The sequence below is a fragment of the Streptomyces sp. NPDC001796 genome, assembly GCF_042892355.1.
Lineage (GTDB): Bacteria > Actinomycetota > Actinomycetes > Streptomycetales > Streptomycetaceae > Streptomyces.
Map to the genome: position 1 here is coordinate 1 of NZ_JBIAUC010000022.1, position 56,636 is coordinate 56,636.

52 protein-coding genes and 7 pseudogenes (1 of these 59 running past the window's edge) are annotated in these 56,636 nt (G+C 68.3%); 33 read left to right on the forward strand and 26 right to left on the reverse strand.

All coding sequences use genetic code 11. The features are described 5' to 3' along the window. Window positions 1-96 precede the first annotated feature (96 nt). Window positions 97-538: pseudogene (locus tag ACFYZE_RS30580) on the forward strand (transposase); the annotation flags it as partial. Between the two features lie 131 nt (window positions 539-669). Here the strand turns inward: ACFYZE_RS30580 and ACFYZE_RS30585 are convergent. Beyond that, a complete protein-coding gene (locus ACFYZE_RS30585; RefSeq protein WP_389001084.1) occupies window positions 670-1,137 on the reverse strand; it encodes an SRPBCC family protein in 468 nt (155 codons plus the stop codon). A gap of 268 nt (window positions 1,138-1,405) precedes the next feature. Here ACFYZE_RS30585 and ACFYZE_RS30590 point away from each other — a divergent pair, with 268 nt between their 5' ends. The 9 genes and pseudogenes from ACFYZE_RS30590 to ACFYZE_RS30630 all read left to right on the forward strand — a co-directional run bounded on the left by ACFYZE_RS30590 (window position 1,406) and on the right by ACFYZE_RS30630 (window position 7,741). Then, complete coding sequence (locus ACFYZE_RS30590) at window positions 1,406-2,197, forward strand: class I SAM-dependent methyltransferase (protein ID WP_389001087.1); 792 nt, start codon at window positions 1,406-1,408, stop codon at window positions 2,195-2,197. Window positions 2,198-2,216: 19 nt separating this feature from the next. Further along, a complete protein-coding gene (locus ACFYZE_RS30595; protein ID WP_389001375.1) occupies window positions 2,217-2,345 on the forward strand; it encodes a hypothetical protein in 129 nt (42 codons plus the stop codon). Between the two features lie 13 nt (window positions 2,346-2,358). After that, window positions 2,359-3,765, forward strand: a pseudogene (locus ACFYZE_RS30600) (molybdopterin dinucleotide binding domain-containing protein); the annotation flags it as partial. 269 nt (window positions 3,766-4,034) lie between these two features. Then, window positions 4,035-4,178: a hypothetical protein gene (locus tag ACFYZE_RS30605; protein WP_389001090.1), complete on the forward strand. Its 144-nt coding sequence runs from the start codon at window positions 4,035-4,037 to the stop codon at window positions 4,176-4,178. A 56-nt stretch (window positions 4,179-4,234) separates the two neighbouring features. Next, window positions 4,235-5,448: pseudogene (locus ACFYZE_RS30610) on the forward strand (cytochrome ubiquinol oxidase subunit I). Next, window positions 5,445-5,936: pseudogene (locus ACFYZE_RS30615) on the forward strand (cytochrome d ubiquinol oxidase subunit II); the annotation flags it as partial. The pseudogenes ACFYZE_RS30610 and ACFYZE_RS30615, both read left to right, overlap by 4 nt. A gap of 145 nt (window positions 5,937-6,081) precedes the next feature. Continuing rightward, the gene (locus ACFYZE_RS30620; RefSeq protein WP_389001093.1) at window positions 6,082-6,450 is read left to right on the forward strand and encodes a cytochrome d ubiquinol oxidase subunit II; all 369 of its coding nucleotides are present in this window, start codon (window positions 6,082-6,084) and stop codon (window positions 6,448-6,450) included. A gap of 396 nt (window positions 6,451-6,846) precedes the next feature. Then, window positions 6,847-7,317 carry a hypothetical protein gene (locus tag ACFYZE_RS30625; RefSeq protein ID WP_389001096.1) on the forward strand — a complete coding sequence of 157 codons (471 nt, stop codon included), beginning with the start codon at window positions 6,847-6,849 and terminating at the stop codon, window positions 7,315-7,317. Between the two features lie 13 nt (window positions 7,318-7,330). Then, window positions 7,331-7,741: a hypothetical protein gene (locus ACFYZE_RS30630; RefSeq protein ID WP_389001099.1), complete on the forward strand. Its 411-nt coding sequence runs from the start codon at window positions 7,331-7,333 to the stop codon at window positions 7,739-7,741. A 107-nt stretch (window positions 7,742-7,848) separates the two neighbouring features. Here ACFYZE_RS30630 and ACFYZE_RS30635 read toward each other — a convergent pair whose 3' ends face one another. Then, on the reverse strand, window positions 7,849-8,589 hold the full coding sequence (locus ACFYZE_RS30635) for a YoaK family protein (protein WP_389001348.1): 741 nt from the start codon (window positions 8,587-8,589) through the stop codon (window positions 7,849-7,851). A gap of 356 nt (window positions 8,590-8,945) precedes the next feature. Here ACFYZE_RS30635 and ACFYZE_RS30640 point away from each other — a divergent pair, with 356 nt between their 5' ends. From ACFYZE_RS30640 to hemC, 10 genes and pseudogenes are all read left to right on the forward strand, one after another. Continuing rightward, window positions 8,946-9,815, forward strand: a complete 870-nt coding sequence (locus ACFYZE_RS30640) for a helicase associated domain-containing protein (RefSeq protein WP_389001102.1) — start codon at window positions 8,946-8,948, stop codon at window positions 9,813-9,815. Between the two features lie 17 nt (window positions 9,816-9,832). Next, window positions 9,833-10,711, forward strand: coding sequence for a dioxygenase (locus tag ACFYZE_RS30645; RefSeq protein ID WP_389001105.1), 879 nt, complete (start codon window positions 9,833-9,835; stop codon window positions 10,709-10,711). Between the two features lie 2 nt (window positions 10,712-10,713). Then, entirely contained in the window at window positions 10,714-10,842 is a 129-nt protein-coding gene (locus ACFYZE_RS30650) for a hypothetical protein (RefSeq protein WP_389001108.1), read from the forward strand. Then, window positions 10,842-11,138 (forward strand): carboxymuconolactone decarboxylase family protein, encoded by a 297-nt coding sequence (locus tag ACFYZE_RS30655; RefSeq protein WP_389001351.1) that lies wholly within the window; start codon window positions 10,842-10,844, stop codon window positions 11,136-11,138. The genes ACFYZE_RS30650 and ACFYZE_RS30655 overlap by 1 nt, the downstream gene beginning before the upstream one ends. Beyond that, window positions 11,117-11,242 (forward strand): hypothetical protein, encoded by a 126-nt coding sequence (locus ACFYZE_RS30660; protein ID WP_389001111.1) that lies wholly within the window; start codon window positions 11,117-11,119, stop codon window positions 11,240-11,242. The genes ACFYZE_RS30655 and ACFYZE_RS30660 overlap by 22 nt, the downstream gene beginning before the upstream one ends. A gap of 23 nt (window positions 11,243-11,265) precedes the next feature. Beyond that, window positions 11,266-11,571 (forward strand): annotated as a pseudogene (locus ACFYZE_RS30665) (carboxymuconolactone decarboxylase family protein); the annotation flags it as partial. Between the two features lie 205 nt (window positions 11,572-11,776). Next, window positions 11,777-11,911, forward strand: a complete 135-nt coding sequence (locus ACFYZE_RS30670; RefSeq protein WP_389001354.1) for a hypothetical protein — start codon at window positions 11,777-11,779, stop codon at window positions 11,909-11,911. Window positions 11,912-12,842: 931 nt separating this feature from the next. Next, a complete protein-coding gene (locus ACFYZE_RS30675; protein WP_389001114.1) occupies window positions 12,843-13,343 on the forward strand; it encodes a Dps family protein in 501 nt (166 codons plus the stop codon). Between the two features lie 273 nt (window positions 13,344-13,616). Continuing rightward, window positions 13,617-14,384: an SDR family NAD(P)-dependent oxidoreductase gene (locus ACFYZE_RS30680; protein WP_389001117.1), complete on the forward strand. Its 768-nt coding sequence runs from the start codon at window positions 13,617-13,619 to the stop codon at window positions 14,382-14,384. 180 nt (window positions 14,385-14,564) lie between these two features. Next, window positions 14,565-15,962 carry a hydroxymethylbilane synthase gene (gene hemC, locus ACFYZE_RS30685; protein WP_389001120.1) on the forward strand — a complete coding sequence of 466 codons (1,398 nt, stop codon included), beginning with the start codon at window positions 14,565-14,567 and terminating at the stop codon, window positions 15,960-15,962. A gap of 196 nt (window positions 15,963-16,158) precedes the next feature. On the opposite strand, the gene ACFYZE_RS30690 is transcribed toward hemC, so the two are convergent. Beyond that, on the reverse strand, window positions 16,159-17,763 hold the full coding sequence (locus tag ACFYZE_RS30690) for a hypothetical protein (protein ID WP_389001123.1): 1,605 nt from the start codon (window positions 17,761-17,763) through the stop codon (window positions 16,159-16,161). Window positions 17,764-18,590: 827 nt separating this feature from the next. Between ACFYZE_RS30690 and ACFYZE_RS30695 the strand changes: the two genes are divergently transcribed. From ACFYZE_RS30695 to ACFYZE_RS30730, 8 genes are all read left to right on the forward strand, one after another. Next, the gene (locus ACFYZE_RS30695) at window positions 18,591-20,096 is read left to right on the forward strand and encodes a beta-propeller fold lactonase family protein (RefSeq protein ID WP_389001126.1); all 1,506 of its coding nucleotides are present in this window, start codon (window positions 18,591-18,593) and stop codon (window positions 20,094-20,096) included. Window positions 20,097-20,854: 758 nt separating this feature from the next. Further along, window positions 20,855-21,595 (forward strand): SDR family NAD(P)-dependent oxidoreductase, encoded by a 741-nt coding sequence (locus tag ACFYZE_RS30700; RefSeq protein WP_389001129.1) that lies wholly within the window; start codon window positions 20,855-20,857, stop codon window positions 21,593-21,595. A gap of 600 nt (window positions 21,596-22,195) precedes the next feature. Continuing rightward, entirely contained in the window at window positions 22,196-23,422 is a 1,227-nt protein-coding gene (locus ACFYZE_RS30705) for an acyl-CoA dehydrogenase family protein (protein WP_389001131.1), read from the forward strand. A 5-nt stretch (window positions 23,423-23,427) separates the two neighbouring features. Then, the gene (locus ACFYZE_RS30710; protein WP_389001134.1) at window positions 23,428-24,660 is read left to right on the forward strand and encodes a CaiB/BaiF CoA transferase family protein; all 1,233 of its coding nucleotides are present in this window, start codon (window positions 23,428-23,430) and stop codon (window positions 24,658-24,660) included. Then, window positions 24,657-25,439 carry a crotonase/enoyl-CoA hydratase family protein gene (locus tag ACFYZE_RS30715; RefSeq protein ID WP_389001137.1) on the forward strand — a complete coding sequence of 261 codons (783 nt, stop codon included), beginning with the start codon at window positions 24,657-24,659 and terminating at the stop codon, window positions 25,437-25,439. The genes ACFYZE_RS30710 and ACFYZE_RS30715 overlap by 4 nt, the downstream gene beginning before the upstream one ends. Window positions 25,440-25,500: 61 nt before the next feature. Next, window positions 25,501-26,487: a 3-hydroxyacyl-CoA dehydrogenase NAD-binding domain-containing protein gene (locus ACFYZE_RS30720; RefSeq protein WP_389001140.1), complete on the forward strand. Its 987-nt coding sequence runs from the start codon at window positions 25,501-25,503 to the stop codon at window positions 26,485-26,487. Beyond that, window positions 26,484-27,389: a 3-hydroxyacyl-CoA dehydrogenase gene (locus tag ACFYZE_RS30725; RefSeq protein ID WP_389001143.1), complete on the forward strand. Its 906-nt coding sequence runs from the start codon at window positions 26,484-26,486 to the stop codon at window positions 27,387-27,389. The genes ACFYZE_RS30720 and ACFYZE_RS30725 overlap by 4 nt, the downstream gene beginning before the upstream one ends. Before the next feature lie 160 nt (window positions 27,390-27,549). Beyond that, complete coding sequence (locus ACFYZE_RS30730) at window positions 27,550-27,939, forward strand: MarR family winged helix-turn-helix transcriptional regulator (protein ID WP_389001146.1); 390 nt, start codon at window positions 27,550-27,552, stop codon at window positions 27,937-27,939. Window positions 27,940-28,038: 99 nt separating this feature from the next. Here ACFYZE_RS30730 and ACFYZE_RS30735 read toward each other — a convergent pair whose 3' ends face one another. From ACFYZE_RS30735 to ACFYZE_RS30745, 3 genes are all read right to left on the reverse strand, one after another. After that, window positions 28,039-28,458, reverse strand: coding sequence for a MarR family winged helix-turn-helix transcriptional regulator (locus ACFYZE_RS30735; RefSeq protein WP_389001149.1), 420 nt, complete (start codon window positions 28,456-28,458; stop codon window positions 28,039-28,041). A 150-nt stretch (window positions 28,459-28,608) separates the two neighbouring features. Beyond that, entirely contained in the window at window positions 28,609-29,103 is a 495-nt protein-coding gene (locus ACFYZE_RS30740; protein WP_389001152.1) for a DoxX family protein, read from the reverse strand. Between the two features lie 52 nt (window positions 29,104-29,155). Beyond that, a complete protein-coding gene (locus ACFYZE_RS30745; RefSeq protein WP_389001154.1) occupies window positions 29,156-31,045 on the reverse strand; it encodes an amidohydrolase in 1,890 nt (629 codons plus the stop codon). Window positions 31,046-31,229: 184 nt separating this feature from the next. On the opposite strand from ACFYZE_RS30745, the pseudogene ACFYZE_RS30750 reads away from it, so the two are divergent. Beyond that, a pseudogene (locus ACFYZE_RS30750) lies at window positions 31,230-31,514 on the forward strand (protein phosphatase); the annotation flags it as partial. Window positions 31,515-31,901: 387 nt separating this feature from the next. Here ACFYZE_RS30750 and ACFYZE_RS30755 read toward each other — a convergent pair. The 9 genes and pseudogenes from ACFYZE_RS30755 to ACFYZE_RS30795 form a co-directional block, all read right to left on the reverse strand. Continuing rightward, window positions 31,902-31,988: pseudogene (locus ACFYZE_RS30755) on the reverse strand (hypothetical protein); the annotation flags it as partial. 227 nt (window positions 31,989-32,215) lie between these two features. After that, window positions 32,216-33,421, reverse strand: a complete 1,206-nt coding sequence (locus ACFYZE_RS30760) for a PP2C family protein-serine/threonine phosphatase (RefSeq protein WP_389001157.1) — start codon at window positions 33,419-33,421, stop codon at window positions 32,216-32,218. A 413-nt stretch (window positions 33,422-33,834) separates the two neighbouring features. Then, complete coding sequence (locus tag ACFYZE_RS30765) at window positions 33,835-34,251, reverse strand: YeeE/YedE thiosulfate transporter family protein (protein WP_389001160.1); 417 nt, start codon at window positions 34,249-34,251, stop codon at window positions 33,835-33,837. Beyond that, window positions 34,251-34,907: a YeeE/YedE family protein gene (locus tag ACFYZE_RS30770; RefSeq protein WP_389001163.1), complete on the reverse strand. Its 657-nt coding sequence runs from the start codon at window positions 34,905-34,907 to the stop codon at window positions 34,251-34,253. Before ACFYZE_RS30770 ends, ACFYZE_RS30765 begins: the two co-directional genes overlap by 1 nt. 1,385 nt (window positions 34,908-36,292) lie before the next feature. After that, on the reverse strand, window positions 36,293-37,075 hold the full coding sequence (locus ACFYZE_RS30775; protein ID WP_389001166.1) for a hypothetical protein: 783 nt from the start codon (window positions 37,073-37,075) through the stop codon (window positions 36,293-36,295). After that, entirely contained in the window at window positions 37,072-37,683 is a 612-nt protein-coding gene (locus ACFYZE_RS30780; RefSeq protein WP_389001169.1) for an RNA polymerase sigma factor, read from the reverse strand. The genes ACFYZE_RS30775 and ACFYZE_RS30780 overlap by 4 nt, the downstream gene beginning before the upstream one ends. Window positions 37,684-37,814: 131 nt before the next feature. After that, window positions 37,815-38,372 (reverse strand): hypothetical protein, encoded by a 558-nt coding sequence (locus tag ACFYZE_RS30785; RefSeq protein WP_389001172.1) that lies wholly within the window; start codon window positions 38,370-38,372, stop codon window positions 37,815-37,817. A gap of 112 nt (window positions 38,373-38,484) precedes the next feature. After that, on the reverse strand, window positions 38,485-39,339 hold the full coding sequence (locus ACFYZE_RS30790; protein ID WP_389001175.1) for a hypothetical protein: 855 nt from the start codon (window positions 39,337-39,339) through the stop codon (window positions 38,485-38,487). Window positions 39,340-39,720: 381 nt separating this feature from the next. After that, entirely contained in the window at window positions 39,721-40,074 is a 354-nt protein-coding gene (locus ACFYZE_RS30795; protein ID WP_389001178.1) for a hypothetical protein, read from the reverse strand. A gap of 749 nt (window positions 40,075-40,823) precedes the next feature. Between ACFYZE_RS30795 and ACFYZE_RS30800 the strand changes: the two genes are divergently transcribed. Both ACFYZE_RS30800 and ACFYZE_RS30805 read left to right on the forward strand, forming a co-directional pair. Further along, window positions 40,824-42,077: a serine/threonine-protein kinase gene (locus ACFYZE_RS30800; RefSeq protein ID WP_389001181.1), complete on the forward strand. Its 1,254-nt coding sequence runs from the start codon at window positions 40,824-40,826 to the stop codon at window positions 42,075-42,077. Between the two features lie 126 nt (window positions 42,078-42,203). After that, a complete protein-coding gene (locus ACFYZE_RS30805; RefSeq protein WP_389001184.1) occupies window positions 42,204-42,680 on the forward strand; it encodes an ATP-binding protein in 477 nt (158 codons plus the stop codon). A gap of 544 nt (window positions 42,681-43,224) precedes the next feature. On the opposite strand, the gene ACFYZE_RS30810 is transcribed toward ACFYZE_RS30805, so the two are convergent. From ACFYZE_RS30810 to ACFYZE_RS30845, 8 genes are all read right to left on the reverse strand, one after another. After that, window positions 43,225-43,578: a phosphatase PAP2 family protein gene (locus ACFYZE_RS30810; RefSeq protein WP_389001187.1), complete on the reverse strand. Its 354-nt coding sequence runs from the start codon at window positions 43,576-43,578 to the stop codon at window positions 43,225-43,227. A gap of 52 nt (window positions 43,579-43,630) precedes the next feature. After that, the gene (locus tag ACFYZE_RS30815; RefSeq protein WP_389001190.1) at window positions 43,631-44,413 is read right to left on the reverse strand and encodes a class I SAM-dependent methyltransferase; all 783 of its coding nucleotides are present in this window, start codon (window positions 44,411-44,413) and stop codon (window positions 43,631-43,633) included. 42 nt (window positions 44,414-44,455) lie between these two features. Beyond that, window positions 44,456-45,424, reverse strand: a complete 969-nt coding sequence (locus ACFYZE_RS30820) for a helix-turn-helix domain-containing protein (protein WP_389001357.1) — start codon at window positions 45,422-45,424, stop codon at window positions 44,456-44,458. A gap of 270 nt (window positions 45,425-45,694) precedes the next feature. Next, the gene (locus ACFYZE_RS30825; protein ID WP_389001197.1) at window positions 45,695-46,585 is read right to left on the reverse strand and encodes a carbohydrate ABC transporter permease; all 891 of its coding nucleotides are present in this window, start codon (window positions 46,583-46,585) and stop codon (window positions 45,695-45,697) included. Then, the gene (locus ACFYZE_RS30830) at window positions 46,582-47,454 is read right to left on the reverse strand and encodes a carbohydrate ABC transporter permease (RefSeq protein WP_389001200.1); all 873 of its coding nucleotides are present in this window, start codon (window positions 47,452-47,454) and stop codon (window positions 46,582-46,584) included. The genes ACFYZE_RS30825 and ACFYZE_RS30830 overlap by 4 nt, the downstream gene beginning before the upstream one ends. 78 nt (window positions 47,455-47,532) lie before the next feature. Then, complete coding sequence (locus ACFYZE_RS30835) at window positions 47,533-48,807, reverse strand: ABC transporter substrate-binding protein (protein WP_389001202.1); 1,275 nt, start codon at window positions 48,805-48,807, stop codon at window positions 47,533-47,535. A gap of 76 nt (window positions 48,808-48,883) precedes the next feature. Beyond that, window positions 48,884-50,755: a glycoside hydrolase family 2 protein gene (locus tag ACFYZE_RS30840; protein WP_389001360.1), complete on the reverse strand. Its 1,872-nt coding sequence runs from the start codon at window positions 50,753-50,755 to the stop codon at window positions 48,884-48,886. 85 nt (window positions 50,756-50,840) lie between these two features. Then, window positions 50,841-51,875 (reverse strand): LacI family DNA-binding transcriptional regulator, encoded by a 1,035-nt coding sequence (locus tag ACFYZE_RS30845; protein ID WP_389001205.1) that lies wholly within the window; start codon window positions 51,873-51,875, stop codon window positions 50,841-50,843. 300 nt (window positions 51,876-52,175) lie between these two features. On the opposite strand from ACFYZE_RS30845, the gene ACFYZE_RS30850 reads away from it, so the two are divergent. Both ACFYZE_RS30850 and ACFYZE_RS30855 read left to right on the forward strand, forming a co-directional pair. Continuing rightward, entirely contained in the window at window positions 52,176-54,335 is a 2,160-nt protein-coding gene (locus ACFYZE_RS30850) for a ricin-type beta-trefoil lectin domain protein (protein WP_389001208.1), read from the forward strand. A gap of 573 nt (window positions 54,336-54,908) precedes the next feature. Further along, window positions 54,909-55,658, forward strand: coding sequence for an SDR family NAD(P)-dependent oxidoreductase (locus ACFYZE_RS30855; RefSeq protein WP_389001363.1), 750 nt, complete (start codon window positions 54,909-54,911; stop codon window positions 55,656-55,658). A 27-nt stretch (window positions 55,659-55,685) separates the two neighbouring features. On the opposite strand, the gene ACFYZE_RS30860 is transcribed toward ACFYZE_RS30855, so the two are convergent. The 3 genes from ACFYZE_RS30860 to ACFYZE_RS30870 all read right to left on the reverse strand — a co-directional run. Continuing rightward, window positions 55,686-55,931 (reverse strand): Smr/MutS family protein, encoded by a 246-nt coding sequence (locus ACFYZE_RS30860; protein WP_389001366.1) that lies wholly within the window; start codon window positions 55,929-55,931, stop codon window positions 55,686-55,688. 191 nt (window positions 55,932-56,122) lie between these two features. After that, complete coding sequence (locus tag ACFYZE_RS30865; protein WP_389001211.1) at window positions 56,123-56,287, reverse strand: hypothetical protein; 165 nt, start codon at window positions 56,285-56,287, stop codon at window positions 56,123-56,125. A gap of 166 nt (window positions 56,288-56,453) precedes the next feature. Next, window positions 56,454-56,636 carry the 3' end of a sensor histidine kinase gene (locus ACFYZE_RS30870; RefSeq protein WP_389001214.1) on the reverse strand. Its footprint extends 969 nt past the window's final position, so the window shows 183 of its 1,152 coding nt (coding positions 970-1,152); its start codon lies beyond the right edge, outside the window — the gene reads right to left on this strand; it ends in the stop codon at window positions 56,454-56,456.

Here is a 56,636-nt window from a genome sequence, read left to right on the forward strand (position 1 = left end):
TGCACTGGAGTTGGGAACAGATCTCCTCCGGAACCGCCATACCCTGACAACGAGCCCACACCTGTAAAGCAGCACCTTGATTCTTTACGGCTTCAGAAGATCGCCAACACCCTCGACGCGCTGCCGAAGTCCGCGCAGCCCGGGGCGAAGAAGGCCCTGCAGGAGATCTACAACGCCGAGGACCGCACCCACGCCCTCAAAACCGTCGCCGCGTTCGACAAGAGCTACGGCGCAAAGTGGCCCAAGGCGGTCAAGAAGATCACCGACGACGTGGACGAACTGCTGGCGTTCTACGACTTCCCCGCCGAGCACTGGATCCACCTGCGAGTCGACCTTCGCCACCGTCCGGCTCCGCACGAAGGTCACCAAGGGCGCCGGCCGCGCGGCCGCGGCCTTGGCGATGGTCTTCAAGCTCGTCGAGTCCGCCCAGGCACGCCGGCGGGCCGTGAACGCACCCCACCTCGTCGCTCTCGTCCGCGCCGGAGCCCGCTTCGAACGCGGCCACCTCGTCGAACGCCCCGAAGCCCACGCAGCCTGAACAACCTGCAGTTCCGTCGATCTTGGCAATTACTCAGCCATCATCTGACGGGATGCGCGCGATGACGGGTGTGAGTGCTCGACCGCTTCCTCTGACGACGTGGCCGGGCCCGGGGCACAGCCGCCCCGAAGTCAGTCCACCGCTTCGACGTACGACGCCAGGTTGTCTAGCGAGGAGGCAATCCCGGCCTCGTGGACCGCTTGGTCGATGCCGGGCGGCACGTCCGTGGCGGTAACGGTCACCTCGGTCCCCTCACTGGTGGCAGCGAGGTGCCATGTCATCGTCATGGTGCCCGCGTACGACGGGTCGTCAGCCTGGAACACAGCCCGCTGCACCACACGCTCCGGCGGCACCAGGGCGGCGAACCCGACGTCGACGACATCGGTCGCATCTGACGTCTTGCCGGGGCTGTCAGCGGGGTCGAGGTACGTGAGGACGATCCGGAACCCGCCACCAGGCCGGGGATCCCACCGCTCGACCCGCCCGCGCATGCCATCCGGCGGCAGCCAGACCTCGAGGGACTCCCGGTCGAGGAGGGCGCCGTAGACGGTCTCCGGTGGTGCCGCGATCACCCGGCTGGCGCGGTCTGTCCTACCCATGTCCAGATTCTAGTGCCGCATCAGACAACGTTCGCCCTGTGGCGCAGCTGGAAACTCGTCGAAAAAGTCTGCTGGGCGTGGCCGGGGATGGGCCTTTCCTGGCCCCGTAGGGGTGTTTGGGTGGACGCGGGGTCGGGGCCTGGAGTGGGTTGCGTCCGGTCTCCTCCGGGGCTGGCAGCAGCCCACGCCAGGCGTCGTGAAATACCGTCTGAACTGGCCTTTTATTCTCCTCGCTCCTACGATCGCACTCGGTCGAAAGGGGGGCCCGGTGGACCGGACCGTACGCACCATCGAGGACGTTCTCGCGCTCTTGGACGGACTGTTCGCATCTGAATCCGAGGCTGGCCGCCTGGCGACCGGTGACGGCAAGGACTTCTGGGATCGCTTCTATGCCGACCGGTCAAGGCCGGTCCCGTTCTTCGTGGCGAAGCCCGACGAGAACCTGGCCGCCTATCTCGACCAGAGCCTGATCGCTCCCGGTCGGGCCCTGGACCTGGGCTGCGGGGCGGGCCGCAATGCTCTGTTCCTCGCCTCGCACGGCTTCGAGGTGGACGCGGTCGACCTCTCCCCGGTGGCCGTCGCGTGGGGCGAGGACCGGGCTCGCGAGTTTGGCGTCGATGTCCGCTTCCTCTGCGGTGACGCTTTCGCTCTCCCTGCAACCGAGTTGAGCGGCCCGTACGACCTGGTCGTCGACTCAGGATGCTTCCACCACTTGCCGCCGCACCGCCGGGTCAGTTACCTGAGTCTCCTCGACCGCGTCCTGGCCCCCGGCGGCCATCTCGCCCTCACCAGCTTCGCTGCCGGCGAGGGAGGAATGGGTTCGGAACTCTCCGACTCGGATCTCTACCGTGAGCGCGTGTTGCAGGGCGGCCTCGCTTACAAGCCCGAATCGCTGCGCTGGATCTTCTCTGACCTGGTGGAGGTCGAACTGCGCCGCATGCGGGAGGAGCCGCCCGAGTCAGCACTCTTCGGCATGACGTTCCTGTGGACCGCATTGTTCCGTCGGGGTGCAGCCTCTGCCGCATCAGGCGACATTCGCCCTGTTCACGACCTCACGTAGGCGCTCGTCCTGGGCATGCTTGCACCTCGCGATCACTCGCAAGACCGTCACTGGCCTCGCCGACCGGCTCCCCGCATCCCCGCCCGAGCTGCCCGAGCACCCGGACTACCCCCGCATTCTCGCCGCCTTCAACGAGTCGGCGGCATAGTAGCGCACGCGCTGGCGTCGCCAAGGCGGTGCTGGAGGCCGCGGAGAAGGATCCGACCGCGCTCGACCGCGACTTCATCGAGCGCTACACACACGGCTTCGACGAGTACCGGGCCTTGGCCGCCTCCACGCCGTGGTCCGCCGTGGTCCGTGATTCGGGCATTTCGGAGCCTGACATCCGCAGACTCGCGGACTCCTACATGGCCTCCGATCGGGTGATCATCGCCTGGTGCCTCGGCATCACGCAGCATGAGCATGGCGTCGACACAGTGAGCGAGATCCTCAACCTGCTGTTGTTGCGCGGCAACATCGGCCGCGAGGGGACGGGGCCGTGCCCGGTCCGCGGGCACAGCAATGTGCAGGGCAACCGCACCTGTGGCATCGACCACCGGCCGTCCTCGGAGTTCCTCGACCGACTCGGCGAGGTCTATGGCTTCTCGCCACCGCGCGAGCACGGACTCGACGTCGTGGCGACGATCCGGGCAATGCGCCGCGGCGACGTGAAGGTCTTCGTCTCCCTCGGCGGCAACTTCGCCCTTGCCACGCCCGACCTGCCTTACACGTTCGGGGCGCTGCGCAACTGCGAGCTGACCGTGCAGGTCAGCACCAAGCTCAACCGCAGCCATATCGTGCACGGAAAGGGCGCGCTCATCCTCCCCTGCCTCGCCCGGACCGAGATTGATCGTCAGGCCAGCGGCGTGCAGGGGATCACGGTCGAGGACGCGATGTCGATGGTGCACATCTCCTACGGGATGAAGGAGCCCGCTTCGCCGCATCTGCGCTCCGAGTGTGCGATCCTCGCCGGCCTGGCCCAGGCCACCTTGCCCCACAGCACGACTCCCTGGCAGAACCACGTGGCTGACTACGACCACATCCGCGACGCGATGTCCCGGGTTCTGGACGGGTTCGAGGACTTCAACCGCCGGGCCCGCCATCCGCACGGCTTCCGAATCCGTCAGTTGGCGCGCGAGCGTGTCTTCCAGACGCCCTCGGGCCGGGCCGAATTCTCCCTCGCAGCCCTTCCCGACGACGTCGATCCGGGTGACGGACGTCTGACGCTGACAACGATCCGTTCGCACGACCAGTTCAATACGACGATCTACTCCAACGACGATCGCTACCGCGGCCTGAAGGGCTTGCGCACGGTGATCTTCATGAACGAGGACGACATGCGCGACCGCGGACTCGCGGAATTCGACCTCGTCGACGTCAAGAGCTTCTCGAAGGACGGCACGGAGCGAACCGTCCATGGCTACCGAGCCATCCGCTACGAAATCCCGTCGGGCTGCGCGGCCGGATACATGCCGGAGCTGAACGTCCTCTGTGGCCTCGCCGACGTCAGCACGCAAAGCGCCCAACCGGTCACCAAGCACCTGGTCGTCGAGGTGACTCCGTCCCGCATTACGGAAACCGCCAGGTGAGAGGCCTGGAGGCAACCTGCGCGGCAAATGGGTTGAGCTTGTACACGACGATGATTTCGTTCATGCCTCTGCGATGAGCCGCCGCATCGCTGTTTATGATCGACCACGAAAGGCAAGCCCCCGCAACTACTCGACCTGGCCGCTCACGGGTATTCTTCTTCAATCCGGTACAAGGCCCTCAAGGTAAAGGACATGGACGATTCACGGGGCAAGAAAAGGGCCCATGGGAAACGGATCGTCCGCCGCCGTCCGAGCCGGAAAGAGGCTTCATGGTGTTGTCTGCCCTGCTGGGAGCTGCCGACCCGCCACAACTCCTCCCCGCGCGCGAGCAGATGGCGTTCACGTTGGGCTTCCACATCATTCTGGTGCCCTTCGGTGTCGCATTCACCTTCATGATGCTGATCTGCCAGTAAGGGCACTGCGCCGCGCCGATCAGCAGGCGCTTCTCCTGGCGCAGCGGTGGTCCAAGGTGGCCGCGGTGCTGTTCGCCGTGGGGGCCCTTTCCGGCACGGTGCTGACGTTCGAGTTGGGCTGCTCTGGCCCGGGCTCATGGGAGCATTCGGGTCGGCGTTCGGGTTTCCGTTCGCCATCGAAGGCCTCTTCTTCTTCCTCGAAGCCATCTTCATGGCCATCTATATCTACGGCTGGAAGAGGCTTCCACCGTGGCCGCACTTCTTCACCGGTGTTGTGGTCACCCTGGCGGGGGTCGGCGGAACGGCCTCCGTCGTCGCGGCCAACAGCTGGATGAACCAGCCCGCGGGGATCGTGGTGAAGAACGGGCGCGTGGTGGACGTGATCCCGTCCAAGGTCTTCTTCAACGGCGCGTTCTGGTGGGAGATGGTGCACATGCTCCTCGCGGCGTACATCGTCGCGGGGTTCCTGGTAGCCGGGGTCTACGCCTGGGAACTGCTCAAGGGACGTCGGGACCGCTACCACCGGCTCGGGTTCGTCGTTCCCTTCACGGTCGCCGCGGTCGCCATGCCGCTGCAGTTCCTCGTCGGGGATACCATCGCCCGCCAGGTCTACGACAGGGAACCGGCCAAGTTCGCCGCCATCGAACTCGTACCGACCACTGGTGATCACATCCCGGAGACCCTCGGCGGCGTCTTCGTCAACGGCCAGGTGCGCTATGGCATCCCGCCTCCCGACGTCGCCTCGATCCTCGCCGGTTTCCGCCCCTCCACCACGATCCAGGGCTTGGACGCGATCCCGGCCGCCGTACGCCCCACGGACGCGGTGGTCAGCATCGTGCATCTCGCCTTCGACGTCATGGTCGGCACCGCCACACTGCTGCTCCTGCTGTCCCTGTGGTTCGGCTGGCTGTGGTGGCGACGGCGCGAGGTGCCGATGAACCGCTGGTTCCTGCGCGGTTCGGTAGTCGCCGGGCTGGTCGCGCTTCCGTCACTGGAGAGCGGCTGGGTGGTGACCGAGGTCGGGCGCCAACCCTGGACCGTCGTGGGGCTCTTGCTGACGAAGGACGCGGTCGCCACGCAAGGCAATCTGTGGCCGCTCTTCGCCACGGTCCTCGCGATCTATTTCTGCGTCGGCGCCGGTGCCTGGTTCGTGCTCCGGACCATGCGACGCCGATGGTCGGAAGAAGGCACCGACGCCGTGGCGGTCCCGTACGGCCCCCGGCCGGCGCCGGCCATGAACGGGCGCACACGCGGAGCTGATGAGGCATGAGCACGGTGATCGCGGCGGTCCTGTTCGTCGGCGTCATCGCCTACGCCCTCTTCGGCGGGGCCGACTACGGGGCCGGCTTCTGGGATCTGACCGCCGGGGGCGCCAGGCGAGGACACCGCATCCGCGAGCTGATCAACCTTTCCCTCAGCCCGGTGTGGGAAGCCAACCACACGTGGCTGATCTTCTGTCTCGTCACGATCTGGACGGGCTTTCCTCAAGCCTTCACCGCCATCACCACCACCCTGTACCTCCCCCTGGGACTGGCGGCGCTGGGTATCGTCACGAGGGGAGCGGGCTTCGCCTTCCGCCATGCGCTGGCCGAAAGGCAGGGGGAGCGGATCAGCGGTGTCGCCTTCGCCTGCTCGTCGGTATCCACCCCGTTCTTCTTCGGCACCATCGCCGGCGGGATCGCCTCCGGCCGTGTGCCCTCGGCGGGGCACGGTGACGCGCTGTCCAGCTGGCTCAATCCGACCTCCCTTCTCGGCGGGGTCCTTGCGGTCACCGTCTGTGCCTACCTCGCCGCCGTGTTCCTCACCGGGCAGGCCCAGCTGCACACGGACACGTCCCTGGAGAACGTCCCTGGAGAAGGCGTTCCGCCGCCGGGCCTTCGGGGCGGGCGTAGTCGCGGGACTGGTGGCCCTTGCAGGCGTGTTCGTCCTGCACTCGGACTCCCCGCGCCTGTTCCACCAGTTGAGCACGGTGGGCGCGCCGCTCCTGGCCGTCTCGGGCCTGTGCGGTCTCGCCGCGCTTCTCCTGTTGCGCAAAGGCCGCCCTCCCGTCGTACGCACCCTGGCCGCCCTCGCGATCGCCACCGTCGTCGCGGGATGGGGAGTCGCCCAGTACCCCTACCTTCTGGGCACCCACCTGACCATCCACCACGCGGCAGCACCCTCGCCCACCTTGTGGGTACTGCTCGGGGTCTCCTGCGTCGCGGCCGCCATGATCGCGCCTTCGCTCCTCCTCCTCCTCTACACCCTGCAGCTGCGGCGCAAACTCGGCTGACGGTGCGGCATCAACCGCCTCGAAAGGCACAGGGCCGTGGCCACGAGATTACGAGAAGCTGGCCGTACGCTACGAAGCGACCGTGCTGGTGGCCGCGATCGACGAGTGGCTGTGACCAGCGGTGTCAGGCCAGGCTGCGGCGTGCGACGGCGAGAAACTCCGCCTTGAACGGTTCCAGGCGCTCGGCCAGGTTCCCGCCGTCACGCTCCTGCCAGACCGCCTGGTTGAGGGCGCGGGCATAAGGTGGTCGTCGGTCCGTGCAGGCCAGGGGCACACAGCAGCATGCCGAGACACCCCAAGGTCCACTCCCGACACACGCCTCCTAGTCCGTTCGACGCGCTGTGACTGCCCGAGGCGGTGTGGCGGCTACCGGGCACTGTCTTTCTCTCCGTGCCCATGGACGACTGGGACACCCCCGCCCCGGCGGTGCCCCTGCGCACCGTCGGTGACCGGTTCGCGGCCGGGGCTGGCGAGCTGGCCGGTGTGGCGCAGAGGCTGTCGGCGGCCCGGTCCCCGGTGCTGGGGGTGGGGTCGGCGGTGGAACGCGAGAGGGCCACCGCGCTCGCCGTCGAGCTGGCGGAGCGCACCGGTGCGGCCGTGTGGGTGAGCCCGCACATCAGCCGGACAGGCTTCCCCGAAGAGCACCCCTGCTTCCGCGGACAGCTCCAGCCCACCCGTAAACTCATCCGCGAAGCCCTGAAGGGCGCCGACTTGGTGGTGGTGCTCGGTGCTCCGGTGTTCGTCTACCACGTGCCCAGTGACGGCCCGTGCGTGCCGGAGGGCACGGAGCTGTTCCAGCTCAGCGAAGACCCCGCGGTCCTCGCCCGGCGCCGACACGGGCATCGGCATCCGCACCAGCCTGTGTGACGGGATCGGCGGGGTGCTCGGCCATCTGCTCGAGCACCCCGCCGGCTCGCTTCCCGAACCGGCGCCGCGGCCCGCCCCCGAGCAGACCACACCGATGCGCGGCGAGTATGTCCTGCACCTGCTCGGGGACGTTCTACCGCCGGACACCGTGATCGTCGAAGAGGCGCCGACCTTCCGGGAAGTGCGGTGGCGGCATCTGCCCGTACGGCAGGGCGGCGGCTATTACAACGCGGCCAGCGGTGGTCTGGGCTGGGGTCTGCCCGCCTTCGTCGGCATCGCCCTGGCCGACCCCCGATCCCCGGCTGCGTCCGCGCCGCTGCCATGCCTCGGCTCAGCGGACCGGACGCGCCAACATCGCTCGAAGCCGGGGGCAGGGCGCCGTTCCTTCAAGGGCGGGTCCAACAGATGCACGAGCCACCCATGACTGCCGAGAAACGCCAGACGCTGACGCGAAGTGCCTCAATTCTGCGGGAGGCCGCCGAGCAGGCCGTCGTTACGGGCACGGAATGATCCGGGCACAGCCGTGGCCGCCTATGCCACGGGCGGATCGTCCGTCGGCGGCTGCCGTACGGCAAGGGGCCGCGAGGCTGTCAGCGTGGCCGCGGTGACAAGTGCGAAGGGCAGCGCACCAGCCCATGCCGGCGCGGCCCAGCGCAGTGCCATGGCGGCCGCCGCACCTGCGATCAGTGCGACGAGCCGGAGAGGCACCCACCGGTCGGGCCGCCCTGAGGCCCCGCCCAGGCCGCGCACGATGTAGGTGGCGAGCGTGCCCGTCAGGTAGGTCGTGGGCGCGGCGGCCCGCCCGGCCGCCACCATCGCCGCGGCCTGCCCACCCATCGCGAGTGCCGCCCCGCACTGCATCACGTCCCGGGCCGTGGAACCGGGCGCGCCGCCCGAGGCAGCCCAGAAGGCCGCACCCACAGCGAGCAGCACCGCCTCACCCGCCAAACAGAACGCCACACGCCGCGACCAGCACGTGGAGGTCCCCGGCCGACCATGGGTCACCCAGGCGACCACCGCCGCGCCCGCGCCGAACCCGGCCAGCGCCAGCAGCGCCGCGGTGACGTCTGCACCGCGAGCCCGGCCGATCGCCATCCCCAGCAAGGCAAGGTTGCTGGTCATGACACCGGCGAAAACGTGATCCAACGCGGTGAAAGAGATGGCTTCCACCGCCCCGGAGGCGGCCACCAGCACCACCACCGCAATCCGCATCACCAGCCCCGGGCCACCAGCAGTCTCCCCATCGGGCTCCATCGCCGCACCTCTCGACACGACGACCAAGACTAATAATGTGGTGACCTTGCGTGTCGGACCGTCACGGCGATTCGGTCCGATCTCTATCAGCGGAGAAGGCCGCCTCGGGCGGGAACAGAGCCGTTTGTCTTCCTTGTGCGGGTGGAAGTCTGGGCAGCGGAGACGAACGACCTCGTCGAGGTCAAGGACGTGGGGTATTCCTACGTCCCCGGGCACGAGGTCCTCAAGCCGGCGGACGGGGCACCTGCTCGTGCCGTACGAGCACCGCGAACTCATGCCGAACGGGCACAGCTTCCCGCTGGGGCTGTGGCTGGCCGACCAGTGGCGCGGCATGCACGCAGGCGGACTGGCCTCGGAGCGGGCGGCGGACCTTGATGAGCTGGGGATGGCCGCCGGAAGCGGCGTGGGAGGAGAACCTCGCGGCGGCCCGCGCGTACTTCGCCCGGACGGGCACGCTGGCCGCTCCGGTCACCGCGACCGCGCTGGACAAGCCGGTCGGGCAGTGGCTGGCCAACTGCCGCAAGAACGGCGGTCTCACCCAGCGGCGGGCGGAGCAGCTGGCCGCGATCGATCCGGACTGGCGTCCTGAGTGGCCGGTGGACTGGCAGCGCAACTACGCCGGGGTGGCACGGCTGGTGGCCCTGGACGCCGAGCCGGCCGACATCGTGCCCGGCGTGACCTCGTTCGGAGCGGACGTGGGCCGGTGGCTCCAGCGACAGCGGCAGCACGTCGTCTGGGAAGGGCTCGCGCCGGGGCAACGCAAGCGGCTGACAGACCTCACCATCACCCCGCTGCTCCCAGAGCAGAAGACACCCGCCAAGGGCTCCAGGGGCGCCCTGGACGCGTTCGAGCGAGGCTGCGCGGCCCTCGCGCAGTACCGGCAGCGCACAGGCACCGTCGGGCCCGTCAGCCGCTCCCACGTCGAAACCGTCACCATCGACGGCGAGGAACACCCGGTGAAACTCGGAGTGTTCCTGTCCAACACCAAGACCCGGCGCGCGGGGCTCAGCACCACCCAGCTGAGCGATCCGGTACCCGGATCGCTCAGCCCTTTTGCTCACGGAGCACCGGACTGCGCCCTTCGGTCGCAAGCAGGCGCTCGCCATCTTCGTCGGTGGGACGCATTACGCCGGTCGGTGGAGGTCCACGATCGCTGGCGGGCAGATCACGGTAGGTGTCTCGTCGGGGCGCTGGACAAGTTCCACAGGCAGCGCCAGATGGTCCAGCGCGGGGCGACCCCTTGAGCGATAGGAGAGAGGCGGTGTCCATCGATCTGACGGCGGCCTCGATCACCGAGGCGGTGCAGAAGACTTTCGAAGGCGCGGAGGACGAGCGCGTCAAGGAGCTGTTCATCCGCCTGGTGCAGCACCTGCACGACTTCACGCGGGAGGTGCGGCTGACCGGTGAGGAATGGTTCACGGCGATGGATTTCCTCGAACGTGTAGGCAAGACCTGTACGCCGACGCGGCAGGAGTTTGTCCTGCTGTCCGACATTCTGGGCCTGAGTGTCCTGGTGGACCTTATCCACCATCCGGGTGGCGGGTCGGTGACGGATTCGACGCTGCTGGGCCCCTTCTACGTCGAAGGCCGGCCGACGGCACAGAACGGATCGGACATCTCCGGCGAGGTCGAGGGGATTCCACTGTTCTTCAACGGCCGGGTCCTCGACCCGGACGGCAACCCCGTGGCCGGCGCCAAGGTGGACACCTGGCACAGCGACGGGGAGGGCTTCTATGACGTGCAGATGCAAGACAAGCTGCACGGTCGGCTGGCCATGCGTGCCTTGCTGACCACTGACGACGAGGGGCGCTTCTGGTACCGGTCGGTGGCCCCGCGGTATTACCCGGTCCCGAACGACGGGCCGTGCGGGGAGATCCTGCGTGCCGCGAACCGGTCGCCGATGCGCCCGGAGCACCTGCACTTCCGGCTGCATGCCGAAGGCTTCGAGCCGCTGATCACCATGTTGGTCCGCAGCGATGACCCCTACGTGGAGCGGGACGCGGTCTTCGGGGTCAGGCGGTCGCTGGTGGTGGACTTCGTCCACCACGATGCGGGGGACACCGCTCCGGACGGCACCCGCATGGGCGAGCCGTTCCAGACGGTGGAGCGGACGTTCGTGCTGGACCACAGGGAGCACTGAGGGTGTCCCGCATCCCGCCGACCCCCGTCGAGTCGGTCAGCCCTGCCGCCCGTGATTTCATGAGCCGGCGCGGTGAGCTGAATGTCTTCCGCCTCCTGGCGGGCGCTCCGAAGGTGTTCGACGGTGCGTGATGGTCGACGCTCAACTCGACAGCCGCACGTTCGACCCGCGGCTTCGCGAGCTGGTGGTCCTGCGGATCGCCCATCTCCAGCACTGCGCCTACCAGATCGCCCAGCACACCTCCGTGGGCCGAAGAGCCGGGATCAGCGATGCGGAGATCAGCGCGCTGAGGACCGAGGGATCGGTGTCCCGATTCGCCGAGCCGGAGAGCACGGTGCTGGCCTTCGTCGGCGAGCTGTGTACGACCGGCACCGTGACCCAGGAGACCTTCGCGGAGCCCGGACCGTGCTCGACGAGGCGGAGCTGAGCGAACTGCTGCTCCTGGTCAGCCTGTACTACGGACTCGCGCTCGTGTTGAACACTGTCGATCTCGACATCGATCACGACGTCCGACTGGAGACCTCCCTGTGACCCGGATCTCGTACTGCTCCAGCATGTCCGACCAGGTCCGCGACCTGGTCGCCGAGCTCGGGAACCTGAACATCTACCGGGCGCTGGCCCACGCGGGCGAGCCCTTCGCCGGGTGGATACTCGCCGGCCGCGCCGCCCTGACCAGCACGGTCGTGCCCGCGCGCCTGCGTGAGCTGGTCATTTTACGCACTGGGTCCCTGATGCGGTGTCCCTACGAGATCGCGCAGCACACGCACCTGGCCGAAGACTGCGGAGTCGGATCCCGGCAACGCAACGCCCTGGCCGCTGACGGCCGGCTCGCCGAGGGCGGGTTCAGCCCGGCTGAGCCGGCGGTGCTGGAGATGACCAGCGAACTGGTCACCACCGCGTCGCTGGCACCCGCCACGCTGGATCGCGTACGCGAGGTGCTTGGCGACGAGCAACTGCTGGAAGTACTGATGATCACCAACCGGTGGAGCGGGCTGGCCTTGATGATCAACGCGCTCGACGTCGACACCGACACCGCCACACGCTTCTCCCGAGCGCCTCAAGCGGATCAGCCCCCACTTCGAGCGCGGCCAGTTCAAGCCGCCCCCCATCGCGCAGACCTTCGACCTCGACCACGGCCCGGACGCCTATCGCGCCGTGGCGGAGAAGAAGTCGCGCGGCCGGGTCGTCATCCAACCCTGAGACAGAGGAAAGGCCATAACGGCCATAACCGCCGCGAGGACTGCGACTTCTCACCACGAGCGAACCGCTGACCACCCCCAAGCGCACCCGCTCCCGCCTCTCCTGCTCCCTGGGCGTCAGCGCCCATCCGCGTACCGCATGACGACGTCGTACGACAATGACAACGATCAAGAGCCGTCACGGGGCACGGTGGCTACTCGCGCTCGGCGCCTCCCGGATCCGCAACTGCGCAGCTCGCAGCTCCGCGGTGTGCTCGAAGTCCATTGTGGGGGCGGTCGCGGGGCGGTCCATTCGGGCGGATGGCATCGTCGGCCGGGCGTGGCCGCGTGGCATGGGATCTTTGTGCCCTTACTCTCCGGCTGACTGACCAGCAGCATACGGATCTCCGGCCGAACGTTCCCGGTCGGGGCGCGTCCGTTTTCCTGGGGAGGAGAAGTGACCCGGCCCAGCACGGGTTGTTCCTCGCCGTCCCGCATCGTCGCCGGTCTGCTCCTCGCCGCGCTGTGGCTCGCCGGCTGCGCGGGTAGTGCACCGAGCGAGCGCTCCGGCGCCACGCAGGGATCCGTGGTTGAGGGTGGGCACACACCGCCGGGCACGGGGCCGCGGCTCCAGGACCTCCGGAGGTGGTGAGCCGCAACGGTGTGCTCAGGACCACGATCGTGGTGGAACGGCGAAAGGTCCGGGTGGGTAACCGCCAGTACTGAGGCAGGCTGTGACGAACTCATTCTCTTCCCTCACGGCGGCGGTCTGGAACAGGTAGACCTGCTCGCCGACGCGGTAGGGCTGTGACTGTTTGGGCTTGATCTCAAATGTCCGCCAAGCGGATCAGGCGCAGTGGCGGCAGCGAGTGACCTGCATAGGCTTGAGCACGTAGGAAAACCGGCCCTCTGTTCCAGGGGCTGCTGTGCCGTGCTCGCAGAAGGAGATACCCGTGACCGCTTCCGCTGGGGCTTCACGGCGTTCAGACGCCGAGGGGGCCGGATTCACGGCCTCGCCGCAGCTTGCCCAGGCGTTGCAACAGATCTTGGTGGATCTCGTCGAACTGCACCTTCAGGGGAAGCAGGCCCACTGGAACGTGGTCGGCCACAACTTTCGGGACCTGCACCTGCAACTTGATGAAATCGTCGACGACGCCCGGGAGTCGGCCGACACCGTTGCCGAACGCATGCGCGCTCTCGCGGCCTGGCCCGACGGCCGCTCCGACACGGTGACAGCGACCACCACACTCCCCGCGTTCCCGGAAGGAGAGGTGAGTGTGAGCACTGTTGTCGATCTTGTCACTGCGCGCCTGCACGCTACTGCCGATACGCTGCGGACGCACCATGACCAGGTCGACAGTGAGGATCCCTCCACAGCCGACCTGCTCCACGCGATCATCGACTCCCTGGAAAAGTACGCCTGGATGGTCAGCGCGGAAAACAGATCCGTCTGATGTCGTTCCCTGCGTTGCCCCTGGAGCCAAGGTCGAGGAAGTTCAAGGTGTGAGCCTCTGGTCCTGCTCGACCGGGATGTGCCGTCGAGCCAGGGTGCCGGCCTCGCCGTCCGCGATCCCTTCCGCGGCCGCTGGGACGTGGCCGCCGCGTGTACGCGGACACCCGGCGCCACAGGGATCCAGGGGCCGGTTCCACCGGCAGGTGGCCGCACAGGTCACGTCTCTCTCGACATCACGCCTCACGCTTGCGGGCCCCTACCGAAGGACCACGTTATGGCTCCTGTCGTCCTCATCACCGGCGCGCTGACCGGGATCGGCCGCGCAACCGCCCTCGCCTACGCTCGTGAGGGCGCGAACGTGGTGGTTAGCGGACGTCATCAGGATGCCGGCGACGCACTCGTCGAGGAACTCGAAAATAGCGGTGGGCGGGCTCTGTTCGTGAAGGCCGACGTGCGCCGTGACGCCGAGGTCCGGAACCTGGTCGACCGCGCGGTGGAACACTTCGGGCGGCTCGACGTAGCCTTCAACAACGCTGGCACCGAAGGCAGGCTCACCCCGGTCACCGAGGTGACCGACGAGGCGTACGAGAACACCTTCGACACCAATGTCAAGGGCACGCTCCTCAGTCTGAAGCACGAGTTTCGAGCGATGCGGGCACAGGATGGGGGCGGCAGCGTCATCAACGTCAGCTCCACCTACGGCCTGATGGGCTACCCCGACTACGCCCTGTACGTGGGCAGCAAGCATGCCGTCATCGGCATCACCAAGAGCGCGGCCCTGGAGGGCGCCAAGCACGGCATCCGCGTCAACGCGGTGGCCCCTGGCTACACACGGACTGCGATGTACGAGCGTGCGACCGGCACCGACGCCGTCCGCGCCGCTGTCAACTCCGTACTTCCGATGGGCCGTCCGGGCACTCCCGAGGAAATCGCGGCGGCCGTGCAGTACCTCGGGTCCGACAGGGCCGGCTACATCACGGGCCAGACGCTCACGCTCGACGGCGGCCTGATGTCCGGCTGGCCCCTGTTCCCCGGTTCCTGACTCCGAAGGAGCCCTCGTCCCACGTCGGCGTGTCGTGCCGTTTACCCCTCTCCGGCGGTGACCCGCGTCGTCGGCCTGGACGGCCTGTCCGCCGCCATGGCCGAGGCGGACGTCGTGATCTGCTGATTCACGCGCGGTCCAGGCGGTCACCCGCGCCGCCCGGGTGCAGGAGCACCTTCCGTGAACCAGCACATGCTGCGGCTCGGCAGTCGTAGGAGCCCGATGGCCATGGCGCAGTCCCGGCGGGTGGCCGGCCTGATCACCGAGCGGATCGGCCGGCCGGTGCAGATCGTCGGGGTGGCGACACCGGGCGACGTCAGCCCGGCGCATGCGGCCCGGATCAGCGGCACTGGCGTGTTCGTCGGCGCGCTGCGCGAGGCGCTGCTCGACGGTGAGATCGACCTGGTCGTGCATTCGCTGAAGGGCCTGCCGACCGGGCCCGCGGCGGGAATCGCACTGGCCGCGGTGCCGCCCCGGGACGACCCGCGCGACGCGCTGGTGGCGCGGGACGGTGCCAAGCTCGCTGACCTGCCGCGCGGCGCCACGATCGGCACCGGCTCGCCGCGGCGGGCTGCACAGCTGCTCAGCCTGCGCGGCGACCTGCGGCGCGCCCCGACGCGGCAACGCAGGCACCCGGCTGGGCAAGGTGAGCTCGACGGCGTGGTGCTGGCCTACGCCGGGTTGGCCAGGATCGGCCGGGTCGACGCCGTCACCCAGGTCTTCGAGCCGGACGAGATGCTCCCGGCCCACGGCCAGGGAGCCCTCGCCGTGGAGTGCCGCGCGAGCGAGCCCGAGCTCGCGGCCCTGCTCGGCACCCTGACCTGCCAGGCCAGCCTGGCCGCGGTGACCGCCGAGCGCAGCCTGCTCGAGACGCTCCAGGCCGGGTGCAGCGCCCAGGTCGGCGCATTCGCGGCGAGTACGCAACCGCTGCGGAAGCGGGCCACCGTCCTCGGCGCCGACGGACGGCGGATCCGGGGATCCACCACTGAGGGGAACACCGGCGCGGGACGGCCACGCGGACGACGTCGGCATACGACTGGGAGCCGAAGCCGCGGACCATCAGGACCAGGATGCCCGTGTCGGCGATCCAGCCGGTCAGCTGCTGGCGCTGGGTGCGCGAGGACAACCGGCGGTACACCGGCGCCGTGTGCGGCAGCGCCATCGCGGGGTAGTGACGCGACCTGGAACCTGGAACACCGCTCAGTCGCGCGACCACTTCTGCTTGGCCCACGGGAGGTTGGCCGGCGCAACCCAGTAGTTGTTGAAGAACCTCACAACCTGCGTGGAGTCCGGCTCATCCAGCCCGGGCGGGGGCAACTCGCAGCGCTCCGCTGGCCGGGAGCACCCCAGAATGGCCTGCTCGAATCCGGCCGGGGTGTAGTAGTTGAGGCAGTGACAGACTTCCGTCCCCGTCACCTTGAACTCGTGCATGACGTTCCGCAGGAGGTGGCCCAGGCTACCCGGCCCGAGGACGGTTTTCTGCCCACCGATGATGGCGGACGCGACCCACTGGAACACGGCCCGCTCGACCTCGTCGAAGTCCCGCCACGGCCCCTGATGCTCGCCCCGGCGTCGTGATGTTGATCTCCGCCGTCAGAGTCTCGATCGCCGCCTGGACGTCATCGAAGGCGTAGAAGGCCCCCACCGCAGGTGTTCATCAGCGAAGCTATGTTGAGGAAAATTAGAACAAAAACGTTCGAATACTGCCAGCAGGCAGCACTGACGCCGCCAACGGCTGTGGCCAAGCGGCGCAACGAACCAAAGCAGCCCGGGGTCAGCTCAGGAACTCAGCGAGCGGGAACGAACGATGACTCCTCGGTGGAATCAGAAAGTTCTGGCGGTGCGTGGTGTGAACCACTGCATTCAGGCCGGCCTTGGGTGAGCGCGGGGAGAAGTCGATTCTTTTGCCATCAGGGTAGTAGCCGTCCATCGCCAGGCGAATACGATTAAACGTCTCGGACGTCGGCGCGAAGATCAGGAAATGCAACCCGGCTGCCTTCTGGGTACTGTACTGGTCGCCGACCGGGTCAGAGGTGTAGTAGAACGGATTGTCCAGCGTAGCGAAATCGCCACGATTGGATACAGGGGTGCCGATCGGGTAGGTCACGCCATAGTTGCTGGTTGTCGCTTTCTGTAGGCGGTTCACCGGCTGCATGCTCCCGTTGTGACCGTAACTACCTGTTTCCCTGACCCGTTGAAAGACGTCGCCTTGGCTTTCGACGGGAGGATCCACGGTCACCGTTCCCACAGGGACCGAGAGTCCAGGTCGGTACATGGCGCGGAGTCGGTCAGCATAGGCCGGGAATTCCTGCGATCCCTCTCGATCTTCCCCGTACCAGGTAGCCAGGTCCGAGTACAGATGTGAGAGAGGCATGACAGTCCCGTACTTGAAGTAGCCATTGGGCCATTGGTCGGTCCAGCCGGGAAGCGTCTCCAGATTCGAAACGGGTGTGGAACTTTCCGCGGATTTGATCGTGGTGGTGAAGCCGAGAAAGATGGGCGCATGCGCAGGAATAGACCTTGCCCCGGGCAGGTCTGCCTCCAGTGCCAGCTTGCTGGCAAGTGACTGCTGCCCCGTGTGACCGCCACCTGTGAAGCCTCGTCGGATACTGGTTACTTTAAAGAGGTCACCCGCCTGGTGGCTTCCCGTCCCGAACAGGGCGTTGGTGCCTTCCATGATGTTGTTGAGCGAATCACTGCGCAGGAGCACTGCCACGTGGTTCTGTTCCAGTCGGACCTGCCCGAAGCCGGCAGGCGGCTGGTCGCTTGGATACGTTCTGGCAGCCTGGAGCGCGTAGACCGTGCGACCCTGCTGCTTGGACGTCATCAGATCGATCGGTAGATATTCCGGGTAGCGCGTCCCAGATTTGAAGTAGCCGGAACCCCTCCCGAGGCTGGGGATGTAGTGCTGGAAGTAGGGAAGTCCCCAGGAGACGACGACGCCCAGACCGCTGGGAGGGGGAGGGAAGTGTCTCTCCAAGCCGTGGATGACGGACTCGAGGTGACGCTGCGCCTCCTGCAAATCTTTCGCGCTCGGCGAAACCCTCAATGTCGCAGTGATGACGTGATTGTGCAGTGGAGGAATCAGTACTGGGGTCGTTCCGTTGCTGCTTGCGACTCCTGTTCCGTTGTCCATGATGAGCCGCGGTGTGGGAATGGCATATTGTTCCGGTGGCAGAGGTCTGTCGGCCTCCACGGCGGCCCGCTCGGGTGGGGTGACCAGCTTGTCGATGAGCTCATAGATGCCTGCAGAGGCTAGAGCCACGCCCAGAGTTGCTCCCGTGACAAATCTTCGCCTGCTCGGGTTCGCGAATTCCTCCGTTTCGGACATGCCTTTTTCAGTCCTATCTTTCACGACTCCATCCTCCGCGCTCGACATGTGCGCCCCTGGCCACGGAGCCGGGATCCGGGGGACTCGCCCCCGCACGTCAAGATCCCCGTCTCCTCGGTCCCCATCGGTCCCAGGGCTATGAAGGTCACTTAATTCGCCCATGAAGGCCCAGCGCCAGCCAGTCCTAGCGGGCCATTCGGGGCTTACACCGAACCACCCTCACCCAGCGCGAGCAGGTCCTCGGCGACACGCACACCCAGACCCTGACCAGTAGCAACCGCGCTTACGTTCCCCGTGCCGCCCAAGCTGTACGGCAGAAGTAGCGGCAACCCCAACGCCACCGGGCTTCTTGTTCGCTTCATGCTGCGTGACGGGGACCGGGCAGGCCACCGGCCAAAGCCGCTCCGTCGCCCTCGCGGGCTACTGCCTGGTGTGGCTGCAATCGCAGTCGTGGTCGGCCCGTCGTGAACGATCGTGAATTTGTTCGGCGTACACCGCACGATGTCTGAACGGCCGTGCATTTGTCCGCCGTTCGCCAACAAGGGGCCGTCCGAGTGAAAACCTTCGGCCGAGGTGAGCATGTCGAAAGTGTCAGTTAGATTCCCTTATGGCTCGACGATGATTCGGGCGACCGACGCCAGGCGTCATCGGTCATGTGGTCGGGAATGCGTGACCGCGTTTGAAGTGGTGCCCTCGGCGCCACGATGACAGGCGCTGCTCTCGCCAGCGGCCTTTGATGAGCGCAGCGACCAGTTCCTGCCGCAACCTCTCACGCCACGCGGCACAGCCCCCACAGCACAGTCCCCACAAGCCAAGCGCCGGTGGCAGCTTGTGGTGCGGGTGATCCGCCGGCGACGTGACCACAAGGAGTGAACATGGGGATAAGACCCGGCTTTGCCCGCGCGTTCGTGGCGGCGGCCGTGTACGCGTCAATCGCCGCTTGCGCGACGCCCGGGACGCAGGAATCTGTCAGGTCGAACGCCAGCCCCTCAGAGCAGGGCACGCTGATCCAAGCTCCAGCGCTGCCCGGAGCGCAACAGATCTCGGGGAACGACCGGGTATACACAGCCGACCAGTCCTCCAACACGGTGAGTGTCATCAATCCGGCGACGAACACCGTGCTGGGCACGATCGCTCTGGGCAAGCCGCGGCTGGACCCCAGCGCGGACGTGCTGGGGGCCATGTACGACGGGGAGATCGACGTGCACGGCCTGGGCTTCTCCCGGGACGGAAAGTGGCTCGACGTGATCGACGTGACCACCAACGCCGTCCATATCATTGACACCGCAACCAACAAAGTAGTGCGCACCATGTACGTCGGCCGGGCGCCGCACGAAGGATTCTTCTCGCCGGACGGCACGCGACTGTGGGTGGCGGTGCGCGGCCAGGACTACATCTCGGTGCTCGACTGGCGGGCCGGCAAGGAGGTCGACCGGATCCGCACCGAGGACGGGCCGTCGAAGGTGGTCTTCAGCCCCGACGGCAAACTCGCCTACGTCAACCACCTGCGCGCCTCGCGGGTGGACATGATCGATGTGGCCTCCCGCCGGATCATCAAGCGCCTGCCGATCCCCGAACAGGCGGGTGGGTCCTCCGACATGGCCATCTCACCCGACGGCCGGGACATCTGGCTCGGCATGCCCACCAACGGCCGGACCACCGCTGTGGTCAATGCACGCACCTTCCGTGTGGAGGCGGTGCTGAACACGGGACCGCGCACCAACCACCCCAACTTCGTCACGGTCGGCGGCGTCGACTACGCCTACCAGACCGTGGGCGGACTGAACGAGACCTTGGTGTACCGCCGATCGAAAACCGGCGCGCCGCCCACGCTGGTGAAGACCATCCACAACAACGGCCACGGTCCCCACGGCATCTGGCCCAGCCCCGACAACACCAGGATCTACGTCGCCCTGCAGAACTCCGACGCGGTCGACGTCATCGACACACACACGAACTCGGTGATCAAGACCCTCCCCATCGGCCAATCGCCCATGGCGCTGGTGTACGTGGCGCGCAGCACGCCGGCCACCAGCACCAACAACCTGGGCCGGCAAGGTCTGGGCATGCGCACGCAAAACATCCCCCTGAGCGTCACCGGTAGCTCCGGCGAGGGCACGGCCCTGATCCGGGCACTCCCAGGCATCAACGAAGTCACCATCGGAGCCACTGGGTTGCCACCCAACCAGCAGTTCACCGCCTACGCCGGCGACGGCACCCGCACGACAGCGCTGATGACCATGATGAGCAACCAGTTCGGCAACATCGACGAAGGCCTGTCCTATTCGTACTTCTTTGCCAACCACTACACCTCCGTCATCCTCAAGCCCGGCACTCCACCCGGCGAGCACGAGCCAGGCTCGGCAATGCCCCAGGCATGACAGACCAAGGGCGCAGCGCGGCGCCGTCGGTGCGGTCAGCACATGATCGGTGACCATGGCTGCGCCCGGGCGGCTTCCGCAGCGCCGACCGCCTGACACCGTGGTGGTGCCGCATCCAACAGCAGGCTGCGAGATTCCATTAGCGCGATGTCGTGGCAGACGACGAGGTGCTGGCCATTGCTCGGTCTCACTCGCACGCGTACGTCCCGAACGACTGAGCCGTATGCCCATTCCGTGCCCGCCAGACCGGGGAATGGCAGGGAACACGGGACTGTACGGTCACTGGCTCTGGCTCACTTCCGGTGGTAACGGAATGTGATGCAAACACATACCTGGTCGTCCCGCTGCGCGGCGGTTGGACGGGGGCGACATCCGCATCCGAACATCCAGGGCTCATGGCGCTGACACTGCCGCGAGCTGGGCGAATTACGGCGACAGACGGCGATCGCCGAACGTCACCACCGGAAGTGAGCCAGAGCCAAGAGTCTGGTGCTGGAGTTCTGAGTGGGCGGTTCGTAAGTCTTCGAGTTGATCTGCTGTCGCCTGATGGTGCGGCGGCGGGGCGGAATCTGCCGTTCCGCGGTTGTTGATCTGGTGATGTGACCGGGTGAGTGAACGCAAGCCGTATCCGAGTGACTTATAGGACGAGCAGTGGCCGTTGATCGAGCCGGTGATCACCGCGTGGAACCATCAGGATCATCAGTTACACGAGGAACAACCGGCAGCACGTCGTTCCTCTCGGCTTGGAGGAGTTTTCCATGGCTGCAGAACTGGACGGATCCACCGCTCTTGTCACCGGCGCCACAGCTGGCATCGGCCGGGCCGTGGCCCTGCGCCTGGCCGCGTCGGGGGCCTCGGTCATCGTCCACGGGCGGGACGAGCAGCGGGGTGCTGAGACTGTCAAAGAGATCGCTGCCGCAGGCAGGAAGGCTCGGTTCGTTGCTGCGGATCTGAGTAGCTCTGAAGATGTCCTGCGTCTTGCCGCTGAAGCAGGCGAGGTGGACGTTCTGATCAACAACGCCGGTATCTACCGGTTCGCCAGTACGCCGGACACCACCGCCGAGATGTTCGACGCTCAGATGGCCGTCAACTCACGCGCGCCGATGCTCCTGGTCGGTGCCCTCGCTCCGGGAATGGCTGAGCGGGGGCGTGGCGTCATCGTGAATGTGAGTACAGCGGCGGCTACCACGCCGGTGCGGGAATCGGGCGCTTACGGGGCCTCCAAAGCTGCACTCGAACTTCTCACACGAGTATGGGCTGACGAGTTCGGCGCCCAGGGCGTCCGCGTGAACGCCGTGGCTCCGGGCCCTGTCCATACCCCCGGGACGGAGGAGATGGGAGGTGAAACCCTCCAGGCGATCGGGCGAACCACCGTACTGGGGCGGGTCGCAGACCCTGAAGAAATCGCGGAAGCGGTTCTGTTCCTTGTTTCGTCCCGCGCCAGCTACATCACCGGCGCGGTTCTCGAGGCACGCGGCGGACAGCTCGCGATCGGCTGACCCTGGGCAGATGAGAGAGCAGCCGACCGCGACGTGGCGGGTCAGGGTCGCGCAAGAAGCCGTTGCATCGCCATCAAGGCGGTGATCAGATCACATGACGGTGCCGCAGGGCGGACAGCCACAGCGGGCGAGGCCGCAACCGCCCGAGTGGCTCGCCGGCGCCTTGCACTGGAACTTCTGCCGGGACGGGGCGCATCCCGACCACTGCCTCGAGACGCTTCTGCAGGCTTCCTGGGAGGAGCACCTGCTCCGGCACGGCGGCCGACTCACCGGCCCCCACCAGGCAGCCGAGGAAGAGACGCGGGCCGGGTCTGCCGCAGGCATTTCGCGAGGCCATGCCAGAAGCCGCCGCGGTGGGGCCTGGGCGGATCTTGTACAGACCTGATGGGCTGATGCTGGGCGCCCCGCGCCTCTGTCTCACCGGGCTGCGTCGGGCCACTGGGGTGATAGACGGTGGCAATGGCACCCCGTGGCGGCGAGGGGCGGGGGAACCGGCCCCGACTCCTCGTTCAATCGAGGGAGGGAACCGATTCGCCGCGCAGAGGTGGCTCCAGAGCGCGGACCTGCGAGCCATGCCCACTGCGTTTGAGGGAGATTGCCATGAGCGGTACGACGACCTTGCCGACACCGTCTGGTCCCTACCTGGACGCAGGGCTGCTGCCCGCCGACTTCTACGCCTATGAGGAACTGCTGTCGGAGAAGGATCGGGGGAAGATCGCATCCCTGCGCGAATTCCTGCGCACTCAGGCCGCCCCGCTCGTCGACGACTACTGGGCCCGCGCCGAGTTCCCCTTCCAGCTGGTGGAGGGCTTCGGGAAGCTGGGCTTGATGGCATGGGCCGACCCCGACTCCCCGGAGTCCAGGCCGAGCAACCTCTTCTCGGGCTTCACCGCGCTGGAGCTCGCACACTTCGACGCGTCCTTGGCGACGTTCTTCGGCGTGCACACAGGTCTGGCCATGGGCACCATCCTCGCCTGCGGGTCCGACGAGCAGAAGCGGCGGTGGCTGCCGGCGATGAGCCGCTTCGAGAAGATCGGCGCCTTCGGGCTGACCGAGCCGCACGGCGGATCCGACGTGGCGGGTGGCCTGCGGACGACCGCGCGACGTGACGGCGACGGATGGATCCTCGACGGAGCCAAGCGATGGATCGGCAACGCGACGTTCGCCGACCTGGTCGTCATCTGGGCCCGCGATGTCGAGACGCAGCATGTGCTGGGATTCGTCGTGGAGAAGGACACCCCCGGGTTCACCGCGACGAAGATCGAGAAAAAGATGGCGCTGCGGATCGTGCAGAACGCCGACATCGTGCTCGACGGCTGCCGCGTCCCGGAGTCCAACCGGTTGCAGAACGCGAACTCCTTCAAGGACACCGCCAAGATCCTGCGCCAGACGCGCAGCGGCGTGGCGTGGCAGGCGGTGGGAGTGATGTTCGGCGCCTACGAGATCGCCCTGAGTTACGCGAAGGAGCGCGAGCAGTTCGGGCGCCCCATCGGAGGCTTCCAGCTCGTGCAGGACCTGCTGGTGAAGATGCTCGGCAACGCCACGGCATCCTGCGGGATGGTGACGCGACTGGCCCAGTTGCAGGACGCCGGGGTGTACCGGGACGAGCAGTCCGCGCTGGCGAAGGCCCACTGCACCGTGCGGATGCGCGAGAGCGTCGGGTGGGCGCGGGAGTTGATGGCCGGCAACGGAATCGTCCTCGACTACAAGATCGGTCGCTTCGTCGCCGACGCGGAGGCCATTTACTCGTACGAGGGCACACGGGAGATCCAGACCCTCATTGTCGGACGTGCCGTGACCGGCGGCCTGAGCGCCTTCGTGAGGTGACGACCATGACCACCGAATCCGTCTTCACCGGCTTGAAGGTCCTCGACGCGTCGAGCTTCATCGCGGGACCGGCCGCGGCCACCGTGCTCTCCGACTTCGGAGCGGACGTCATCAAGATCGAGCCACCGGGGAAGGGGGACCCCCAGCGGCGGCTCAGCTCCGTGCCGCCCAGCCCCCGGGCCGAGGCCAACTACAGCTGGCACCTCGCCAACCGCAACAAACGTGGCATGGTGCTCGACCTGAAGTCCCCGGCGGCCACCGAGGTTCTCAAGCGGCTCGTCCAGTGGGCCGACGTGGTGATCACCAACTTCCCGCACGGCACGCGCGAGAAGCTGCACCTCGGCTACGAGGAGGTCTCGGGCTGGAACCCGAGCGTCGTCTACGCCGACATCACGGGCTTCGGGGATGCCGGTCCCGACGCCGGACTGCCGGGATTCGACCTGACCGCCGCCTGGTCGCGCAGCGGGCTGCTGGCCTCCACCCGGGACGCGGGAGCACCGCCGACGGTGCCGGTCTGGGGCAGCGGTGACTACATGTCGGCGATCGCGATCTACGCCGCGATCGTGACCGCTCTGTACCGTCGCGAGCGGACGGGACAAGGGGCCAGCGTCGGGACGTCGCTGCTCGCCGCAGGCGTATGGGCGACGGGAACACTCGTGGCCGGCGCGCTCGCCGGCGGCACGCCGTTCGAGCTGCACGATCGGAAGGCACCGGCGAACCCCCTGATCAATCCCTACCGCACCGCGGACGACGAGTGGTTCATGCTGGTCGCCTCACCCCCGCACTGGCCGGGACTCACGCGGGCCATCGGGCATCCCGAGCTCCTCGAGGACCCCCGTTTCACCGGCATCGAGGGCTTCGTGAAGAACTCCGCCGCACTGACGGAACTGCTCGACGCAGAGTTCCGCTCTCGCCCGTTCGCCCACTGGAAGGACGCCCTGACCCGGGAACGCGTCACCTACAGCCTCATCCAGACACCCGAGGAGGCAGCGCAGGACCCGCAGCTGCGCGCGAACGACATCGTCGTGCCGCTGGCAGGGGTCAGCGGGCTGGAGTACACCATCAACAGCCCGGTCACTGTGCGAGGCGTCGAGAAAGTCCCGGCGAAGCGGGCCCCGGACCTGGGTGAGCACAACGACGGAATCCTCGCCGAGCTGGGGTTCGGCCCTGCCGACATCGCCGAACTGCGCGCCCAGGGAGCGATTCCCGGCCCGACGCAAGGGCAGGCGCCGCGATGAGCACGGCGCCCGAAGCGGCCGCCATGGTGCTGCACGAGCGCCGTGGCGGCGTGCTGACCCTCACCATCAACCGTCCGGCGCAGAAGAACGCCGTCGACCACGAGGTCGCGGTACAACTCGCGGCGGCCGTGGATCTGCTCGACGCGGACCCGGAACTCTCGGTCGGCGTCCTCACGGGCGCGGGCGGGGTGTTCAGCGCCGGCATGGACCTGAAAGCCTTCGCCAAGGGGGAGCTGCCGGTGCTCCCCGGCCGAGGATTCGGCGGGCTCACCCGCGCGGCGGTGCGCAAGCCGCTGATCGCCGCGGTAGAGGGCTGGGCGCTCGGCGGCGGCTTCGAGATGGTACTCGCCTGCGATCTGATCGTCGCCGCGGAGGACGCCCGGTTCGGGCTTCCCGAGACCACTCGTGGTCTCGTGGCGGCAGAGGGCGGACTGGTCCGGCTGCCGCGCCGCCTTCCGTACCACGTCGCCGCGCGCGTACTGCTCACCGGCGAACCGCTGACCGCCGCAGCAGCCAAGCAGTACGGGCTCGTCAACGAACTGACCCCGCCCGGCACCGCGTTGGCTGTGGCCCGGGAACTGGCGGAGCGCGTCGCGCGGAACGCACCGCTGGCGCTCGCAGCCGTCAAGGAGGTCCTGCGCGAAACCCAGGGCCTGAAAGAGAGCGACGCGTTCACACGCCAGGACGAGATCACCAGCGGGCTGGCCACCAGTGAGGACGCCAGGGAAGGCGCGCGGGCGTTCGCCGAGAAGCGCGCGCCCGTCTGGCACGGCCGTTGATACCGGTCACGTCAGCCCCCTACGTCCCCGTATCCGATTTTCTCAGGAGCAGTGACCAGTCATGAATGCGCACAGGCCTGTCCAGCGCGTGGCGATCGTGGGGACCGGCACGATCGGTGCGAGCTGGGCGACGCACTATCTCGTCCGCGGGTTCGACGTCACGGCGACCGATCCCGCCCCCACCGCGGAGACGGCTCTGCGGGCGTACGTGGAGGCGGCATGGGACACGGCCGCCTCGATCGGGCTCGCGCCCGGGGCTTCGCCCGACCGGCTGAGCTTTACCGCGGACTTGCGTCAGGCCGTCGCGGACGCCGACTTCGTCCAGGAGAACGCACCGGAGCGGCCGGAGCTCAAGGTGAAGCTGTTCGCCGACATCGACGAGGCCACGCCGCCTGACGCGATTCTCGCATCGAGTTCGTCGGGCATCACGATGAGCGTCATCCAGGCCGAGTGTCGGCGCCCGGAGCGGACCGTCATCGGGCATCCCTTCAACCCGCCGCACATCGTCCCTCTGGTCGAGGTCGTCGGCGGCACGAGGACCGATCCGGACACGGTCCGGGACGTCATGGCGTTCTACGCCGCGATCGGCAAGAAACCGGTCCACCTCAAGAAGGAACTTCCCGGGCACGTCGCCAACCGCATCCAGGCCGCCCTGTACCGCGAGGTGGTCTACCTGGTCCAGGAGGGCGTGCTCGACGTGGCCGACTCCGACGACGCGGTGTCCTGGGGCCCGGGGCTCAGATGGGGTGTCATGGGACCCCATCTGCTGTGGCATCTGGGCGGAGGAGAGGGCGGCATCCAGCACTTCATGGAGACGCTCATGCCGCGGATGGTGGCGTCCTGGCACGAGCTGGGCACCCCCGAGTTCACACCTGAGCTCCAGCAGACGATCGTGGCCGGTGTCCTCGATGAGGCGAACGGCCACTCGGTCGACGAGCTGGCCGACCATCGCGACGCGATGCTCTCGGCCCTGCTGGCCGTGCGCGCACGGCATGATTCCTCCGGCCCGGGGTCCACAGCCGACCCCGTGACACAGGAGGGGACATGACGCAGCGGCAGGAAAGACTGTTCGTACTCGAGGCCAGCGGTGGCGGCCGGCTGTTCCGCGTGAACCCCGATGGCTCGGGCAAGACGTTCCTCGTCACCGGGTGCAGAGTCCCTGACGGGGTGGCGGTCGATGTGGCGGCCGGGCACGTCTACTGGACGAACATGGGTGTGCCGGCGGAGAACGACGGGTCGATCGAGCGTGTGGATCTGGACGGAGGCAACCGGACGACGATCGTGCCGAGCGGCGTCACGCACACCCCGAAGCAGCTCCACTTCGAGGCGGTGGGCCGGAAGCTGTACTGGGGTGATCGTGAGGGCATGCGCGTGATGCGCTGCGAACTCGACGGCTCGAACGTCGAGACACTCGTGCAGACGGGACAGGGAGCCGACGACCGCGAGGACGAGAGAAGGTGGTGCGTGGGAGTCGCCGTCGACCCGGCCGGCGGACATCTCTACTGGTCCCAGAAGGGCCCGAGCGACGGGGGAGAGGGGAAGATCCTGCGGGCCGGAATCGACCTGCCCGACGGGCAGAGCGCGGCCGAACGCAGCGACATCGAAGTGCTCTTCGAAGGGCTACCAGAGCCGATCGACCTCGAACTCGACCACGCACAGCGCCTGTTGTACTGGACGGACCGCGGCGACCCGCCCCGGGGCAACACCGTGAACCGCGCACCCATGCACCCGCCGAACGCAGTACGTTCGCCCGAGATCCTCCTCACCCACCTGATGGAAGGCATCGGCATCACCCTCGACCCGGACGGCGGCCGTATGTACGTGACCGACCTGGGCGGCAGCGTCTACACCGCCGGCCTCGACGGATCGGACCGCAAGGAGATCCTCGTCGCACAGGGCAACCTCACCGGAATCGCCCATGCCGTGCTGGTGACCGGGAAAGGCGTCTGACCAAGTGCGTATGTCACACTTCCCATTTGGTTCAACATAAAATTACACTGAGAGCATTGAATCGGCCGGTGTTGACGCGCAGCACTCTGTGCGAGCCTTCAGTAGTGCGGCACGGTGGCTGACTGAGCAGGTCGGGCAGGAAATTCGACGTGAGACCGGCGTGTGGCAGATCCACTATGAGATGCTCTCTTGGCTGGCGGAAGCTCCTGAGGGGCAATTGGGCCTGACCAAGTTGGCCCGGCGGATGGGCATATCGACCAGCAGACTCTCTCATCTGGTGGACCGCACACGGGAGCACGGCTGGGTGGTGCGGGTACCGGATCCCGTCAGCCGCCGCATCGTCCTGGCGCGGTTGACCGGTGCGGGAAGAGATGCCTTGCGGGCCGCAGCTCCCCTTCAGCTCGCCTGCGTGCGCTCTCATTTCCTCGACCGTTTGACGCCTGCCCACGTTGAGCAATTGCGTGAGATCAGTGAGGCACTTATCGGGCCGGTGGACCACCACGACGAAGGCGTCGGTGCAGATTCGGAATACTCGGAACGGTCAGCCTGACGTCGCCTTCCTCCACCGCAACTCGGTAATTGTGCTTCACGCATGAGGAAGTGCATTCGCAGCCGACGTTTCAATCCTCGGACGCTCTGCGTGCCGAGGTCACTTCCCTGGATCGTCATTGGCGTCGCGCACCGCGCGCATGGCGTCGGCGAGCTTGCCCAACCCGTCGCGGCCGAGAGGGGCGAGGACTCGATCGCGCAGAATCCCCGTAACGGTCTCGGCTATGGCCCGGGCCGTGTCCTTGCCCAGGTCCGTCAGTTCGAGGTAGATGAGGCGCCGGTCTTCCGCACAGGTCATACGCCGAGTCAGACCGGCCGCGCAGAGCCGGTCGGCAAGCTTGGTGAACCCGCCACTGGACATGCGTGTCTCGTGTGCCAGGCGTGTCATCGGCATCCGGTTCCTGGGCGCGGTGAGCAAGCGCACCAGAACCTCGGCGGCGCCTTGGCGGAGGTTGAAGCGCTCGGCCAGTTCGCTCGCGAGAGAGTCCTGCGTGGCCTGGAAGCCCTGCATCACCAGCATCCACCCGTCGAGCAGCTCACGGTCGATGCTCTCTCCGCCACCACGGACGTCGCCACTGGCGGAGGGCGGCGTGGGCTCCGCCCTCCGCCGCCCTCTCGTCTCTCTCCATGCCAGTCTCAACGCGCCGGCGGCGCAGATGTTCCTGATGACTCAGACGGACAGGCCCGGCCGTGCCAGGACGGCGCGGGTCGTCAGCCCGCTGAGAATGCCGAGGCCGACGGCCGAGGCCGCCCACCAGGGGGCCCAGGGAAGGAGGCCGATGGCCTGGTCGACCGACCAGCGGCCGGGCCCGGTGAGCGTCAGCACGGTCGGCAGGACGGTCAGGACGAGTGGGTACTCGTAGCCGTCGTGCTGCACCCAGAGCCCGTTGCGCCACTTCACCGTGGCCGCGACCGTCATGACTCCCGCCGAGATGGTGGCCGCCAAAGGGGTGAGCGCTCCCGCGCTGAGCAGCAGACCTGCGGTGATCTGTCCGAGGCCCGCGGCGGCCGCAGTGAGCCGGCCGCCACGGAACCCGTCCGCTCGGAACTCCGCAGCTCCACCCTCGATCCCGTGGCCTCCCAGGCGGTGGCTGACCTTCTGGATCCCATGCCCGGCGAACAGCAGGCCGACGACCAGCCTCAGGATGAGCAGTCCGGTGTTCATCACACTCTCCTCGTGCGTGGTGGGTGGTGCGGTAGAGGTCGGGAGCGGTGCCTCAGAGCACGAAGCAGGTGTCGAAGATCTCGGTCGGAGCCTCCGGCGCGAAGCCGCGCTGGGCGCGCCAGTGCCGGTGCTGCTCGGACTCGGCGACGGCCTGGCCGAGCAGCTCCGCCTGTCGCGCGCCCGAGATACTGGGCTTGACGGTGGCCTGGTAGCCCCCGTAGTGGGCGACCGGACTCCAAGCCGGGCTGATCGCCGGTATCGCCTCGTCCAGACCTTCGTACTCGCCTGCGGCGTACACAATGCGTCCGCCGGTGACGGTCAGGAGGGACTCGATGTGCGGGATGTCCTGCTCCGGGACGGTGAAGAAGTCGTCGGAGAGGACGGCGAGGTCGCCGTAGAAGCCGGGCTTGAGGATGCCCTTGACATCCTGCTCACCGGTGAGCTCGGCGCCGGCCCGGGTGTACATGGTCAGTGCCGTCTCCCGGCTGACGCGGTTCTCCGGCGGGTAGATCGTCAGGTCGCCGATGGTCCGGCCGGAGACGAGCCAGTGCAGCGCGACCCACGGGTTGTAGGAGGACACCCGGGTGGCGTCCGTGCCGGCGCCGACGGTCAGGCCGCGCTCCAGCATGGCGCGCACCGGGGGTGCGTCCGCTGCGGCAGCGGCGCCGTAGCGGCGTACGAACGCCTCGCCCTGGAAGGACATGCGGTTCTGGACCGACATGGCGCCGCCCAGTGCCGCGACGCGGTCCAGGCTCTCGCCCGAGACGGTCTCCGCGTGGTCGAACAGCCAGCGGTTGCCGGCAGGGAAGAGGCCCTCGGCGGCGAGCTTCTCGAAGACCGCGAGGTCGCGGCGGATCGTCTCGTCGTAGGTGGCGTGCAGCCGGAAGCCCCAGCCGTTCTCCATCAGCAGCCGTACGGCCTTCTCGAAGTCGCCCTCGTAGCCCGCGGCCAGCTCGGGCCTGGGCTCGGTGAAGTTCTCGAAGTCGGCCGCCGACCAAGTCAGGTTCTCTCCGGCGCCGTTGAACCGGAGCCATGCGTCGCCGTCTCCGGGCTTGACCATGTCGATCCAGCGCTTGAGGTCGTCGATCTCCTGTCCCGGGGTCTGCGGGAAGAGGTGGTAGGCGATGCGCAGTGACAGCTGGCCGGCCTTGGCGAGGTCGATGACGGTGCCGTAGTTGTCGGGGAAGTTCTGGAAGCCGCCGGCCGCGTCGATGGCCGAGGTGAGACCGAATCGGTTCAGCTCGCGCAGGAAGTGGCGGGTGGAGGTCTTCAGGTCCTCGCCCTGCAGGGTCGGTGCCGCGGCGAGGGTGGAGTACAGGATCAGCGCGCTGGGGGCGGCCAGGAGCATGCCGGTCGGCTCCCCGTCACGGCCGCGCACGAGCTGGCCGCCCTTGGGGTCGGGCGTGGACTTGGTGTATCCCGCCGCCTTCAGCGCCGCGCGGTTCATCAGGGCGGACTGGTACAGGTGCAGCACGAACACCGGTGTGTCCGGAGCGGCCGCGTTCAGCTCGGCCAGGGTCGGCAGGCGCTTCTCGGCGAACTGGTCCGCCGACCATCCGCCGACCACCCTCACCCACTGCCCCTTGGGGGTGCGGGCGGCCTGCTCGCGCAGCATCGCCAGTGCCTGGCGCAGCGTCGGTACGCCGTCCCAGCGCAGTTCCAGGACATAGTTCAGGCCGCCGCGGATCACGTGCAGGTGGGAGTCGTTGAGGCCGGGCACGACCCGGCGGCCCAGCGCGTCGACCACTCGGGTCCGGCCGCTGATCAGTCGGGCGACGTCGTTGTCGTCACCGACCACGGTGACCTTGCCGTCCTTGATGGCGACGGCGCTGGCCTGGGGGTTCGTCGGGTCGCCGGTGTAGAGCTTGGCGTTGCGGATCACGAGGTCGGCGACGTGGTCGTCGTTGACAGGGGGGAGGCCAGCCACGGGCATAGTGGCCATGGAAATCATCTCCAGTGAGCAAGCCCAAAAAATGGGGGTGTGGGGGGTGAAGCGGCTGCTGGGGCCGCAGTGAGGGGGACTGACAGGCGGGCTTGAGTCAGCCCGCGGACGGGCCGCGTGGTACGGCCAGGACGGCGGCAGCGGTACCGAACGTGCTGGCCAGCAGAGGCCAGCCGAGCCCCGTGTGCTGCACGAGCAGGGCTCCGCCGAACGCGCCTGCCAGAACTTCGACGGAGTGCCTCATGACCGGCGGTTCGGGCGTCGCGTGGCGGATGTGAAGCCCGGTTTCGAAGCCGAGGCGCTTGAGGTGGTGATGCGGCAGGTGCTGGGAAGCGGCACCTCTGCGGGCCACGAGTTCCAGGGATGGCCGCCGACGGATCGACGCCGGGAGCACGCGTATTCGGTCTCGTTCTTCTGCCTGCAGGACGCGAGCGGCCAGGCACTTGGGGTGTGCTCCATGATCGTGGATGTCACCGGCAGCCAGCGGGTCCGAGAGCGTCTTGCCGTCCTCAGCGAGGCCAGCACGCGCATCGGCAGCACCCTCGATGTCATGCAGACCGGGCAGGAACTGGCCGACCTCGCCGTGTCCGTGCTGGCTGACTACGTCACCGTCGACCTGGCGGCAGAGCCCATCCCGTTTGGCGTAGAGCTCCCGGTAGACACCAGCCCCGACGGCGAGCGCCTGCCCGCCTTGCGTCGCGCTGGCGTGGCCTCCATCCGCCGAGGCGTCACCGCCTCCTCGACCCGGCGCCGGGCCCGGTGCGACGAGCGTGGGGCGGCTGCCCACCTCGGCCTCGCGGTTGACCTGCCGGTACCGGTCGACGCACAGCCGCATGGTCACCGTCGTCAGCCAGGCGCCGAGCCGCTCGTCGTCGAGGTCGGGGCGTTCCGCGGCCCGCAGCATCGCCTCGTGCGCGGCGTCCTCGGCGTCCTCCAGGCTCATCGAGCGGCGCCGGGGTGACTGCACGAGCTACGGAGGCTGATGGTTCGGCGTGACATCAGGGTGCGGGCATTCGCCGAACCCGGCGGCGGCCCGGGCCGCACCCTCGACGCCTCGATGCCCAGAGTGGCCTCGACCGCTGCAACACGCTCACCACGGTCCGCGCCACGGGCCGAAGGAGGGGGCCGCGCGCCTGAGGGCTCTGTGAGAGGGCGGGTTTTTAGGAGGGCTCAGGAAGGGGCCCCCGGAACCGGCTTTGAGGCGGAGTCGAGTCGACGGCGGCCGTCGAGGGGAGGGTGGCCCGTGATGTGCGGTCGGTGGAGGTGGTGGGCGCCGTAGCGTTCGATGGCCAGGAGAGCGGCGTCGTCTCCGGGTTCGTGGCCGACGTGGTTCAGCAGGTCGCGGTGGATGTGGCGTATCAGGGCTTCGGGTCCGGACGTGGGCGCGGAGGTGACGCGCTCGGTGAGGGGGTAGAAGGCTCCCTCGGGCGAGCGGGCTTCGATGACACCGTCGGTGTAGAGCAGCAGCGTGTCGCCGTCCTCGAACGTGAAGGGGTCGGCGCGGTGGCTGGGGGCGGGCAGTTCGCACATGCCCAAGGGGGGTACGGGGCGTCTCGCGTGCAGGACGGTGACCTGGCCGTCGTGCAGCAGGAGGGGCGGGGGGTGGCCCAAATTGACCATTTCGACCTGCGTGCCCTGGTCGGGGATGTCGAGCAGCAGGGCGGTGATGAAGTGCTCACCCGGATCGTTCTCGGTGTCGGCGGCGTCTTCCAGGCTTCTGCACACGCTCACCTCCAGGCCCGAGGCAAGTTCGGGCAGGGTGTCGTAGTGGTGCGCGCCCTCGCGGAACGCGCCCAGCACCATGGATGCCTCACCGATGGCGGCCAATCCCTTGCCCCGGACGTCGCCGATGATCACACGGGTCCCGCGCTCGGAGCGGGCGATCGCGAACAGGTCGCCGCCTATCCGGGTCTCGTCCTCGGCTGCAAGGTACAGCCACGCCACCCGCAGCGGCCCGATCCGGCGTCGCGGTGGCCGCAGCAGTACGAGCTGCGCCGTCTCGGCCACCGACCGTGCCCGGTTCAGCTCACGGCTGCGCCGCTCGCGCACGTGGCAGACGAAGACGACCAAGGCGGACAGCAGGGTCAAGGCGGCGATCTGTGAGAGGTGGTTGGGTGTGGTCAGTCCGCCGTGAAATACGCCGATGAGCACTTGGGCCGCCACGGCCAGTGCTCCGACGAGGGCGGTCAGTCGCGGCCCGGCCAGGGAAGCGGTCAGGGCCGGTGCGATGACCAGCAAGGGGCCCAGGTGGATGTCTGGCGGGGAATGGATGTCCACCACGGTGATCGCGACGATCAGCGCAAGGGGGATTGCCACCAGCCTGCGGCCCAGCTGCTGCTCCGGGAGGCGGTCCACCGGCACATGCCCCGCACCCATACATATCGGTATACACCCGGCTGTAGTGCATGTCCCACAGCGAGACTTCGCCTGACGCTTACGCCGCTTCGTGCTCCACTTCAGCCGAGGCCCGCAGGACTGGCATGGCGATGGGCACTCCCGTCGGCCCGGCGTCTGGACGATGCCCACCACCTGCCGGTGCCGGCCGACCTCGGGGATGCCTGGCGCGCCTCGCCGCCATGCCTGGGCGGCCTTCGGGCCGTCCCAGAGTTTCCCGTGGGCCTTGTCCGGACGCTCTGCGACGACGCGGAGCGGCCCGGTACCCCGCGCGGCCCCACTGCCCGACCGGCCCGGCTCCGGCTGCGCCTGCGGAGAGTCGGCGGTTTGCGCTCATCATGTGCGTTCATCAAAGGAGGGCCGCTTCTCAGACGGGGCGTGTCGGTGAGCCCTGGTTACAGACCGCAGGAGCCGCGGTCGAGGTGGAAGTAGCGGGCGTTGGCCCAGCGGCACAGCCGGATGCCGACGGTGACGCCGACGATGGTGACCAGGGCGGGCAGGTATCCGCCGGCGACCTGGACGATCGGGATTGCCGGGCACCCTCCGGAGATCGCCCAGCCCGTACCGAACAGCACTGCGCCGGGGACCACGCCGGCGTGGATGCGCCCCGGGGTGCGGCGGACGCGTAGCAGAGCGAATGCGCACACGATGATCGCGACGGCACCGGCGAAGGAGAGGAGCATGCGCAGGTCCTGGAAGGTGAACATGCGGTTCAGCTCGTTGTAGTCGCCGAAGCCGATGTTGGAGACGGTGAAGCCGAGGGTGAGGCCGGTGATGATGTTGGCCAGCAGTATCGCGCCCCGAGTACGCATCAGATCACCTTCCACAGCAGGAACGACACCGCGACGGCGGTGCCGAAGAACACGGCGGTCGCGACCAGGCTGGCCGGGCGCAGACGGCCGCAGCCGTTGAGTCCGTGGCCGGAGCTGCACCCACCGGCCAGCCGCGTGCCGAAGCCGACCAGCACGCCTCCGACGAACAGCAGGACGGTCATGGCGGTCGGATTCGCGGTGACCACGTTCCGGAATCCCGGGCCCATGTCGAAGCGGAGGTGGAACCGCCCGGAGGTGAGCGCGGCGATCAGTCCGCCGAAGAAGATGGAGAGCAACAGGGCAGCCTGGGTCACCAGCGGGGCGGGGCCCGGGCTCGTGGCCGAGGTGTTCTCACTCAGCGTCGGTTCGGCGTCCGTTTCGAGCGGTTGTGACGTCCCGTACGGAGCCAGCGGCGCGGTGGGCGCGGCGGGGCCCGGGCCGAAGTGCTCGGCCGTAGCCGCGGCGAGAGCGTCAGCCAGAGCGCGCTCGTCGGTGAACTCCTCGTCCATCCGCTCCAGGCGGCGCTCCCTGCGCCAGTGCAAGACGCGGTCCCACGCGGACGACACCCCGAAAGACCGGTCTGTGGCGAGGGTGTAGTTGATGGTGATCAGAGCGAGCCCGGCAGCGCCGGCCCACCAGGGCCAGTAGCCACTCATGCGGGGCCTCCCATCCATTCGGTGAATCGAGCCCACCAGCCGCGCTTCGAGCCGGGCGCTTGTCCCGCGTGTCGAGATGAGCGGTCCGGAGACTGGGGAAAAGGCGGGGTCGATGACGGTCGGTAATGCGAGACCGGAATCGTCGGAGATACCGCCCCGAACCGAGCCATGGTCTCCGGTGCTGCGGTCACGTGGCCCAGCCGGTGCCGGCTGCGACCAGGACGCGTTCTCCGGCGGCCAGGGATTGTGCTGGGGTGGAGGGGCCTGCTGGGGTCCCTGCTCCGGGCCGGCGGCACCGGACCGGTCCTGGCCGGTGGCCGCGTCTTCAAGGTGTCGCGCGCGGGCTCCGTTGGGCAGCAGGCTGATCGGCACACGCTCGCCGGTGAGTGACACCTGGTAGCGCGCACAGCCGAGCCACCGGTCCTCGCTGTCGCAGTAGTAGTCGCGCCAACCTTGCAAACTCGCCCTGAGCAAGGGGAAGAGGGGACATCCTGCGGCGTGCGAGCAACTCACGTTGCTCCCTTCTGACCGGCGCACATCACCCGTTCCGTGAGGGCGGTTGCCGTTCTCGGTCTCCTGCCCTCGCCGCGCCCGGGTCGACGATCTCAAAAGGCGCGATGATGGCCTGTCACGATGCGGAGTAGTGACTTCCTTTCTCGACCGGGCGAGATGGAACCATTGTTTTGGTGTCCCGAGCAACCTCAAGGGGATTCCGGCCGTGACCGCTTGACATAGCTGAGTGAGAGATGCCACGCGAGATCGGGGCGTGATGCATCCCCATGGTCGTCTCTCCTGCGGGCGGGAGTTAGTTGTTCGTGGAGACGGTGCATGTATGGGGGTGCTTGTGGCGGAAATGTGAATTCGACTGTGACGAAACTGTTGATATTACTGGGGCGTTAATGAGGGCGTCGATGAAGGGAAATCATGTGCCGACGTGCTGTCTGCCAGTCATGCCGGAAGGTGACCTATGAGGGTTGCGGGAGACACGTGGAGGAAGTGCTCGCCGCTCTGCCAACGGCTCAGCGGTGCATGTGTGAGTCGGCGGAGCGCGAGCCTGTACGCACAGGGGTACCGGTGACTCGAACGGTGCCGGAACCGGTCCGACCGGGCCGATCGAAGGACGGCTGGTGGACCCGGCTCATCGCGTGGATGAAAAGTCCAGCATGAAGTAGGTAGAGGCAGAGCGCTGCGCTCGCTGGACGGGTGAGGAGAATCGAACTCGCGCTCTCAACTTGATGGGCCCTCTCCGCTTTGACGGACATCGGAGATCTGGGGCTTCGGCCCCGGAAGGACGATGTCCATCACGGAGGCATGAAGAAGCCGCGTCCTCGCCGCTCGTTCGCGCCGGAGTTCAAGACCGACAGCCGCCTCGGATCGGGCGCTGCCTAGGGCCGGTGGGACGGCCCCTTCGATGGCTTGGTCTCGGTGCTCGGCTTGCCCTGGCCTGTGCCCGTCTTGTTCGCGTTCTTCGTCTTGCCGGCCTTCTTGGCCTTCATCGCCTTCGTCGGCGCCGGGGTGGTGTCGTCCGCCGGTCCAGTCAACTGGGCGCAGTACCCCGCGACCTGTTGTTCACCGCCCGCGGCGCGGACCAGGCGTTGCCATGCCGTGGCGCTCAGCGCATGGCCACGGCCCTTGATCCGTTCATAGGCACGGCAGTGGGCCTCGATGTCCTTTGCGGTGCCGGGGTGAGAGGGGGCGGCGGTCGGCGCTGTCCCTGGCCCGGTGGACGGGGAGCCCTGTTCGCCAAGGGCGGGTCTGGGCGGCCGAAGCGAGCTGTGACTGGTGCCGGCCTTGGGAGCGTGGTGTTGTGCGCTGTCGACCACGCCGATGGAGGCGACGGCGATACCGCCCAGCAGGGTGCTGGCCGCGAGGGCGAGGGCGCCTCCGCGCGCCCAACGTTGTTTTCGCGTCTTCGGGCGCCAGTCATCCCGGCGTCGCGTGCGTACGACACCGTCGCTCGCTGTACGTGCGCTGCGGAAGGCGGCAAGGGCGGCCTGTTCCGCACGGCCGTCCACGGGCTGCTGACGCAGCGCCTCACCGATCCGCTCGGCGATGTCGTCCAGGCCGAACGCACCGTCGTGTTCGGTCGCGGGGCCGAGGTGTGGGGCAGCTTCGGGCCGGTGAGCCTCGCCGCTCAACTGTTCGTCTCCGTTTCGGTGGATGCTCATCCCGGTTCCCCCAGCGAGCGCACGACATTGTGTGTCACATCGCTGGTGTCCAGCAGACGGGCGAGGCTCCTCAGGCCACGACGCTCCAGGACCCGTACGACAAGGACGGGCCTGCTCATGACCCGGGCGACCGCGGGTTCGTCGAGGCGTATGACATGGCGGAGGAGGACCGCCTCGGCCTGGGGGTGGGGCAGCCGGGCGACCAGGGCCTGGGCCGTCTCGGCCGACAGCAGGGCTCTTGGCGGTGAAGGGTCGTCAGTGCGGTCTCCGGTCACGGGCGCCCTGGTGCCTGCCGAATTGTGTGGTGCGCCGTGACGCCGGAGGTGGCCGCGTGTGTGGCGCCGGGCGATGCTCGCCGTCCAGCCGCGGAATCCGTGTCCGTCGCCACGAAAACGTGGCAGCTCGCGTGCGATCTCCCGCCAGACGGCGGCGGCCACGTCCTTGGCGCCCTCGCCCAGGAGCCCGCGCAGGTATGCGTGCAGGCCGGGCTGGACCGAGCGGTACAGAACCGAGAACGCCGCCTCGTCACCGTCCTGGGCCTGTGCAACTGCCGTGCTCAGCGCCAGATCATCGGCCGACGCGCCCTGCACACGCCCTTTCTTTTGCACGATCGATCCGTCCCCACTGGCCGAGCAACGCCCCGGAGCGTACGACACGTCACACCGGCCTCCCAAATAATCAGTGGATATTCCACACAACGGTCCCGCGCCACCGCGACCGGGCCTGCCAGCACCCTGTGTCAGCCTCGGCGTTCCGTGTCGTCGTCAGGGGCGGCCCAGGAGGGCCGGGCCGGGGAGGTCGCCCGCCGTGGTCGCCGGGCGGGGCCGGGGTGCGAGCGGAGAGCGGGGGTGGCGGCCGGTCGCGGCGGACCGGATGCGGGCCGGGGAGTGAGCTGCCCTGGGCCGGCGGGTGACGAGCCGCGTGGTGGCGTGAAGCGGGCCACCTCGCTCGGGGGCATGCCGAGCAGACGCCCGGCGTCACCCTGGCTCACGTGGAGCTTGTCCACGAGCTCGTGAACAGCGGCGGCGATCGCCTGATTCTCGGCGGCGACCGCGGCCGCACGGCGACGTTGCGCTTCGGTCACCGAGGCCAGCACGGGTGCGAGTTCAGGCACCAGAATGTCCAGCACGATCGCGTCCGGAGGGACTCCGACGGCGTCGGCGACGAGGCCACGCGCCAGGTCCTCCACTCTTTCAAGGGTGTGGCACTGGCTGTGGAGGTCGAGGCGGGGGATGTCGACGGCCCACCATCGGTCGATACGGCGCAGCAGGACTTGGAATGCGCAGCGGGGACTCATGGGCTCTGCGTCCTCTCCCTTCCGTCGGCCGGGGCCGGTTGCTCACGGGCTGACACATGGCTCGCGAACTCCGCTCCCTCGTCCCGCCGGGAACGGCTGGGTGCAGGCGTGGTCAGCCCAGGCACATGCCGAGCAGGCAGACCTCCGTCGGCGACGTCGACGCCCGTGAGGGGCTGGTGGTCTGGGACGTGCCCGGCTTCGTGCTGTCGCCTGTCGCGGGCACCGGCCGCTGTTGTGTCGTCGTACCGGAGCGGTCGGGGGTCGTGTTGCCGACGGCCGACGCGGTGCTCTGCGGCTGCGGGGTCGCCGTCGCGGCCGGGCGGGCAGGAGCCACGGCGTCCGGCCGGGCGATCGGTGACGTCGCGCGGGGCGTTGCCGCCAGGGACGGCTGCTGCGGTGCGTTGGTCGTCGGCAGCTGCGGCTGGGACGGGGCGTGTGACGACCGGTGGGAGTGTTGAGCGGTCGCTGGTGCGGCGGCCGGAGGGCTCTGCTGGGGAGTCTGCTCCTGGACGGCGCTCGTCCTCGGGTCGTCCGGCGCCACGGCTGCCTGTGCCCGGTCGGTGGAGTGCCGGTCCATCATGGCGATGCTCAGGCCGCCTCCGACGAGTGCGACAGCGCTCGCGACCGCCGCCCGCCGCTTGTTCTTCCTCCAGCCGGCCAGCCGACGACGGCGTACCGCACGCCCCGGCCGCAGGGGCGGCAGGTCCGCGTTGTCGGCGGCGACGTGCGGGTCCACGTCAAGGGCAGCGCGGGACTCCGCCTCGCCGTCCGGGAGGCTGTCGTGCCATGTGACGGAGGCCGCGGGGTCCCGGTGGGCCGTTGTGGCTGGTCCGGCGCTCGTCATCGCCGAGGCCGAGCCGCTGTGACCGTCCATGGCGGGCGGGGCGATGTCCGGGGCGTAGGCGCCGCACCCGGGGCACACCAGTGCGCCGTTGAGGTGCCGACGGCATGAGGAGCAGTAATCCATCTGCGCTTTCTGGTCTTCCTGGTTCGACGTGCCGTCGGCCTGTCCGGGGGCACGGCTTGGTCCTTGGGTGAGGACGGGGATACGCGGACGCACCCCCCCGAGGCCCATCCCTACGGCGGCGACCCGCGCCACTCCGGCTGACCAGCCGCAGCGGATCCGGCGCTGTCGTCCCGACGACGAGCTTGCTGACCCGCATCCCGCCCCGTCAGCGATTCCGCTGCCCGGTACTGCGTGTGTTTCGCGGCGAGTTGGGCTTCCGCGACGACGTCACCGCGCTCGCGTATCAGGTCCTCATAGATCGGCAAGCGATCGTTTCCAGTGGAGCTGTGTGTCATGGTTCGGCCCACTTTCATGGCGATCAACAAAGAGGCCGGTCCGCTGTCAGGCGCGGTTGAGCCGGGCAGCGATCCCGTGCCCGATCAACAAATAGATGACGGCGGGGAGACCGTAATTGAGGACGATGCGTAGCGCCTCCGTGTCCATCGTGAAAATGTCCTGTGACCACCAGGACAGCCAGTCCGCTGTGCCCCGCACGAATTCGACGAATACGTTCGCGCGGTTCGCGTCGAGCAGGAACAGCAGGATCCACAGGCCCAGCAGGCCCGCCGCGATGTCGGCGATCGTGCAGATGGTGATGGCCGTACGCCGCGTGGTGGCCTGGCGGTGCAGAGAGCGGTCCGGGTCCGGCGGCTCGTTGTATGCCTGGTATCCGGGAATCGGGTCGATGTTTCTCACAGGGATATCCGATCTGACGTAGTGCCGTATCTGCATGCTCGTGCCAGGGCACCCGGATTCAGTCGGTCGGTACCCCGCTTCTCCCCACTTCTGCGTTCCGCACGCGCTGCAGCGTTACACCGAGGTCTGCGATGTCCCAAATATGGCTGCCTATACGGGCACTCACCTGCATGTTCACATGCCATGGCAAATTTCCGGACGGAATGGGGGAGTGTGATTGCATGCTGCCGCAGTCGCCGGCCGCTGGTGTTCGCGTAATGCGTGATCGGATTATTAAGGAGGTCAGGGTGTTCCTTCACAGAGTTGTCGGTCTCGCAACCATTTCCCTTCCTTCGTGACACTCCTGACCTGTGGCGCGCTGTTGGAAGTGACCCCGGTGGGGTCATGGCGCCCATCCTCCGGGGGGAGGCTTTGGAGGCGCCGATGTGCTGGGGCAGGTTCGGTTCCCCCGTGCCGGGCCTGCCCCGCTCATCCAGCTCGGGAGCTGTGTGGGGCTGGGGGCCCCAGGGGTGTGACGGCCCGTCACTCCGGTGCGCTGTAGGAGTGGGCCTAGGGACCCAGGGGCCACGTGGCACCCGCTCGTCCCTATTCGGAGCGGGTGGTCGCGCAGTGGGGGATAGGCAGGTGAATCCCCTGTCGCCTGCCTGCCCCCTGCGCACCCCGGCGCCTGGTCCGTGCGGGAGTGTGCGTCGGCCTGGGCAACCGGGACCCGAACGCCCGCAAACCGAACTATCGGGCCCGGGGGAACTATGAGCAACGCGATGATCGGGGTGGGTGTGCAGGCTGTGCTGGCGGACCGCTATGAGTTGCAGGAGCTGCTGGGACGCGGCGCGATGGGCGAGGTGTGGCGGGCCTGCGACCACCTCCTCGGGAGGCTCGTGGCGGTCAAACTGCTGCGTGCCGAGGAGGCAGCGGACGCCGAGCGTTTCCGCCTGGAGGCGCAGATCGCGGCCCGGCTCAACCACCCGAACGTCGTGGGCATGTACGACTTCGGCGCGCACGATGACCGGCCCCACCTGGTCATGGAACTCGTCGACGGCTGGAACCTGGCCCAGGAACGCTCCCTGCGCGGCGCCCTGCCCTGGGCCGAGGCGGCGGCCATCACGGCCCAGGCGGCCTCCGGCCTCGCTGCGGCACACCAGGAGGGAGTGGTCCACCGGGACGTCAAACCGGCCAACGTGATGCTGACCACCGACCGCACGGTGAAGATCACCGACTTCGGCATCGCACGCTTCGCCGAGGAGGCCGCCAGCAGCCTGACCGCCACGGGCAAGATCATCGGTACCGCCGACTACCTCGCTCCGGAACGCGCGTTGGGCCGTCCCGCGCAGCCCGCGTCCGACGTCTACTCCCTCGGTTGCGTCCTGTACGAACTGCTCACCGGGCGGCCTCCGTTCAGCGGAGCCACGTCACTGGCCGTGGTCCAGCAGCACGTCAGTGCCACACCGGCACCGCCCGACCGCCTGCGCCCGGGCATACCGCAGCCGCTCTCCGACTACGTGCTGGGCATGCTCGCGAAGGACCCGGCCCGACGGCCCACCGCCGAGCAGGCAGCCGCCTGGCTGGCCGCGCGGAACGGGACACCACGACCGACCGAGCGCGACGGCACCACCCTCATGCCCACTCCGGCCATTCCACCGCCTCCGGCCCCGCACTCCGGTGAATCCCGCGCCGGCACGCACTCCCGCCCCAGCGGCCGCCGCAAACTGGCCCCCAAAGCCGTCCTCGCCGGCGCCGGCCTCGCCCTGTTCGCCGGAGCAACGGCCCTCGGCTCCTCGCTCAATTCCGGCGCCACGACGCCTGCGTCTCCGGCCTCTGCCTCACCCACGCGCATCGCATCGACACCCGCCGGTCGGACCCCGGCCACGACGCCATCGCCTACCCCTCCGTCCGCCGCGACGTCACCCGGGCCGGAGCACGGCGGCGACAAGGGCGGCGAGTGGTCAGGCAAGCACGGCGACGGGAAAGGAGGAAAAGGACGGCAACGGCACTCCGGCGACTGAGCCGCTGACAGACGCCGCGTACAACCGTCACCGCACCCAACCAGGTTCGCCTGCGTGAGGGCTGCGGTGAAGATTCGGGGGTATAGGGTGCGCGACTAGTGGTGCTTCGGATCTTAGGCTGAACGTATGGAGCTGCCTGGGCGGGAGGAGGATCCACAGCCGCTCGTGGACCGTCGGGTCTCGGCGTCCGCTGCATTCGAGGGGACTGAGGAGATCGCCGAGGGCCGGGATCTGGCCCGAGCCTTCCTGGCTGATGTGCAAGCGGTGCACGGACTGCCGGTTTCAAGCCGTGCGATGGGCATGGTGCAGTTGGTCGTCAGCGAGCTGGTGACCAACGCCCACAAATACGCTCCCGGCCCGTGCCTGCTGACGTTGGAGGTCATCGAGGGCTGCGTGGAGGTGACAGTGTGGGACAGCGAGCCGCGCCTGCCGGTCGCCCGCGCTGCTGACCCGAGCCGGGTGGGGCAGCACGGACTGGAGATCGTCATGGCTGTCTGCCGGAGCTTCGAGATGCATCGAGAGCCGGTGGGCAAGCGGATCACCGCTACCGTCGTGTTGGCCGATGATCCCGGCGGGGCAGTGGTCGGCCGCCAGATCCTCTGAGGTCCGTGTGCATGCGGGTGCTTCTACAGATCCTCGTGGCCACGACGCCATGCCAATGCAGGTGTTGTGGGGCTGCCGCGGTGAGCGAGTGAACCGCCGGTGGCGCTGACGTGTCCGCGGTAGCGCCGCGTACTGGTGGACGAACCTCATCTTGCGGCAGCTCGCCCCGCTGTTCGGGACGACGGCACTGACAGCGACCAGTAGGGCTTCGGCCTTGGTCCGCCGGCTGGCGAGCGGCCACCGCGCCGCCGTGTTTGGTGAAGTGAGCGGCGCCCACGCTCGCCCCTCCCGGCCAGGCCGCGCCGGTCGCCCCCCGATCCGTCGCACACCCCAGGCGTGACCACCCGGCCCCCGAGTGCGCGATGCCGGCACTGCCGGCACTACCCGGGCCCCCACGGGGCCGGCTGCGGGCAGCGCCCGTGCAGTGCGGCGCGTTCGTCGCGCCTGGAGCCCTAGGCTTCTGCTGTGGCAACAAGGGATCACGTTCTTCGGCTCGTCCGGAAGATGCGGTCGCCGGCCGTCGGCACTACTGATGACCTGCCTGCTACCGCAGGCGCAGGATCAGGCGGGGGGCGTGGCGGGTCAGCCATGCGCCGGCCAGACCGATGACGGCCCCGGCTGCGACATCGGTGGGGTAGTGCGCGCCGCTTTGCACCCGCTCGAGCGCCACCGTCGCGGACGGCAGTGCACACACCGGGCCGACGGCCGGCCACGTGGGTGCCACGGCGGCGGTGAAGGCCACGGCGGCCGCGGTCAGCTGAGCTTCGCGATTACTACTAACCAGGCCGACCGGCGTCGTCGGCGAACGGCCGGTGGCCGGGCCCGCCCCGGATGACCGCTTGGACTTGTACGCCGACGGTCTGGCCGACCAGCCAGTGCTGCGACCGGCAACGTTCACCGGTTTGCCATGGATGAACGGAAAGTTGGGCAGGGCGGAGCCGATGTCTGGGCTACTGCGCTGAGGGAGCGCGCTGTGCGGTGAGCACGGGCTGGTAGTACCCGCTGGAGGCCGGACTGTGCCAGGCGATGTTGGTGAAGCGGGCTTCAGTCACGAACTCTGTCAGCTGCGGGGGCGTCAGCGCCCAGTGGGTGGTCCGGCGGACTCGAACCTGCCAGGTGTTCTTTGCGGGGATGAGCTGGAAGTGCTCCAGGTCGTAGCGTTCGCCGTCTTCGTGCCAGTGCCACAGCTGGAAGGTGATCGCTTGGCCGTCGCGTGTTTGCGAAACCTGGGGCGGTGTCGACGTAGGTCTGGTCCGGCGCGTCTCGTCATAGTCCCGGACGGTGATCACGAGCAGTCCGTCGGCTCGGAGTACCCGTCTCATGCCGAGGAGTGCCGCCCGGAGATCTTGCCCGGAGAGTAGGTGCGTGAGCGAGTTGTCCGCGCAGAGTACGACGTCGAACGACGTTTCTTTGAAAGGCAGTTGGCGCATGTCAGCCGCAGCGGCCGGAAGCCGGCTGCCACGGGCCGCCGCCTCGGCGGCAGCGCGCGCGGCGGCGACCGGGCTCAGGTCGCTGCCGACGACTTGGTGCCCGGCCCGGGCCAGCCCGATGGCCTGGGTGCCGATCCCGCACGAGCAGTCCAGGACGGTGTGCGGTCCCACGCCGAGAGACTGGCGGACGAGCCCACCCAATACCTCGGCCTGATAGGCGATGCTCGCGTCCCAGTCCCGGAACATCAGGTGGTAGTCATGGGCCAAGTCGTCGTAGAAATCCCGCACGGAGGGCTCGGACATGTATCCCACCGTAGTGCGTGGCCGCCGGGGAGCGCGGGCAGTTCAGGCAGCGGCTGCCTGGCTTCCGCCGCCCCAGCGGATGCCCTTCTCGCTGCGGATGCGGGCACGTTCGCGGCGTTGGGCGGCCAGCACGTCGGGGTGGCGGGCGTTCGCGTTGCGCCAGCGGAGGTAGGCGTGAAGGGCCCGGGTCTGCGCGGTGCGGTTGCGATGGTTTGAGTTAGCGATGGTGAACTGCCGCAGCGGTCCGAAGTGAGCCTCGATCGGGTTGGCCCATGACGCGTAGGTCGGGGTGAAGCACAGCTCGACCCGGTTCTTCTCACCGTACTCACGGGGTGCGCTACTTTCACGGTTGCTACTCGGTCGGCGACGACGATAGGTCGCGGGATGCCGCTCGGGCCGACCCTGGTCGGCCCAGCACGACCCGGCGGTGGGCCTGATGCCGAGCGGGCCGAACTCGTCGAACGCGAACACGCGGTCCGGGAAGTGCTCCAGCACGTGCTCGATCCGGTCGAGCTTGGCGTCGCGCTCGGGGTCGGGGGATTCCTTCCAGGTTTTGGTGCGCTGGAAGGTGACGCCGCGGCGGGCGAGCAGGCACCGTAACGCCTCGCGGTCGATCCGGATCACACGGCCGTGTACGCGGCGCAGGTAGGCGGCTAGTTTGCCGATGGACCAGCGGGTGAAGGGCTGCCCGAGCTTGGTCGGTCGGGTGGTGGGCGTCTGAACGACGAAGTCCTCGCCGTCCGGACTGAGAAGGCGGGGACGGCCTCCCGCCCACCGAGGGCCCAAGCAGGACGGACCGATCTCGTTGAACCGGTGGATCACGTCCCGGACCGTGTCCTCGTCGGCCTGAACCAACGTCGCGATCACCGGCACCCGGTTCCCGCCAGCCGAGGCCAGCAACATCATCGCGCGCCGGTAACGCACCGAACCGGTGCTGCCCAGGCGCACGATCTGCTGCAGCTTCTGCCCTTCCTGGTCCGTCGACCTGCGCACACGGACAGGCGCAGCCACCACACCCCCAGCGATCAGATCGGACGTCACCGCTCATCCAACCGCTCGGACGCCCAACCCGGCGAACCTACGTGGTCAAAGCACCAGCGCCGGGTGCGCTGGGCGGGCGGAGATGATCCAGTCGCTGGGAGTGTTGTACGGCCGAAGTGCCGTCTACGCCGACGTCTCGCCCTCCGCTGAGCATCGGCGTCTCCACCACGCGTGCGGCGCGAACCCCGACCGGGGCGGCGCCGCACGCAGCCGCCGTTCCCCGGCCGTTCCGAGCATGCCTCATCCCTTGCTGACCCCGGCGGTGATACCGGCGACTATGTGCCGTTGCAGCACCAGGAAGACGACGAGCAGCGGGACGGTGCCCAGGACGACCGTGGGCAGGAGCTGGGACGTGCTGTAGGCGTGGGTGCCGATCGTGGAGTACACGTCCAGCGTCATCGTCTGCTTGCTGTCGGAGGTCAGCAGGACCAGGGGAATGACCAGGTCGTTCCAGATGGCCAGGGTGAGAGTGATGACGAGGGTCGCGGTGGCCGGGCGCAGGACGGGCAGGATGACGTGCCAGTACGTGCGCAGCGGACCCGCACCGTCGATGGCGGCGGCCTCCTCGAGTTCGACGGGTACGGATCTCAGGAAACTGGTGAAGAAGAGCACGGCGAAGGGGAGGCTGATCGCGGCCTCCGCGAGGATCACCGAGGTGTAGGAGTCCAGCAGCTTGAGGTCTCGCATGAACATGTACAGCGGGGTGATCATGACGAAGACGGGGACCGTGAGGCCGGCCACGAAGAGCTGGTAGACCGTCCTGGTCCAGCGGCGGGAGATGCGCGCCAGCGGCCAGGCGGCGAGTGATCCGGTCAGGATGACCAGGACGGCGGCGCCGCCGGTGATCAGGACGGTGTTGTAGAGGCTGCGCCCGTAGTTCATGGTCTGCACCGCGGCCACGTAGTTGTGCAGGCTCCAGTGGCTGGGCCAGGAGAGCGGGTGGGCGGCGACGTCGGCGTCGGACTGCAGCGAGACCTTCACCATGAGCAGGATCGGGGCGACGACGACCAGGGTGACCAGGAGCAGGCCGACGTGCGAGGCGGCACTGCGCAGCCTGCGCCGGCGCAGGGGGGCGGTGTCCGCCGGGGCGGGGCTGACGGCTCTCGTGGTGCTGGGAGCGGTGAGAGTCATGCGGCGACCTCCCGGCGGCGCAGGACGGACGTGAGGAGCACGCCGACGACGACGGTGATGACCAGCAGGAGGACGGCCACCGCGGTGCCGTAGGCGAAGCGGAAGTCCTTGAAGCTGTCCTCGAAGATGACGTAGCTCAGGGTCTGGGTCGAGTTGGCGGGGCCGCCGTCGGTCATGATGAAGGGCAGGTCGAACACGCGCAGTGAACCGATCGTCGACAGGGTCATGTTCACGGTGAGGGACGGGGCGAGCAGCGGCCAGTCGATGCGACGGAACCGGGTCCACCCGCGGGCACCGTCCAGGGCCGCCGCCTCCATCAGGTCGGCAGGGATGGAGAGGTAGTTGGAGAGGTAGATGGTGGCGGTGTAGCCGAGGTACATCCACATGTAGGAGACGGCGATCGCCATCAGGGCGGTGTGGGTGTCACCGAGCCAGGAAGTCTCCAGGCTGTGCAGGCCGAAGGCGTCCATGACGGCGTCGAGCGGGCCGCCGACCGGGGAGTAGAGGAACGACCACAGGTAGGAGACGGCGACCAGGGCCATCATCGCGGGCATCAGCAGCCCGGTGCGCGCGATGGTGCGGACGGCCGGCGAGTTGTACAGCCAGTAGGCGATGCCCAGGCCGAGCGCGTTCTGTACGACGACCACCACGACCGTGTAGACGAGGGTGTTCTTGAGCGCGGCGAGCACCTGCGGGTCCTGGAAGGCCTCGCGGTAGTTGTCCAGGCCGACGAACGATCCGCCGATGACGCCGTGGGCGTCGGTGAGGCTGAGCAGAACGGACCTGATGGTGGGGTAGATGACGAAGAGGGCGTACAGGGCGGTGGCCGGAAGCATGAGCAGCGCGGCGGATCGGGTGGTGAGTCTCACGGCGACCTCATCGGGGGCGCGGACCGCGGGGCCTGTCGTAGGGCAGGCCCCGCACGGGTTCGGTGGTGGGCGGGGTGACTACTTCTTCGACGGGGTCTTGGGGATGTCCTTGTCGAGTTGCTTCAGCAGCGCGCCGGTGTCCATGGACGGGTTGTTGAAGAGCGCGTTGAGCTGAGCGGTGAACTTGTCCTCCGAGTTCGGGTAGTTGGGCACCTCGACCTGGGAGGGGCTGGTGTTGCCGGCGGCGAAGGCGGCGGCGACCGGGGCGGACTGGGGGACCTTGGGGCTCGGCACGTCGGTCAGCGTCGTGAAGCAGCTCTCGGCCTTCAGGTAGGCGCTGTCCTGCTGCGGCTGCGACATGAAGTCGACGTAACTCTCGGCCGCGGTCTTGTGCGCGGAGGCGCCGTTGACCGACCACCCCGAGCCGATGAAGGTGAAGGTCTTGGGCTTGCTGCCCGCCGGGCCGCCGGGGAAGGGGTTGAGCGTGAAGTCGAACTTGGCGCTCTGCTGGTAGTGGCTCAGGTCCCAGGCGCCGTCGACGTAGAAGGCCCACTTGCCCGCGGTGAACTGCGAGACGCCCTGGCTGAAGGGGTCCAGGCCGTTCATCGTCTTGCCGTCGACGAGACCGCTGGTCAGCAGCTGCTTGAGGTGGTCGATCACCGGGCTCCAGGTGGCGGCCCAGGTGGAGGTGCCCTTGTCGTAGCCGCTGCCCCAGGAGGGGTCGATGAGGTTGGCGGCCAGGGCGAGGGAGACCTGTTCGGCGTCCCAGCCCTTGAGGTTGGGTATCTCCAGGCCGCCGATGTTCTTCGCCTTGAGCGTCTTGAGGTCGCTGATCAGTTCGGGCCAGGTCTGCGGCACCTGCTTGATGCCCGCCTTCTTCAGCAGGTCCAGGTTGGCGTACAGGCCGATCGGGATGTTCTGCTGGACGAAGTCGTAGGTCTTGCCGTCGACCTGCGTGTACGGGGCCAGGTTGGGGAGCATCCGCTTGACCCAGGGCTGGTCGCTGAGGTCGGCGAGGAAGCCCTGCTGCTGCCAGGTGGTCAGGCGGCTCTTGTTGACCATGAGGACGTCCGCGGCGGTTCCCGCGGCGAGCCGGGTGTTGTTGTAGGCGTCGTACTCGGTGTTGGCGACGTACTTGTAGTCGACCTTGATGTTGGGGTGAGCCTTCTCGAAGGCCGCGTTGATGGCCGGGATGTCGGCGATCTCGTTGCCGCCGCCCTCGAACCCGACCACGGTGAGGACGGTCTTTCCGTCGGCGGTGGTGCCGGAGGAGGAGGACGAACAGGCGGCCAGGACGAGGGCGAAGGCCGAGGCTGCCGCCGCTGTGGTCAGTCGGCGAAGGCGAGTTTTCAATGCGGGCTCCTTGGATGGTGGGTGGGGCGGGCGAGACGGTTGCTTGGGCGCACGGGCACGCGTGTGCTGTCGCCGGTCAGGGCTGGTCGAGTTCGTAGGCCGCGGTCCGGGTCTGGATCTTCCGGATGCGTGCCACGTCGAGCTTCTCGGTCCGGTCGAACCGGTAGATGCCGTTCTGTTCCTGGAAGACGTCGGTGAGCTGCGTGTAGCAGTAACCGAACATAAGGGGGTCGTCGATCAGGGCGCCCACCAGGCCGGCGAAGCGCTCGTACCAGGCCTCCTCGCTCGCGGGCGTGCTGCCGTAGCCCCACGAGCCGGTGTCGGGGAGCCCTGCCTGGTCGGTCGGCCAGTGGATACCGCCGAACTCGCTGCAGAAGTAGGGCTGTCCGGCGTACGGCAGTGACCAGGCGCTGCCGTCCGGTGCCGTGTTCACGAACGGTTTGCCGTCGGCGAGGCCCGCCATGTCCTGGGCGAAGCGTTCGGGGTCCTGCTCGTAGTTGTGGGAGTCGTAGACGTCGGTCTCGGGCACCCGGTGGGAGTATCCCGAGCTGTCGATCACCGGCCGGGTCCGGTCGGCGGCCTTGGTGGCGAGGAACATGCCCCGGGTGACGTCGTCGAGCACGGTGATGCGGTCGGTGATCTTCTGGAAGGTCTCGTTGAGGGGGCACCAGCCGATGATCGAGGGGTGCGAGTAGTCCCGCTGGAGGACTTCGAGCCACTGGGTGATGAACGAGGCGGTCGGGGCCTGGCGTTCGGGCCGCGTTCCGGCTCTGGCGCCCCAGTCGCCGAACTCGCCCCACACGAGGTAGCCGAGACGGTCGGCGTGGTGGAGGAACCTCTCCTCGAAGACCTTCTGGTGCAGGCGTGCGCCGTTGAAGCCGGCGGCCATCGACAGTTCGATGTCGCGTACGAGGGAGGCGTCGTCCGGCGCCGTCATCAGGCCGTCGGGGTACCAGCCCTGGTCCAGGACGAGACGCTGGAAGACGCGCCGTCCGTTGAGCAGAACGGCGTGGTCGTCGATCGTCACGGACCGCAGCCCCGCGTAGCTCGCGACCGAGTCGACCAGTTCGCCCTCGGCGGTGCGTATGTCGAGGGTGAGTGTGTACAGGTGCGGGTCTCCCGGCTGCCACAGCCGGCGCCGTTCGGCGGGGATGTCCAGGACGAGGTGTGCCGTACGGTCCGCATCGAGCGGAGCCGTCGCCTCGGTGATCGTTCCCTCGCCGTCGGCGAGGACGGCGCGGCAGTGGTGGCCGGGGGCGTTGGCGGAGACCGGGAGGTCGAGAAGGAACCGGCCGCCGGCCGCGTCCGGGGTGATGCGCGGCCGGAGCAGGTGGACCCGGGGGACGGGCTCCAACCAGACGGTCTGCCAGATGCCCGTGGTCCGCGGGTAGAACGCCTCGTAGGTGTCGTACCGGGTGGACTGCTTGCCGCGGGCCTGGACGCCGGCTCGGCTGTCCCGCGCCCGCACCACGAGGTCCGGCGCGGTGCCCGGGGCGGCGAACTCGGTGATGTCGAGGGTGAAGCTGCTGAAGCCGCCCCGGTGGCGGCCCACCTCGTGCCCGTCGATCCACACCGTCGTGTCGTGGTCGACGGCCTGGAAGTGCAGCAGGATGCGCTGCCCGGCCCACTCGTGCGGGATCGGAAGCGTCCGGCGGTACCAGACGGCCTCCAGGAAGTCCTGGCAGCCGATGCCCGACAGCGGGGCCTCGGGTGCGAAGGGGACGGTGATGGTGGAGGCGAGTTCCCGGTGCACCAGGCCGCGCTCCAGACCCGTGTCGGCCTGGTCGATCTCGAACTGCCAGGTGCCGTTGAGACAGAGCCAGTCGCGGCGCACGAACTGCGGTCGGGGGTACTCCGGCCGGGGCGGGGCCGCGGGGGCGGCCGCGGCGGTACCGTCGCCGTCCCAGGGCCCGGGACCGTGTCCCTCCGGGGAGCCGCCGTTTTGCATCGATGCAAAATCGTTCACGCCCCGGAGTATGAGACGACCCTTTGCAACGATGCAATCGGCCGTCCATAACGAAACGGCATCGAGGTCACACCGGCCGGCCGACTGCCCCGCCGACCGTGCTCTCCCTGACCACCAGTCGATGGGAAGCCGTGATCTCCACGGGTGCGTCGTACGCGTCGGACTCGATCCTGGCCAGGATCCGCTCCACCGCGGCACGCGCCAACTGGTGCTTGTCGGGGGCGATGGTGGTCAGCGTGGGGGTGCTGTAGCGGCCGTCCTCGATGTCGTCGAAGCCGGCCAGCGCCAGGTCATCGGGGATGCGCAGGCCCCGGGAGAAGGCCACGCGCATGGCGCCCAGGGCCAGCAGATCGCTGAAGCAGAACACCGCGTCCGGCGGGTCGGGACGGTCCAGGAGCCGCGCCATCGCTGCGGCTCCGTGCCGGCGTTCGTAGTGCGGCGTCGGCACCATGAGTGACTCGTCCACGGTGAGGCCGGCCTGCGCGAACGCCTCCCGGTAACCGCGGGTGCGCAGGACGGCGGTGCCGTCCGTGGGGTCCTGGTGGACGCCGATGGCGGCGATTCGCCGGCACCCCAGGCCGATGAGATGGGCTGTCATCTCCCGTGCCGCACTGACGTTGTCGATGGCGACGTGGTCGGCGCTGGAGTCGAAGATCTTCTCACCGAGCAGGAGTATGGGTGCCGAGCCGTGCCGGGCTTCGAGATCGGCGGCGGTCAGGGAGAGCGGGCTGGCGATCACGCCGTCGAAACTGACCGCGCGCGATGCTTCTATGATCAGTTCCCGCTCTCGTTCGACGTCGCCGTCGGTCTGGTCGATGAGGACGGCGTATCCGCGGGCGCGCGCCTCGCCGATGACCAGGCGCACGAGTTCGGCGAAGTAGGGCACGTCGAGTGCCGGCACAACCAGCGCGATGATGCGCGTGCGTCCCTGTTTCAGGTTGCGGGCCATCAGGTTGGGGCGGTATCCGAGCTCGTCGATCGCCGCCTGGACCCGCACCTTGGTGGCGTCGGTCACCCGGGCGTAGCCGTTGACCACGTTGGACACCGTGCGGATCGAGACGCCGGCACGCTCGGCGACGTCTCGGAGCGTGGGGGCCGTCATCACGTGTTGACCTCTCTGGCCGAGCGGTGTGCGGTGGGATGCCGCGACACGGATACCGCGGTGCCGGTACCGCTGTGTCGCCACTGCGGTTCACGACGCGGACGGTGTCGTGCGCGGTGCAGACAGTCTAGGCGATTGCATCGATGCAAAAACCTGCTACCGACCCATTGCAAAGGGCCGCTCCACGGCTCCATACTCCCCGACTGCGGGCTTTGCCATCGTTGCAAACGATGCTCGCCGCACCCGCCGTCTCCGCACGGACGGGCCGCGTCCCCACCCGTCACCGCAAAGGGAGCCGCCATGGCCACGTCGCCACCGCGCGACCGTCGCAGACGTCGTGCGCGCCTCCTGCTCAGCCTGCTCGCCTCGGTCCTTCTCTGTCTGCTCGCCCTGCCGACCAGCGCCTTCGCCAACACCCCGGGCAACGTCCTGTACAGCCCCGCCTCCAGCACGGAGGGCATGGCCTACACCCGCATGATCCGCCTGCAGTACAGCGGATCGGCCAACGGAACACTGCTCGCGAGCTTCGAGCACTGGAGCACCGACGGCAGCTCCAGCTCGTATGTGATCCGCCGCAGCACCGACGACGGTGCCTCGTGGTCCACCCTGTCGACGGTCCCCGGCGACACCTTCTCCTACCAGCCCTTCCTCTTCGAATATCCGCGGCCCCTCGGGGCCTACCCGGCCGGAACCCTGCTGCTGGTGGGCGCCACCCTGCCCGCCGACCGATCCGGAGTGACGTTCCGCGAATGGCGCAGCACCGACCACGGCGCCACGTGGACGTACGCGGGGGCCCCGCAGACCGCACACGGAGCCGACGGCAGCGGAATCTGGGAACCCTTCATCGCCCTGGACTCCGCGGGCAAGATGCTCATGTACTTCTCCGACGAGCGCCAGAACACCACCTACAGCCAGTTCCTCGGGCACATCGTCTCCACCGACGGCGGCGACACCTGGAGCGCCAACCCCGACGGCAGCACGCGTGTGACTCCCGGCGAGGTCAAGGACGTCGCCAGCACCACACAGGCCGACCGGCCCGGCATGATCACGGTGGCCCGCATACCGTCCACCGGAACCTACGTGGCCAGCTATGAGGTGTGCGGTCCGCAGAACTGCCTGGTGCACACCAAGACGTCCTCCGACGGCGACACCTGGGGCAGCGGCCCCTCCGACCTGGGCACCGTCCCGAAGACCGACGACGGCCGGGAGCTGTACGGCACCCCCGTCATCGCCTGGAGCCCGGCCGGCGGCGCCAAGGGCGAGCTCATGCTCACCGGCCACACGGAGTCACGCCTGGCCGGCGGGGCCCCCGAGAACCAGCAGGTGGTCCTCCTGAACACCGCCGGCGGCAGCGGGTCCTGGTCCTGGATGCCCTCCCCCATAGCGGTGCCCACCAGTGGAGCCCCGTCCAGCTGTGGCACCAACTACAGCCCTGACCTGCTGCGCTCGGCCGACGGTACGAGCGTGCGCTACAGCGCGGCGGGGGCTGCCGGCCCGTACAACTGTGAGGAGCTCACCGGCTCGGGCAATGCCGGCGTGCTGCCGTACACCGCCGACTTCTCCTCCACCGACGGTGGCTGGACGCAGTACGGCGGCACGTGGTCCGCTTCCGGCGGCACGTACACCGAGTCCGCCGCGGGCACCGGCGGCAACAAGGCCGTCACCGGCTCCACCGGCTGGACCGACTACACCCTCCAGGGCGACGTCCGCCTCGGCGACACGAGTGGCAACGGCAACGCCGGCTTCCTGGTCCGCGCCACCGACCCGACCACCGGTACGGACAACGTCGACGGCTACTACGTGGGCGTCACCGGCTCCAACCTCGTGATCGGACGCGAGAACCACGGATGGACCCAGCTGGGCAGCACGCCGATACCCGGCGGTCTGTCCACCGGCACCTGGTACCACCTGACCGTCCAGGTCACCGGCTGCGTCATCTCCGTCCAAGGAGCACCGTCCGGCTCCTGGAGCAACCCCGCCTACCTCAGCCTGAACGACTGCGCCTTCTCCCACGGCTCGGTCGGTGTCCGCGACTACGACACCACCGCAGCCTGGCGCAACATCACCGTCCGCACGGCGGCCGCCGTCACCGGCCCCGGCGCCACCGGCAAGTGCCTCGACGTCAACACCAACACGAACACCAACCAGAACGCGGCCCAGCTCTGGGACTGCAACCAGGTCCCCGGACAGCATTGGACGGCCGCCGCCGACGGCACCCTGCGCGCCTTCGGCAAGTGCCTCGACATCGACAAGAACGCCACGGCCGACTTCAGCAAGGTCCAGCTCTACGACTGCAACGGCGTGGGCGGCCAGCAGTGGGTCCCCCGCGCCGACGGCAGCCTGTACAACCCCCAGTCCGGACGTTGCCTGGACGACCCCCAGGGCAACACGGCGAGCGGAACACAGCTGCAGATCTACGACTGCAACGGGTTGTCCACCCAGGTGTGGCACCTGCCCTGAACACGCAGGCGCGGATGAGCGCGGGGGCGGGCCCTGTGCCACGCCCGCCCCTGCGCACCACACAGCAGGAGGTACCGCGCTGCAGCGACCACGGGGGTCTACTCTCCGCCCGGTGCCGGATGGCTGCGGAAGAAGTCGATGGCGGCGCCCTCGGGTGTCCTCGGCGTCCCGGCCGGAGAGGAAGCGTTCCCCAGCGCGAACAGTCTCGAAGCTCGTCGGGCAGCAGCGGGCGACCTGGAAGGGGCGGCTGGGTCCACTTCTTCTTCACCAGGCGCTGGTGCCAGGGGAGCAGGGTGCGTGGGGAGACGAGCCGGTGCACGCGGAGCGCCCGCGGTAGGAGTCGGGCGAGCGCCGCCAGCAGCGCGCGGTCCGGCCAGCCCGGCTTCGGCGCGGCGACCTGGCGGCGCAGCACCGCGACCTCGTGCCGCAGAGTGCAGATCTCGGCGTTCTTCGCCGCAGTAGATCGGCACAGCTCGTCACCCGCGGGAATACTCGCCGCAAGCGTCGGCGCTACGAGATGCATTGAAAGCTCCCAGATGTAGTGAAATGAGCTATTTCAAGGAAGTGGGCATCATGGGACAGCTCGATGACAAGGTGACCCTGGTGACCGGTGGCTCGACCGGGATCGGTCTGGCCATCGCCCGCCGGTTCGCCGACGAAGGCGCCACCGTCTACCTCACCGGCCGGCGCAAGGCCGAACTGGACGCGGCCGTGGAAACCGTCGGCGAAAGGGCCGTCGGCGTCCAGAGCGATGTCTCGCATCTCGACGATCTCGACCGGCTCTTCTCCACCATCGAGGAGCGCAGCGGACGGCTGGATGTCGTCGTGGCCAACGCCGGCGTCGCCGAACTCGCCAGACTAGGGGAGATCACCGAGGAGCAGTACGACAAAACCTTCGACGTCAATGTCAAGGGGACGCTCTTCACCGTCCAGAAGGCACTTCCACTGCTTCCGGACGGCGCCTCGGTGATCGTGCTCTCCTCCATCAACGCGTCGAAGGGTTTCGAGGCGATGGGCGTCTACAGTGCCACCAAGGCAGCCGACCGCAACCTGGCCCGCACCCGGGCCGCCGAGCTCGCGGCCCGCGGCATCCGGGTCAACGCCATCAGCCCCGGCCCCATCGAGACCCCCGGCATCCGTGGCCTGGGGAGCCCGGCACAGGGCGAACAGCACCTCGCGGACGCCCTTGCGACGATGATTCCGCTCGGCCGGATGGGCCGCGCCGACGAAGTCGCTTCAGCGGCGCTCTTCCTTGCCTCGGACGAGAGCTCCTTCACCACCGGAGCCGAGCTCTTTGTCGACGGCGGCCTCGCCCAGATCTGAAGCCCGACCGCGCGTCCGCCGGCAGAGTCATCGAAGATGGACCAGGACCCGGCCAGCGTTGGTCGCGTCGGTCTCCACCCGGACGTAGAGCTTCTTGATGTGCTTCTGCGCCAGCACGGCCAGCACCCGCTTCTTCAGCTGGCCCGTCCCCCTGCCTGTGATGATCTGCACGACGTCGACCCCAGTGGCGGCGGCCTTGAAGAGGGTCTGGCGCAGCGCGACATCGATGTCGCGGTTGTTGCGGAAGATCGGGTGTAGATCCAACGTGAGCAGGGCAATCGCCTCCGATGCGCTCGGTCACCGGCCGACGCCGGGTCCCCGTGGGCTCGTCGTGCAGTGGCAGCGTACGTCCTCCCCCCGCCCTCCGTCCCATGCCGCGGGTTCCGGACTTCCGGGGGTTCGGCCGGAATCGCGCCGGTGCTGCAGCTTGTTCAGCGGGAGGTGGTGGAGCAGGCCGACGCGGACTACTCAGTGTCGGTGAACGTGGGCTTGCCGACCTGGCGTTGAAGGGCGAGCAGTTGGTGACGGACGGCAAGGATCTCGATGTCTTTGTCCCGGCCGCTGATCGGCAGCAGACGCAGGAGCGCGAAGGTGTTGGTCGCGGCGAGACAGGCCAGGCGCAGCAGCACGACAGATCATGATGCCGCCCGTCCCTGGTCAAGGTGAAGAGCGCGGGGCGATCGGTGGGCACAGCCAGAGATCGGTGATCAAGGCCGTCACCTGGGCGGATGATTTATCGGCACCCGCACAGTCCCCGACCCTACTCGGGCAGGGGCCAAGCCCGTGCCACACCCGTCAGTCCGGGCGGATCGCCGGAGTCCGCTTCTGCCGCGCGGTCACCCGGCGCTCCCTGCCGGTGGCGGACTCCTCGGGCTGGGCCGCTGGCAGGTGTGGCAGCCCTGACGGACCGGCCGGTGCCGACCTCGGCTCGGCCGCCGGTGGGTGCCGCGGCAGCACCATCCGGAGCAACGAGCCGCT

What these genes read in the sequence shown, in the direction of transcription:
- ACFYZE_RS30625 (WP_389001096.1), top strand. Translation starts at nt 6,847, where the DNA reads ATGGACGACTGGGACACCCCCGCCCCGGCGGTGCCCCTGCGCACCGTC.
- ACFYZE_RS30840 (WP_389001360.1), bottom strand. Translation starts at nt 50,755, where the DNA reads ATGCAAAACGGCGGCTCCCCGGAGGGACACGGTCCCGGGCCCTGGGAC.
- ACFYZE_RS30800 (WP_389001181.1), top strand. Translation starts at nt 40,824, where the DNA reads ATGAGCAACGCGATGATCGGGGTGGGTGTGCAGGCTGTGCTGGCGGAC.
- ACFYZE_RS30850 (WP_389001208.1), top strand. Translation starts at nt 52,176, where the DNA reads ATGGCCACGTCGCCACCGCGCGACCGTCGCAGACGTCGTGCGCGCCTC.
- ACFYZE_RS30845 (WP_389001205.1), bottom strand. Translation starts at nt 51,875, where the DNA reads ATGACGGCCCCCACGCTCCGAGACGTCGCCGAGCGTGCCGGCGTCTCG.
- ACFYZE_RS30655 (WP_389001351.1), top strand. Translation starts at nt 10,842, where the DNA reads ATGGTCGACGCTCAACTCGACAGCCGCACGTTCGACCCGCGGCTTCGC.
- ACFYZE_RS30585 (WP_389001084.1), bottom strand. Translation starts at nt 1,137, where the DNA reads ATGGGTAGGACAGACCGCGCCAGCCGGGTGATCGCGGCACCACCGGAG.
- ACFYZE_RS30785 (WP_389001172.1), bottom strand. Translation starts at nt 38,372, where the DNA reads ATGAGTCCCCGCTGCGCATTCCAAGTCCTGCTGCGCCGTATCGACCGA.
- ACFYZE_RS30735 (WP_389001149.1), bottom strand. Translation starts at nt 28,458, where the DNA reads ATGCTGGTGATGCAGGGCTTCCAGGCCACGCAGGACTCTCTCGCGAGC.
- ACFYZE_RS30855 (WP_389001363.1), top strand. Translation starts at nt 54,909, where the DNA reads ATGGGACAGCTCGATGACAAGGTGACCCTGGTGACCGGTGGCTCGACC.
- ACFYZE_RS30705 (WP_389001131.1), top strand. Translation starts at nt 22,196, where the DNA reads ATGAGCGGTACGACGACCTTGCCGACACCGTCTGGTCCCTACCTGGAC.
- ACFYZE_RS30825 (WP_389001197.1), bottom strand. Translation starts at nt 46,585, where the DNA reads ATGACTCTCACCGCTCCCAGCACCACGAGAGCCGTCAGCCCCGCCCCG.
- ACFYZE_RS30760 (WP_389001157.1), bottom strand. Translation starts at nt 33,421, where the DNA reads ATGGGTGCGGGGCATGTGCCGGTGGACCGCCTCCCGGAGCAGCAGCTG.
- ACFYZE_RS30700 (WP_389001129.1), top strand. Translation starts at nt 20,855, where the DNA reads ATGGCTGCAGAACTGGACGGATCCACCGCTCTTGTCACCGGCGCCACA.
- ACFYZE_RS30695 (WP_389001126.1), top strand. Translation starts at nt 18,591, where the DNA reads ATGGGGATAAGACCCGGCTTTGCCCGCGCGTTCGTGGCGGCGGCCGTG.
- ACFYZE_RS30725 (WP_389001143.1), top strand. Translation starts at nt 26,484, where the DNA reads ATGACGCAGCGGCAGGAAAGACTGTTCGTACTCGAGGCCAGCGGTGGC.
- ACFYZE_RS30775 (WP_389001166.1), bottom strand. Translation starts at nt 37,075, where the DNA reads ATGAGCATCCACCGAAACGGAGACGAACAGTTGAGCGGCGAGGCTCAC.
- ACFYZE_RS30790 (WP_389001175.1), bottom strand. Translation starts at nt 39,339, where the DNA reads ATGGATTACTGCTCCTCATGCCGTCGGCACCTCAACGGCGCACTGGTG.
- ACFYZE_RS30720 (WP_389001140.1), top strand. Translation starts at nt 25,501, where the DNA reads ATGAATGCGCACAGGCCTGTCCAGCGCGTGGCGATCGTGGGGACCGGC.
- ACFYZE_RS30715 (WP_389001137.1), top strand. Translation starts at nt 24,657, where the DNA reads ATGAGCACGGCGCCCGAAGCGGCCGCCATGGTGCTGCACGAGCGCCGT.
- ACFYZE_RS30765 (WP_389001160.1), bottom strand. Translation starts at nt 34,251, where the DNA reads ATGCGTACTCGGGGCGCGATACTGCTGGCCAACATCATCACCGGCCTC.
- ACFYZE_RS30745 (WP_389001154.1), bottom strand. Translation starts at nt 31,045, where the DNA reads ATGGCCACTATGCCCGTGGCTGGCCTCCCCCCTGTCAACGACGACCAC.
- ACFYZE_RS30815 (WP_389001190.1), bottom strand. Translation starts at nt 44,413, where the DNA reads ATGTCCGAGCCCTCCGTGCGGGATTTCTACGACGACTTGGCCCATGAC.
- ACFYZE_RS30680 (WP_389001117.1), top strand. Translation starts at nt 13,617, where the DNA reads ATGGCTCCTGTCGTCCTCATCACCGGCGCGCTGACCGGGATCGGCCGC.
- ACFYZE_RS30805 (WP_389001184.1), top strand. Translation starts at nt 42,204, where the DNA reads ATGGAGCTGCCTGGGCGGGAGGAGGATCCACAGCCGCTCGTGGACCGT.
- ACFYZE_RS30605 (WP_389001090.1), top strand. Translation starts at nt 4,035, where the DNA reads ATGGTGTTGTCTGCCCTGCTGGGAGCTGCCGACCCGCCACAACTCCTC.
- ACFYZE_RS30770 (WP_389001163.1), bottom strand. Translation starts at nt 34,907, where the DNA reads ATGAGTGGCTACTGGCCCTGGTGGGCCGGCGCTGCCGGGCTCGCTCTG.
- ACFYZE_RS30690 (WP_389001123.1), bottom strand. Translation starts at nt 17,763, where the DNA reads ATGTCGAGCGCGGAGGATGGAGTCGTGAAAGATAGGACTGAAAAAGGC.
- ACFYZE_RS30710 (WP_389001134.1), top strand. Translation starts at nt 23,428, where the DNA reads ATGACCACCGAATCCGTCTTCACCGGCTTGAAGGTCCTCGACGCGTCG.
- ACFYZE_RS30740 (WP_389001152.1), bottom strand. Translation starts at nt 29,103, where the DNA reads ATGAACACCGGACTGCTCATCCTGAGGCTGGTCGTCGGCCTGCTGTTC.
- ACFYZE_RS30640 (WP_389001102.1), top strand. Translation starts at nt 8,946, where the DNA reads ATGAGCTGGGGATGGCCGCCGGAAGCGGCGTGGGAGGAGAACCTCGCG.